The organism is Kluyvera genomosp. 2, assembly GCF_036759865.1.
In the GTDB taxonomy this organism is placed as follows: domain Bacteria; phylum Pseudomonadota; class Gammaproteobacteria; order Enterobacterales; family Enterobacteriaceae; genus Kluyvera; species Kluyvera ascorbata_B.
Genome location: NZ_JAPKIA010000002.1, coordinates 286,792 through 328,209 on the forward strand (window position 1 = coordinate 286,792; position 41,418 = coordinate 328,209).

Consider the following 41,418-nt stretch of genomic DNA (forward strand, 5'->3'; position numbering starts at 1 on the left):
AAAAATTTCGCGACGAACTTCGCCGCTCATCTCACCGTTGAAAAGGCGATGGCGAAAACGATACACATCAAGCGAAAAAAAACCGCGATATACCGTTTCTCGTGCAATAATTTCTACATCGTTTTTCGCAAGTGTGACCACTGGGTTATGTGATTGAGTCATGGACTGGCCTATGCAGTGATGGTGGTGAAATTGTCGATTTAAACTCTGTTTACCTTAGGATTCACTAACTCTATGGTAGATTGGTGCAAATTAACGCCGGATGGCACGTTACGCCAACTTTTTAACGTGGCGGACTCTGGTACAATCGGTGAATATTTTTTCTGTGAATGAGATCAGCGCTAAGCTTCACAACAAGGAATGCAAATGCAAATGAAGAAATTGCTCCCTATTCTTATTGGCCTGAGCCTTACCGGTTTCAGTACAATGAGCCAGGCAGAGAACCTGTTACAGGTTTATCAGCAGGCACGTACCAGTAACCCGGACCTCCGTAAATCGGCAGCAGACCGTGATGCGGCATTCGAGAAGATCAACGAAGCGCGTAGCCCACTGTTACCGCAGCTTGGTCTGGGGGCCGATTATACCTATACCAACGGCTTCCGCGACAGTAACGGCGTGAACTCCAACGTCACCAGCGGCTCTTTGCAATTAACGCAAACGCTGTTCGATATGTCCAAATGGCGTGCGCTGACTCTGCAAGAAAAAGCGGCAGGCATCCAGGATGTGACCTACCAGACCGACCAGCAAACGCTGATCCTCAACACCGCGACCGCTTACTTTAACGTGCTGAGCGCCATCGATTCGCTTTCCTACACCGAAGCGCAAAAACAGGCGATTTATCGTCAGTTAGACCAAACCACCCAGCGCTTTAACGTGGGCCTGGTTGCGATTACCGACGTGCAGAACGCCCGTTCTCAGTACGATACCGTGCTGGCAAACGAAGTCACCGCGCGTAACAATCTTGACAACGCCGTCGAAGCGCTGCGTCAGGTGACCGGTAACTACTACCCAGAGCTGGCGTCGCTGAACGTCGACAGCTTTAAAACCGACAAGCCGCTGGGCGTTAACGCGCTGCTGAAAGAAGCGGAAAACCGTAACCTCTCCCTGCTGCAGGCTCGCCTGAACCAGGACCTGGCGCGTGAACAAATTCGTCAGGCGCAGGACGGCCACCTGCCAACGCTGGATTTAACCGCGTCTACCGGGGTGTCTAATACGTCTTACAGCGGTTCTAAAACCAACGGTTCCCAGTACAACGACAACGACGCCGGCCAGAACAAAGTGGGCCTGAGCTTCTCCCTGCCGCTGTACCAGGGCGGGATGGTGAACTCGCAGGTGAAACAGGCGCAGTACAACTTCGTCGGCGCCAGCGAGCAGCTGGAAAGCGCGCACCGTTCCGTAGTGCAGACCGTGCGTTCCTCCTTCAACAACGTCAACGCGTCTATCAGCAGCATCAACGCCTACAAACAGGCCGTTGTCTCTGCGCAGAGTTCGTTAGACGCCATGGAAGCGGGCTACTCCGTCGGTACGCGTACGATCGTTGACGTACTGGACGCCACCACCACGCTGTACAACGCCAAACAGCAGCTCTCCAGCGCGCGTTACAACTACCTGATCAACCAGCTGAATATCAAAAATGCGCTGGGCACGCTGAACGAACAGGATCTGCTGGCGCTGAACAACACCCTGGGCAAGCCGGTTTCGACCGCCAATGCCACCATCGCGCCTGAAAATGCGCAGCAGGATGCCAGCGCCGACGGCTACACCTCTCCGGCCACCAGCAAAGCACGTCTCCGCTAAGGTTGACGTTTGCTGGCAGCAAGGTCCGCTTCGTGCGGACCTTTTTTTGCGCCAACGTAAGGCAACGTAAAGATCGCCCGCTTTATCCCCTTCTTCGCTTCATTTTCAACCACTCATCCACTATCCTGAGCGCTAATGCAATACCATTCCACTGGGTCCAGGAAGAATAAAATGAAACGGACAAACAACATTCAGCACGCCGCTTTTCGTAAAAGCTGGGGCGCGCGCCACTTAACGCCGGTTGCCCTGGCCGTGACGGCCGTCTTTATGCTCGCGGGCTGTGAGAAAACCGACGAAACCGTCACCCTGTACCAGAACGCGGACGACTGCTCTGCCGCTAACCCGGGCAAGAGCGCCGAGTGTACAACCACCTTTAATAACGCGCTCAAAGAAGCCGAGCGCACCGCGCCGAAATATGCCAGCCGTGAAGACTGCGTAGCCGAGTTTGGCGAAGGCCAGTGTCAGCAGGCACCGGCTCAGGCGGGCATGGCGCCAACTGGCGAAGGTCAGGCACAGGCACAAAATCAGAGCAGCGGCAGCTTCTGGATGCCGCTGATGGCAGGCTACATGATGGGCCGCATGATGAGCGGCGGCATGGGCGGCTATCAACAGCAGCCGGTCTTCACCTCGAAGAACCCGTCCAGCCCGGCCTATGGTCAATACACCGATGCCAGCGGCAAAAACTATGGCGCCGCGCAGCCGGGCCGCTCGATGAACGTACCCAAAACCGCGATGGCGCCGAAGCCGGCCACCACCAGCACCGTCACCCGCGGCGGCTTTGGTGAGTCGGTGGCGAAGCAGTCCACCATGCAGCGTAGCGCAACGGGGACCACCTCCCGTTCAATGGGCGGCTAACGATCATGGAAAGAGTCAGTATCGTTGAACGCCCGGACTGGCGTGAAAAGGCGACCGAGTACGGTTTTAACTTCCACACCATGTACGGCGAGCCGTACTGGAGCGAAGAGGCTTATTACAAGCTCTCGCTCGCGCAGGTGGAAAAACTGGAGGACGTCACCGCCGAGATTCACCAGATGTGCCTGAAGGTGGTCGAGCGCGTTATCGCCAGCGATGAGCTGATGACGAAATTCCGTATACCCAAGCATACCTGGGGCTTTGTGCGCCAGTCGTGGCAGACCCATCAACCCTCGCTGTACTCACGCCTCGATCTGGCCTGGGACGGTACCGGTGAGCCGAAGCTACTCGAAAATAACGCCGACACGCCGACCTCGCTGTATGAAGCAGCCTTCTTCCAGTGGATCTGGCTGGAAGATCAGCTCAACGCGGGCAATCTGCCTGCGGGTAGCGATCAGTTCAACAGCCTGCAGGAAAAGCTCATTGAGCGCTTTAACGAGCTGCGCGAGCAGCACGGCTTCCAGCTGCTGCACATGACCTGCTGTCGCGATACCGTTGAAGATCGCGGCACGGTGCAATATTTGCAGGACTGCGCCACAGAAGCTGGCGTCGCAACCGAATTCCTCTATATCGACGATATCGGGCTCGGTGAAAAAGGCCAGTTTACCGACCTTCAGGATCAGGTTATCGGCAACCTGTTTAAGCTTTATCCGTGGGAGTATATGCTGCGCGAGATGTTCTCTACCAAGCTTGAAGATGCCGGCGTACGCTGGCTGGAACCTGCCTGGAAGAGCATTATTTCGAACAAAGCGCTGCTGCCGCTGCTGTGGGAAATGTTCCCGGATCACCCTAACCTGCTGCCAGCCTACTTTGCCGAAGACGATCATCCGCAGATGGACAAGTTTGTGGTGAAACCGATCTTCTCCCGCGAAGGGGCAAATATCTCGATCGTAGAAAATGGCAAAACCATTGAGCAGGTAGAAGGGCCTTACGGCGAAGAGGGTATGATCGTCCAGCAGTTCCATCCGCTGCCGAAATTTGGCGATAGCTATATGCTGATTGGCAGCTGGCTGATTAACGATCAGCCAGCCGGAATCGGTATTCGTGAGGATAGAGCGCTGATCACTCAGGATCTGTCACGCTTCTATCCGCACATTTTCGTCGAGTAACCGTCAGCCTATCTGTACCGACAGCATGCTCAGGGAGCCCATTTCGATGCCATCAACCGGGATCGTGATGGGCTCTTCACCGTCCCACGCGCCCAGAACGTACAGCAGCGGCAGGTAGTGATCCGGCGTCGGGTTAGACAGCGAGCCGCCCTCATGCGCCAGATAGTTCACCAGCGGATGCTGCTCCGTTGGCCCTTTCCAGTCCAGGTTGGCTTTCACGTAGTCGTTAAACGACGTCGCCCACGGATAAGGCGCGGAATCGCCATGCCATTTCGCCGTACGCAGGTTGTGCACCACGTTACCGCTCGCCACCAGCATAATGCCTTCGTCGCGCAGGCTGGCCAGCTTTCGGCCCATCTCAAAATGCCAGGCCGCCGGTTTGGTGCTGTCAATGCTTAGCTGCACCATCGGAATATCGGCATTCGGGTACATTTTAATCAGCACGCCCCATGAACCGTGGTCAAAACCCCACGCTTCTTTATCCAGCGTAACCGGAACCGGGGCCAGCAGCTCAAGCAGCTGCTGCGCCAGCGCCGGAGAGCCCGGAGCCGGGTAGTGCGTATCATAAAGCGCCTGCGGGAAACCGCCGAAATCATGAATGGTTTTTGGCGCTTCCATTGCCGTCACGCCCGTACCGCGGGTGAACCAGTGTGCGGACACCACGACGATCGCTTTCGGGCGCGGCAGCGTTTCGCCAAGGTGCTGCCAGGCGCGCGTATAAAGGTTATCTTCGAGCACGTTCATGGGGCTACCGTGACCTAAAAACAGTGCTGGCATTCGGCTACGAGACATGGTGTTATCCTTCCAGAGGTGTTGATTTAATAACACCACATTAACCTGTTTTCAGTGAGGATAAACTCAGATAAGCGTGATGATGATCTTCAGAAAATTTGAATGTAAGGATGACGTAAAGAATGCGTTCAGCCCTCGCAAGGGAAAACGATTTTCAATATCATGAATGATAATCATTATCATAAGGAGTGAACGATGTCGGTACCCCTGATTCTGACATTATTGGCCGGCGCAGCGACGTTTATTGGCGCTTTTCTCGGGGTGATTGGTCAGAAACCGTCTAACCGCGTGCTGGCGTTTTCCCTCGGCTTTGCCGCCGGGATTATGCTGCTGATCTCCCTGATGGAGATGCTGCCCGCAGCGCTTGATGCGCCGGGCATGTCACCGGTGCTGGGCTACGGCATGTTTGTCTTCGGGCTGCTCGGCTACTTCGCGCTGGACCGCGTATTGCCGCACGCCCATCCGCAGGACCTGGTGCAAAAAAATACTCCACCGCTGCCGCGTAATATTCGCCGTACCGCCGTTTTGCTGACCCTGGGCATCAGCCTGCACAACTTCCCGGAAGGTATCGCCACCTTTGTGACTGCCAGCAATAATCTTGAACTCGGTTTTGGTATCGCGCTGGCCGTTGCGCTCCACAATATTCCTGAAGGGCTGGCGGTCGCCGGGCCGGTGTACGCCGCGACGGGATCGAAACGCAAGGCCGTATTCTGGGCCGGTATTTCCGGTATGGCTGAGATCCTGGGCGGCGTGCTGGCATGGGCAATTCTCGGCAGCATGGTATCGCCGGTGGTGATGGCATCAATCATGGCAGCGGTGGCCGGTATTATGGTCGCACTGTCCGTCGATGAGCTTATGCCGCTGGCAAAAGAGATCGACCCCAACAACAATCCAAGCTACGGCGTGCTGTGCGGAATGTCGGTAATGGGGTTAAGCCTGGTGATACTGCAATCCATGGGAATCGGCTAACCTGCTGATATCTCCCTTAAATAAGCCAAAATATTTAACAGGAGCGCACGCTGCGCTCCTATTCATTTATTGAATATATTTACATAAATAATTTATTATTCAAAAAGCGCGCACAATAATTATATAAATAAATTCCCATTTTCTCTGTTTACATTCCTTCATAGCGATAAAATCCTTTATTATCCGCAACAACGTTTATTTAATATGAAATTAGTTACTACCGTAACGCGTTCAATTAACGATAAAACACGCTTAAACAATAAACGGAAATTATCATTTTGATTTCGAATTTTATTTCCCAGAAATAAAATATGAGAAATAAATGAATTAACCTGGCAATACTACAAATGAAGGATCTTGATATGAATATGGGAAAAACAGCGCTGTTTGCACTGATTACAGCAGCCTTATCATCAACCGCAGCGCTGGCTGACGTGGACGGCGGCTCCGGCAAAATCACCTTTACCGGTGACGTTATCGCCGCACCTTGCGCCATCAAAGCGGAAGACGTCGACAAGCAGGTTGACCTCGGCGAAGTCCCGGCTAGCTATATCAACTCAAAGGGCCACTCTGACGCCGTGGATTCCAGCATTCATCTGGTCGATTGCGACCTGCCGAGCTCAGACAACGGCCAGGGCTCCCCGATCACGAAAGTGGATGTGACCTTCACCAGCACCGCGGTGACGACTGAAGGCGAAAGCCTGCTGTCCAACACCATGACCGGTGGCGCAACCGGCGTGGGCGTACGTCTGCTGGACGGCACCGGCCAGAATATCACCCTTGGCACCGCCAAAGAGATCACGCTGGTTCAGGCCTCTTCAGAACAAACGCTGCCGTTCCAGGCCTATATGGAGCTGGTTGACGGTACGAAAGCCACCCCTGCCACCCCTGGCGCGGTGAATGCGAACGCCACCTACGTCCTGTCTTACAAATAAGATACCGGGCGGCCGCCAGGCCGCCTTTTTCCAGATAATCAGGTAGGGACGCCGTGAATATCGACAAAATTACTGCATCAGGCTGCGGTTTATTATTCGCCTGCTCGGCTAGCGCGACGGAATTCAACCTTAACGTGCTGGATAAATCTATGCGTAATAGCGTTGATGTCTCCCTTTTAAGGGATAATCCCTCTGTGCTGCCCGGTGATTATTTCGTCTCCGTTGTCGTGAATAAAAATAAAATATCCTCTGGCCGGTTGCTCACCTGGCGACAAGAAGAACAAAACGTAGAACCCTGTATTCCGGTCGATTTGGCCGACAGTTTAGGGTTGAAAGACGAATTTCTCCGCACGCTGCCGGTCGATAACGGCTGCGTCAGTTTTCGCTCACATCCGGAAATGACGCTGAAGCTCGACTTAGCGCAACAGCAGCTCGATATTGCTATTCCACAGGCCTGGATGAACCGGAAGGTCAATGGCTGGATGCCGCCCGCAACGTGGAACGATGGCGTCGCCGGTTTTCTGCTCGACTATAATCTTTTCGCCAGCCGCTATCGTCCGCACGACGGCGGCCACAGCGAAAACCTTAATGCCTACGGCACCAGCGGCATAAACGCTGGCGCGTGGCGGCTGCGCAGCGACTATCAGCTTAGCCAGACCCGCAGCGACGATAGCAGCGAAAGCGCACACACCATTTCCAGAACCTACTTATTCCGCCCGCTCAGCGCATTAGGCGCGAAATTAACGCTTGGCGAAACGGACTTTAGCTCCGATATTTTCGACGGTTTCTCCTATACGGGCGCATCGCTGGTTAGCGACGATCGCATGCTCCCCTGGGAACTGCGCGGCTATGCGCCGCAAATCAGCGGGGTCGCGCAAACCAACGCCACCGTCGCGGTAAAACACGATGGCAGGATCATTTATCAAACCAAAGTCGCGCCGGGGCCGTTTATCATCAGCGACCTCAACCAGTCGGTACAAGGTACGCTGGACGTCGAAGTCACCGAAGAGGACGGCCGCGTCAATACCTTTCAGGTTTCTGCCGCTTCCACGCCATTCTTAACCCGTCAGGGCCAGATTCGTTATAAAGTCACCACCGGGCGTATGCGCCCCGACCTTTCACACAGCGTGGTAGACGACACCTTTATCAGCGGGGAGGCGTCCTGGGGGGCACTCTCAAATACGTCGCTGTATGGCGGCCTGCTGGCAGCTGGCAGCGACTATCGTTCCGCCGCGCTTGGCGTGGGGCAAAATATGCTCTGGCTGGGCGCGGTTTCCTTTGATGTCACGCACGCCGTCAGCCAGTTTGATAACGGCCAGCAAGATAAAGGCTCCAGCTACCGGCTGAACTACAGTAAACGCTTCGACGCCACCGACAGCCAGGTTTCGCTGGCCGCCTATCGGTTTTCCGAACGGACGTTTCACAGCTACGCCAATTTTGTCGACCACCAGATCGATAGCGACAATACGCAGGACGAAAAGCAAACCATCAGTATTTCCGCCAGCCAGCCTATTGATGCACTGAACATGAATCTCTACGTCACCGCGCTGCGCCAGCTGTGGTGGGACGGCGATGCCTCCACGTCAGCCAGCGTGACCGCCGGTTTTAATTTCGATGCCGGTAGCTGGAAGAATATCTCACTGACCACCACGTTCAGCACCACGCACTATGAAGAGAGTGACAACGATAATCAGATCTACGTCTCTGTTTCCGTGCCATTCGGTTTCGCCCAGCGCTTAAGCTACGATATGCGCAACGGCGACAATACCAGCCATACGGTCTCATGGAACGATTCGTCCGATGCGCACAATACCTGGGGCGTTTCCGCCGGCGCGGCAACCGATAGGCCGGATAATGGCGCCCAGTTCCGCGGTAATTATCAGCATCGCTCTACCGTCGGCGACCTACAGCTTTCCGGCAGCTATGCCGCCAGCGATTACACCTCCGCCAGCGCCAGCTGGAACGGCTCTTTCACCGCCACTCGCCACGGGGCGGCGTTCCACCGTCGCAGTATCAGTAATGAACCACGGCTGATGGTCAGCACCGACGGGGTTGCCGATATTCCGGTACAGGGCGATTTTAATGCCACCAACCTGTTCGGCTACGCCGTCGTTCCAATGATCGCCAGCTACCAACCGACCACCGTCGCCGTCAATATGGACGCCCTGCCGGACGGCGTGACGGTAAGTGAAAACGCGCTGAGAGAAACATGGACCGAAGGCGCGATTGGCTATAAAACGCTGGCTTCACGCGCGGGGATGGACGTTAACGCGCTCATTCGCGCCGTCGACGGTAGCTACCCGCCGCTGGGGGCCGTCGTTCACGGCGAGGAAGGGAAAAGCGATGTCGGCATGGTCAGCGAAGAAGGCCACGTCTGGCTAAGCGGCGTCAACGCTGGCCAGCAATTTACCGTTCAATGGGCCGAGACTCGCTGTCGTATTACGCTGCCTGACTCACTCACCGCTATTCCGCAGCCATTAATGCTGCCCTGTCATTGATTAAGGATGAAGAAATGACGCCCATCGTAAAAAATCTGTTTTGTCTGGCGCTTGTCGCGCCGCTCATCGCTCAGGCGGCGGTGTCTCCCGATCGCACCAGAGTGATTTTTAATGGTGCCAACAAAGCCGCCAGCCTGAAGTTGACCAACGCCAGCCAGGAGCTCCCCTATCTGGCGTACTCGTGGATTGAAGATGATAAGGGAAAGAAGAGCGACGCTTTTTTTGCCGCCCTGCCGCCGATGCAGCGGCTGGAACCCGGTGCGATTAGCCAGGTGCGCATCGTCAAGCAGGGTAGCGCCGCCACGCTGCCGACGGATCGTGAATCGTTGTTTTACTACAACATTCGCGAAATCCCACCCACCCCAGAGAATGCTGATAACCACGCCGTCGTTCAGGTGGCGATGCAGTCCAGAATCAAGCTGTTCTGGCGGCCCGCTTCGCTGAAGAAAAAACCGGGCGACGCCACAGAGCAGCGCATGACATATCGCCTGAATGGCAAAACGTTGCAGGTGAACAACCCCACGCCTTACTACATTACGCTGGCCTATTTTGGTAAAGATCTCAACGGCGTGTTCCCCAGTTTTAAAACCACCATGCTGGCGCCGTTCACCGCCGCCAGCCTGAACGCGGGAGCGAACAGCGGGTCAGGATTCTATCTTGGCTATATGGATGATTATGGCGCCTTACGTATGCTGCGCCTGAACTGCCAGGGTAGCTGCAGCGCCACCGTGCCAGAGGCCAAAAAATGATCCGCCGATTAGCTTCGCTGCTGTTCTTGATGCTACTGCTGGCTCCCTTCGAGAACGCATGGGCCGTTCACTGCTACCTTGGCGCCTCCGGCGGTCCCACCGACAAATATCAAACCCTGGAAGAATTCGCCGTGCCGAATAACGCCCAGGTGGGGGATAAAATCTGGGAAAGCGGTGATATCAAAGTGCCGGTCTACTGCGACAACGGCGACCGGGAGGAGAGCGGTAAGCGCGTCGGAGAAAACGTGTTTGCCTGGGTAAACCCCTATTCCAGCGTGGATGACCCCCATTATCAATTGGGTGTGACCTATGCGGGCGTCGATTATGACGCGACACAGGGCGCGGTCGGCATTGATACCAACACCTGCATCGATAACGCTTATTATCAAAAATTCACCGCCGATCAAATCAGAGCATCGGGATGGGAAGATCGTCTCTGCAGCAAAAACGCTGACGATCCGCACTACTCGCGCACCTTTATGGCCCGCATGCGGCTGTACGTGAAAATAAAAACCATGCCGCCACACGGCTATCAAAGTACGCTTGGCGACTTCACGCTGGTACAGTTTGACGGCGCCAACGGCTGGAACCAAAGCCCGGACGCCTATAACCTCAAATATCACGTTAACGGCCTGGAAAACATCCGCGTGCTCGACTGTAACGTCAACTTCAACATCGAGCCGGCCAACCAGGTGATTGATTTCGGTACGTTCAACCCCTACGACATCGACAGCGGCACGATGAACCGCACCTTTTCCATCACCACCACCAAAACCCAGGACGGCATGTGCAACGACGGGTTTAAGGTTTCGTCATCCTTCTATACCACCGAAACGCTCGTCGATGAGGATACCGCGCTGCTGATAGGCAACGGCCTGCGGCTGCAAATCCGCAACAGCGCGGATGATACGCTCAACACCTTTAACCAGTACGCGGAATATGCCGATTTCACCGGCTCGCTGCTGACGGTCACGCAGGACTATCAGGCTGAACTGTCAAAGGTCGCAGGGGAAGAGGTCAAGGTGGGCCACTTTGAATCCGTGGTGATCTTTAAGATTAACTACAATTAGAGACACAAAGGCCGGGATAACCCCGGCCTTCACGTTGACGGCACAAACCACGAAATTAGCTGGCTTTACGCTCGTGCTCGCGACGGTACGCCACCAGATCTTCAATGGTCACCAGCGCCATATTGTGTTCTTTCGCAAACTTGATGCACTCCGGCGCGCGCGCCATGGTGCCGTCGTCGTTGGTCAGTTCGCACAGTACGCCAGCCGGTTTAAAGCCCGCCAGGCTCACCAGATCGATGGTCGCTTCAGTGTGGCCGCCGCGGGTCAGAACGCCGCCCGGCTGCGCGCGCAGCGGGAAGACGTGGCCCGGACGGTTCAGGTCTGACGGCTTCGCGTTATCGACAATCGCCGCACGCACGGTAGTCAGACGGTCAGCGGCAGAAACGCCGGTGGTCACGCCGTGTGCCGCTTCGATGGTGACGGTAAAACCGGTACCGTAGGCGCTGGTATTATTTTCGACCATCATCGGCAGATCGAGCTGTTTACGACGTTCGTCGGTCAGGCACAGACAAACGATGCCGCTACCGTGACGGATAGTCAGCGCCATTTGTTCAACGGTCATGTTTTCGGCGGCAAAGATCATGTCGCCTTCGTTCTCACGATCTTCGTCGTCCAGCACCATCGCGCCACGGCCTTCGCGCAGAGCAATCAGTGCGTTTTCAACGCGTTCAAACGGAGTACCAAAAGAGGAAAGTAGCGTCTGATTCATGGTAAAAAAACCTCATTAAAATTATGGTTACCAGAATCAGGGCAGTCTTAGGAGTGCCGACCAGCGGCAAATGGATAACGCGAGCGGGGTTTAACCCGACTGAATCGTTACTCTCTCCCATCCGGACTTTAACCGTCGGCCCCGGAATTACACCGGATCTGCTGACCCTCCCATTGGACATGGGAAGCGCTCGCGGGCTTTCAGCCGTAGCTGATTTACCGCCGGTGGGGAATTTCGCCCCGCCCTGAGAATAAGCGTACTTACTATAACGCTATTGATTATCTTCGGCAATGCATAAGCTTCGCACAATTCTGGTTTATCGCATCGGGAGAAGACACTACAATAACCGCAATGCCGACAGAATCAGGGAAACAGAGATGATCGACCCGAAAAAAATTGAACAAATCGCCCGCCAGGTCCACGAGTCCATGCCGAAAGGCCTGCGTGAATTCGGGGATGACGTAGAAAAGAAAGTTCGCCAGGTGATCCAGTCACAGCTGACGCGCCTTGACGTGGTAAGCCGCGAAGAGTTTGACGTGCAAACGCAGGTTCTGCTGCGCACCCGCGAAAAGCTGGCGCTGCTGGAACAGCGGATTAGCGAGCTGGAAGCCCGCCAGACCCCGGCGACCAAAGACGAATCGGCCGCCGAACAGTAACAGCATCGGCTTCGCCTCTTCGCGCGAGCAGCACAGAAACACCACATCCCTGGCAGATAACGCCGGGGATTTTTTTAGCCAAAATTCGTCGGTCTGGAGCCACGCAAACCGTTTTTGCGTGCACGATTCCGCATTGAGAACGTAGAGAGAGAAAGGGCTTGTCGCTGGCAGGGCGTTCACCAACAATCGCGTTGTCAGCATGGGGCTGAAACGGGAAAGCCCCTACCGAAGAAGGGGCTTTGATAAGGAAAGGGTTATGATGAAGCAACTCATCATACTGGTTGTTCTGTTACTGATAAGTTTCGCCGCTTACTAACAGTCAATCAGAGGGGGGAGAAATCCCCTCTCACCCTTATTCCTTTAATCTAGGTCGAAAAGAGAACAGCGTCAACCGCAAGAGACGCAGCGCAGCAAAATGTTCGATGCGTCTCGCGCAATCACGACTTATCGCTGTCTTTTTGGATCTTCTTGATAATATTGGTGGTGGAACAGCCGTCTTCAAAGTTCAGCACCAGTACTTCACCGCCGTTGGCCCACACTTCTTCGCTGCCGGCAATCTGCTCTGGCTTATAGTCGCCGCCTTTAACCAGGCGATCCGGCAAGATCCCGGCAATCAGGCGCTGTGGCGTGTCTTCTTCAAAAGAGACCACCCAGTCGACGGATTCCAGCGCGCCCAGCACGATCATACGTTGATCCAGCGGGTTCACCGGGCGAGTCGGGCCTTTCAGACGTGCGGTCGACGCATCGCTATTAACTGCCACGATCAAACGATCGCCAAGCTTGCGGGCGTTCGCCAGGTAAGAAACGTGGCCCGCGTGCAGAATGTCGAAAACGCCGTTGGTCATCACCACTTTTTCACCACGACGGCGCGCGGCAGCGACGGCCAGCTTCAGCTCTTCTTCGCTCATCACGCCAAAACCGGTATCGGCGCGACCACGCACGGCGTTTTCCAGCTCAATAGGCGAAACGGTCGAGGTGCCCAGTTTACCGACCACCACGCCCGCCGCCGCGTTGGCGAAGAAGCAGGCTTCTTCCAGCGTTTTGCCCGACGCCAGCGTGGCCGCCAGTACGCCGATCACCGTATCACCGGCGCCGGTTACATCGTACACTTCCTGCGCCTGAGTCGGCTGATGCAGCGGCGCTTTGCCCGGCTGTAGCAGCGTCATCCCCTGCTCGGAGCGGGTCACCAGCAGCGCAGCCAAATCAAAATCGGCAATCAGCTTCATACCGCGCTCGACGATCTCTTCTTCAGTTTTGCACTTGCCAACCACCGCTTCGAACTCAGAGAGGTTCGGCGTCAGCAGCGTTGCGCCACGATAGCGTTCAAAATCGGTGCCTTTCGGGTCAATCAGTACCGGTACTTTCGCCTGACGCGCCAGCGAAATCATCTGCTGCACGCTTTCCAGCGCGCCCTTGGCATAGTCGGACAGCACCAGCGCACCGACGGTCGGCAGCGCGCTCTGAATGCGATCGTGCAGCGGCTGCGGATCGACGCCCGCGAAGCCCTCTTCAAAATCGAGACGAATCAGCTGCTGGTTACGCGACAGTACACGCAGCTTGGTGATCGTCGGGTGCGTCGGCACGGAGACGAAATCACATTTGACGTTCACGTCAGCCAGCGCCTTATTCAGCGCGCGTGCCGCATCGTCGATGCCGGTCAGGCCCACGAGGCGCGAATTCGCCCCCAGAGACGCAATGTTCATCGCCACGTTCGCCGCGCCGCCGGGACGTTCTTCGATCGTTTCAACTTTGACCACGGGCACCGGGGCTTCCGGGGAAATTCGGCTGGTTGGGCCATACCAGTAGCGATCCAGCATCACATCGCCAACCACCATCACTCCTGCACGTTCAAATTCCGGCAGCGTCACTTTCATTCGTGTCTCCTGAGAGAATCAAAATTTTCGCGCGATAATAGCATACTTCACGGTTGGACCAGCCACTTCTGCCAGCTGGCGCTAACCAGCTCGCGCTCATGAGCGAAGCTCGCCAGATCGACATTGCCCGGCAGCTCTTGCAGCGCCAGGTGATGCAGCGCATCACGCAGCGTGGTGTAAGCGCGGGTCAACGCCAGCGCTTCCTGCTCGTCCATAATGTCATTTTGCGCCAGCAGTTCGAGAATGCGCACGTTATCCGACCAGCGCGTCAGCTTCGGTTTCTCGTGCGCGTAGCGCAGCACCAGATACTGGGTAATAAATTCAATATCGGTGATCCCGCCCGCGTCAGTTTTGATGTCGAAACGGTTGCGCTGTTTGCCCCCGAGGTGGGCGCGCATTTTTTCCCGCATCTCGCGCACTTTGGTTTGCAGCGCCCCGCCGTCGCGCACGTTGGTCAGGATCTGGCGACGGATGGCATCAAACTGCTGCTGAAGCTGCGGATCGCCGTAGACCACGCGGGCGCGCACCAGCGCCTGATGCTCCCAGGTCCACGCTTCGTTTTGCTGATAGTCGGCAAATGCTTCGGCGGTGGTCACCAGCATTCCCGCCGCACCGGAAGGGCGCAAGCGCGCATCCACTTCATACAGAATACCGGACGACGTTCGGGTGCTGAACAGATGCATAATGCGCTGCGCCAGACGCAGATAGAACTGACGACCGTCGATTTCGCGCTCGCCGTCGGTCATCGCATCCATCGGGCAATCGTGCAGGAACACCAGATCCAGATCCGAGCTGTAGCCCAGTTCCCATCCCCCCAGCTTGCCGTAGCCGATGACCGCAAAACCGCGCCCGTGACGCTCGCGCAGATGCGTCGGCTGGCCGTAGCGAGCCACCATCTGCACCCACGCCTGCTGTACGACCGCATCGATCATCGCTTCCGCCAGCCAGGTTAAGTGGTCGCTCACCTTCATGACCGGCAGCGTACCGGCGATATCAGCCGCCGCAATGTGCAGCAGCTGTGCCTGTTTAAATTGCCGCAGCGCTTCCAGCTGCTGCTCTTCGTCCTCTTCCGGCACGCGCAGAAGATACTGGCGCAGCTCGTCACGGTAGGCATCGGTCGCCGTCGGCTGGTACAGCGTGTTCGGATCCAACAGCTCGTCCAGCAGCAGCGGGTAGCGCGCCAGCTGGCTGGCCACCATCGGTGACGCGGCGCATAGACGAATCAGGTGTTTTAGGGTTCCGGGGTATTCGCTTAACAGCTCAAGATAGGTGGTTCGGGTGACGATACCGCTCAGCAACGGCGTAATACGCGACAGCAGCACCAGCGCATCTTCACGGGCGCATACTTCGCTGAGCAGGTGCGGCATCAACGAGTCCAGCACCTGGCGCCCGCGCGGGCCAATGGTGCGCTTATCCAGCTCTTTACGGAAATCGGTAATTTGCGCCAGCACGCGTTGGCCATCATCATGACTGAGGTGCATCAATACCGCTGGCGAATCTTCTTCCTGTAGCGCATCTTGCCACAGCTCGCGCCAGGCTTCTGACAGCTGCTCTTCCTGCGAGTTTTCTTCGTCATCGCCGATAAGTTCATTAAACACACGGCGTACCTGCGCCATCAGCGCATCCAGCCGTTCGGTGAGCGTCTGCCACTCGGCAAAGCCCATCCCCCACGCCAGTCGGGCGCGATTGAGCTCATCGCCCGGCAGCGTTTGCGTCTGCTCGTCGTTGATGCTTTGCAGCAGGTTTTCCAGGCGGCGTAAAAACAGGTATGCCTCGCGCAGCGCGCGCGCATCATCTTCCGAGAGCAGGTGTAATGCCTCAATCGCCGTCAGGGTCGGCAGCAATGAGCGACTTTGCAGCGAAGGTTCGCGGCCACCGCGAATCAGCTGAAAGACCTGCACGATAAACTCAATTTCGCGGATCCCGCCTGCGCCGAGCTTGATGTTGTCTTTCAGGCCGCGGCGGCGGACTTCGCGGGTGATCATGCCTTTCATATTGCGTAAAGACTGGATCACGCTGAAATCAATATAGCGGCGGAAAACGAACGGGCGCAGCATCGCACGCAGCTCGCTGGTATACACGCCGTCATCATCGCCCATGATGCGGGCTTTGACCATCGCATAGCGCTCCCAGTCGCGCCCCTGCTCCTGGTAATAATCTTCCAGCGCCGCAAAGCTCAGCACCAGCGGACCGCTATCGCCGAACGGGCGCAGACGCATATCAACGCGGTAGACAAAACCGTCCTGCGTTGGTTGGTCGAGGACTTTAATCAGGCGCTGGCCCAGGCGGGTAAAGAACTGGGCGTTATCCAGCTCACGACGACCGCCCTGGGTGCTGCCGTGCTCCGGCCAGGCAAAAATCAGATCGATATCAGAAGAGAAATTCAGCTCGCCGCCGCCCAGCTTACCCATCCCGAGGATCAGCAGCGGCTGCGGAACACCGTCGGCGCTGCACGGCGTCCCCCAATCGCGGCAGCAGGCGTCATACAGCCAGTCGCGGGCGCTGACAATCAGCGTTTCCGCCAGATGGCTGAGCTGCTGAAGCGTCTCTTCTTCAGAAACCTGCGACAGCGCCTGCGCCCAGGCGATGCGTACCATCATCCGACGGCGGAACAGACGCAGCGCGCGCATCAGCGCCGCCTCGTCGTACACCTCTGCCAACTCGGCCTGCAGCCAGCCCGCGTATTGCCGCCATTCATCCGCCTGTGGCGGTTCGCTTTCCAGCGACGCCAGCCACGCCGGGTGCGCCGTTAAACTTTGCTGAACAAAATCACTGAAGGTGAAAACAGCCTGCGCCTCAGAACTCAACGACCGGATGGGAAAATCGTCCGGAGCGCGATCCACAAGCGTTTGCCAGTGCTGCTGTAACTGCGAAGAAAGCGGCGTCATACGCGGGTTCCCTGAAGTTAATTAACGTTTTCCGCTGTGTAGCCAGAACGGCTCAACCGACAGTGCCTCATTGCGGAAATGTTCAATTTCAATATGCTGGCGCGTTTCGATAGCGTGACGCAGGCCCTGCCAGTTCGCCAGCCAGTTAGCCGCCTGTTCGAGGGGATAATACCCAGCCAGCAGTTGAACGGTGTTGATGCCGCGCGTCAGACGCGGCAGCTGGTCGCCATAGGCATCACCCAGCGGGTAAGCGAAGGTGGTGCGCAACTCGGCGGCCTGACGTGAAAGGTGGATATCGGCAAAACGTTTAAAGGAGTCGGCCAGTTTGGCTTCGGCTTTTGCGTCGAGGAACGCCTGCCAGCCACGGGTCACCAACCACTCGGTGTAGGCCAGCTTGGTCAACGCAGTTTCACGGCTGAAAACGACATCCTGCGCGGAGGCATTGCTTGCCATCAGCGCATCAACCTGGGTCAACCCGTCGCGCAGGCTCGCGCTGGCTTTGCGCGGCACGATGCCGCCAAACAGCGTCAGAATATGACGCACCAGCCCCAAAGCGTTAACCACCTCGATCTTCGCTTTCTTATTGCCCCGCAGCCACAGCTCTTCGTGGTACTGCCAGTGGGCCAGCGCATTTTCCAGCGCGGCCTCCATCGCCTGCCCTACCGTCGATTTCGGCGGCAGGGTTAAAATCGCCAGCGGCTGAATCGGACGCTCCAGGTTGCCCTGCGCCAGGTGGTAGCCACGCGCGGCTTTGCTCAGGCTGCCCTGACGCAGCAGGCCGGTCTCAGCCAGCTGTTTCGCCAGCGCCAGCACGTCGGCAGTTTCACCGCTCAGCAGTTCCAGCTCCAGCTCGCAAATCGCTTCCTGGTGCTCGCCCGCTTTCACTTCCCCCTGATCCAGCGCGATCTCAATCCGGCTTCCGCCCTGCATAACCACCCACTTTTCACGATAAAAATCTGTGCTAAACAGCGGGTTAACCTGCGCGGCCAGCCCTTCAGGCATTTCACCGTTCGGCCAGACTTCCGCCGGCAGCTTATCAAGCGCCAGCTCAGGGGTGTCGATAGCGATATTGTATTCCGGACGCTGATGCAGCCCGCCGACGGTACGCCCGGCGATTTTCAGCGTCATTTCATAACGGCCGTTATCGCCGCGAATGCGCAGCCCCATATCATGGCGACGCAGCCAGTTATCCGCAGTTTCGTAATAAATATTCAGCAGTTGCCCCGGCGGGGTGTGCTCTGCGTTAAGGGTATGAAGGTGGTTGCGCAGCGTTTCAACGCCAGCGTCATCGACGATAAATTTGAGTTCGATTTCTTGAGCCATGACTGAATTCTTATGGTTTCGTTGCCGGAAAATACCTTTAGGGCGAACTTACAGGTATTCTTTTTGTCAGTAGATAGTATTTTGCGACAAATTGCCATGCAATGCGCAATTTGTCAGGCCAGCTGCTGATGACATTTTTTCCTCCTGGAGGATTCTGATTGCCGCAGAATGCTTTGCGTCGTCAGACTGTTGCCACTACTATCGTTCCACTTTTATGACAAAAACGATGATCTGATGCCAAAATTACGCTTAATTGCCATTACTTTACTTGCACTTACCGCTTCAACCGTCGCTCACGCCGATGAAAAGCGTTACGTTTCTGATGAACTGAACACCTGGGTTCGCAGCGGCCCGGGCGATAACTATCGCCTGGCGGGGACCGTCAACGCGGGTGAAGAAGTGACCCTGCTACAGACCAACGAAAACACCCAATATGGCCAGGTGCGCGACAGCAACGGCCGCACCGCATGGATTCCCCTCAAAGAGCTGACCGCGACGCCGAGCCTGCGCACCCGCGTGCCGGATCTGGAAAATCAGGTAAAAACCCTGACCGACAAGCTGAACAACATCGACACCACCTGGAACCAGCGTACGGCAGAAATGCAGAAAAAGGTCGCTGAGAGCGATGGTGTGATTAACGGCCTGAAAAACGAAAATCAGAAGCTGAAAAACGAGCTTATCGTGGCGCAGAAAAAAGTGAATGCCGCCAATCTGCAGCTTGACGATAAGCAGCGCACCATCATCATGCAGTGGTTTATGTATGGCGGCGGCGTGCTAGGTATCGGCCTGCTTCTTGGCCTGGTGCTGCCGCACATCATTCCAAGCCGCAAGCGTAAAGATCGCTGGATGAACTAAGCCAACTCGCCTTAAGTCGACTTCTTTCGTATTATCAGAAGGAAATTGACGAGGAGAAGCGTGGCGTGAAGAGTTATCTGGTCGGCGGAGCGGTTCGGGATGGGTTATTAGGCCTACCGATCAAAGATAAAGATTGGGTCGTGGTCGGTGCCACGCCGCAGCAAATGCTGGATGCAGGCTATCAACAGGTAGGCCGTGATTTCCCTGTTTTCTTGCATCCCGAAAGCCACGAAGAGTATGCGCTGGCGCGCACCGAGCGTAAATCCGGCTCCGGCTATACGGGTTTTACCTGCTACGCTGCACCGGACGTTACGCTTGAACAGGATCTGCTGCGCCGCGACCTCACCGTTAACGCGCTCGCTCAGGATGCCGACGGCACGATCATCGATCCGTACGGCGGCCAGCGCGATCTTCAGCAGCGCATTCTGCGCCACGTTTCACCCGCCTTCTCTGAAGACCCGCTGCGCGTCCTGCGCGTGGCGCGTTTTGCCGCACGCTATGCACATCTGAGCTTCCGTATTGCCGACGAAACCCTCGCGCTGATGCGTGCGATGGCCGACGCTGGCGAGCTGGCGCACCTGACGCCGGAGCGCGTCTGGAAAGAGACCGAGAGCGCACTCTCCACCCGCAACCCGCAGGTGTTCTTCCAGACGCTGCGCGACTGCGGCGCGTTAAAGGTGCTGTTCCCGGAAATTGACGCGCTGTTTGGCGTCCCGGCACCGGAGAAATGGCACCCGGAAATTGACACCGGCGTCCACACGCTGATGACCGTCTCTATGGCAGCCATGCTGAGCCCGGATATCGACGTCCGTTTCGCCACCCTGTGCCACGATTTAGGCAAAGGGCTGACGCCTAAAGAATTCTGGCCTCGCCATCACGGCCACGGCCCGGCGGGCGTCAAGCTGGTCGAACAGCTGTGCCAGCGTCTGAAAGTGCCGAATGACATGCGCGAGCTGGCGAAGCTGGTTGCCGAGTTCCACGATTTAATTCACACCCTACCCATCCTCCAACCGAAAACGCTGGTGAAACTGTTTGATGCCATCGACGCCTGGCGTAAACCGCAGCGCGTAGAGCAAATCGCGCTGACCAGCGAGGCGGACGTGCGCGGGCGCACCCGTTTTGAGGCCTGTGATTACCCGCAGGGGCGCCTGCTGCGCGAGGCCTGGGCCGTTGCCAAAAGCGTAGGGAACAAAGAGGTGATTGAGGCCGGATTTAAAGGCCCGGCAATCCGCGAGGAGCTGACGCGACGCCGCATTCAGGCGGTCGCAAACTGGAAGGAAAAGCGTTGCCCCCAGCCGAAAGACTGAGGGCGCGTCTTCAGAAGAAGACCACGTACACGGCGGCCGCCACAATAAAGCGGTAGATGGCGAACGGAATAAACGAAATACGTTTAATCAGCTGCAGGAAGGTCTTGATGGCCACCAGCGCCACCAGGAACGCCATCACAAAACCGACGGCGAACATCGGAATATCGCCTGCGGTCAGGAAGTGCCAGCTCTTGTAGAGATCCAGCACGGTGGCGCCCATCATCATGGGCACCGCCAGCAGGAACGAGAACTCGGACGCCGCGTAGCGGCTCACGCCGACCAGCATACCGCCGGAAATGGTCGCTCCGGAGCGAGAGAAGCCCGGCCACAGCGCCAGACACTGGAAGCAGCCAATCATAAACGCCTGGCGATAGGTCATGTCGTCAACGCCAACCGCGCGCGGATTTTTCGGCTTCAGGCATTCGGCAGCAATCAACAGCAGGCCGCCAACCACCAGCGCATACATCACGTTAATGGGGTTAAACAGCGATTTAATAGCGTCGTGGAACACCAGTCCCAGCACCACTGCCGGCACCATCCCCAGCAGAATATGAATGAGCGACAGGCGACCTGTACCATTACCCTCGTGCACCGGAGGGCGACCGAAGTGGATGCCAATCAGACCAAACAGGCGGCGCCAGAACATGACCACCACCGCGAGGATCGACCCCAACTGGATCACCACCTCAAACGTCTTTGCCGTATCCCCTTCAAAGCCCAGCAGGTGGCCAACGATAATCATATGGCCGGTGCTGGAAACGGGCAGAAATTCCGTCAATCCTTCGACCACACCCAGAATGGCCGCTACCAGCAGCGAGTGTATATCGCTCATTAAATAAACCCTTAAAAAGTAACCAATAAAATAAACCCGGCACTAAGACCGGTATAAATCACTTTGGTTTAAGTTATATGACGAATAATAAGATTAATTAGGATTATGGCCACGCTGGATGATAACGCCAACGTTAGCCGCTCGCGCCACCGCGCCCGGCTTGCTGACCTTAATACGCACCCACGGTGAGCGGAAACGCGCCATCAGCAGGTCGGCGACCTCCTCAGCCACGCGCTCCACCAGCGCAAAACGGCTGCCTTCCACGTGTTTCACTACCGCCTCGCTGATATCAGCATAGCTCAGGCAATCTTCCACGTTATCGCTGGCGGCGGCTTTACGGTTATCCCAGCCTAATTCGATATCGAACACCAGCTTCTGTTCAATGGTTTGTTCCCAGTCATAAACACCGATAGTGGTGATTACCGAAAGTTGCTCTATAAATACAATATCCATCACGACCTGCTTGGTTTTAGGCTAAACCGGATACCACTTCCGGCGAATTATGCGTATTATCCACAGATGCAGAGAATACTTCGACATTTTCACAATGGAACAGCGTTATGAGTGCAATCGAGCCTGGAATGATCCTCCTTGCCTACCTTTGCGGCTCAATTTCCAGCGCCATTTTGGTCTGCCGCATTGCGGGGTTACCTGACCCGCGCACCAGTGGTTCCGGCAATCCCGGAGCCACAAATGTGCTGCGCGTCGGCGGTAAAGGTGCTGCCGTAGCCGTCCTGGTTTTCGACATCCTGAAAGGGATGCTGCCCGTCTGGGGTGCCTATGCCCTGGGCTTATCCCCCTTCTGGCTTGGGCTGGTGGCGATTGCCGCCTGTCTGGGCCATATCTGGCCGGTATTCTTCCACTTTCAGGGTGGAAAAGGCGTCGCTACCGCGTTTGGTGCCATTGCGCCTATCGGCTGGGATCTCACCGGCGTGATGGCCGGCACCTGGTTACTGACGATTTTATTAAGCGGCTACTCATCGCTGGGCGCCATCGTCAGCGCGCTGGTTGCGCCGTTCTACGTCTGGTGGTTTAAGCCCCAGTACACTTTCCCTGTCTCTATGCTTTCCTGCCTGATCTTACTGCGTCACCATGACAACATTCAGCGTTTATGGCGACGCCAGGAAACCAAAGTCTGGGCGCGATTTAAAAAACGTAAGCCAAAAGACGCCGAATAGCCGACATAAAAAAGCCCTCCTGTTACAGAGGGCTTTTTTTCATCGTGATGACCATGACTCAGGCCGCAGGCAGCTCAGCCAGCGGCCAGCGCGGACGGACGGTCACGCCCAGCGACGCGTTCACGCCGGTTTTCAAGCGCACCATTCCGGCATAGGCAATCATCGCGCCGTTGTCGGTACAAAATTCAGGGCGCGCATAAAACACTTCGCCACCGCGTTTGTGCATCATTTCCGCCAGCTTCGCGCGCAGCGTGCGGTTGGCGCTCACGCCGCCAGCCATCACCAGGCGCTTGAAGCCGGTTTGATCCAGCGCACGTCGGCATTTGATCATCAGCGTATCCACCACCGCATCTTCAAATGCACGGGCAATATCGGCTCGCGTTTGATCGTCGTTACCGTTATTACGAATGGTATTGGCCGCAAAGGTTTTCAGACCAGAGAAGCTAAAATCCAGCCCCGGACGGTCGGTCATCGGGCGCGGGAAGACAAAGCGCCCTTCTGTTCCCTGTGAGGCCAGCTTCGACAGCATTGGGCCACCGGGATAATCCAGGCCGAGCAGCTTGGCGGTTTTGTCAAAGGCTTCCCCTGCCGCATCGTCAATCGACTCGCCCAGCAGCGCGTATTGACCGATGCCGGTCACGCTAATCAGCTGCGTGTGTCCGCCAGAGACCAGCAGCGCAACGAACGGGTATTCCGGCGGGTTGTCTTCCAGCATCGGCGCCAGCAGATGCCCTTCCATATGGTGTACCGGAATTGCCGGCACGTTCCAGGCGAACGCCAGCGAACGGCCAACCGTTGCGCCAACCAGCAGCGCGCCAACCAGACCCGGACCGGCGGTATAGGCCACCGCATCGATATCTTTGGCCGTCAGATTCGCTTCTTGTAATGCCGCCTGAATCAGGGGAACCGTTTTACGCACGTGGTCGCGCGAGGCCAGCTCAGGCACCACGCCACCGTAGTCAGCGTGCAATTTCACCTGACTATACAGCTGGTTGGCTAAGAGACCTTTTTCGTCGTCATAAATCGCGATGCCGGTTTCATCGCAGGATGTTTCAATACCCAGTACACGCATGGCTAAATTTACCTCGTTTCAATACCGCGCAGTGTAGGGCCAATGCCGGTTGATGTAAAACTTTGTTCGCCCCTGGAGTTCCGCTCGTGTATACTCCCTGTCCTTATAAAAGTCCCTCTCAAAATCGCGTCGGTGCTTTACAAAGCAGCAGCAATTGCAGTAAAATTCCGCACCATTTTGAAATAAGCTGGCGTTGATGCCAGCGGCAAACCGAATTTATTAAAGGTGAGAGTTACATGCCGGTAATTAAAGTACGTGAAAACGAGCCGTTCGACGTAGCACTGCGTCGCTTCAAGCGTTCCTGTGAAAAAGCGGGTGTTCTGGCGGAAGTTCGTCGTCGTGAGTTCTATGAAAAACCGACTACCGAACGTAAGCGCGCTAAAGCTTCTGCAGTGAAACGTCACGCGAAGAAACTGGCTCGCGAAAACGCACGCCGTACTCGTCTGTACTAATCTGTTGAGAGCATCGGCTCTCAGGTTGCAGACCGAGTTGTAGTTGCAAGGCCGTGCTTCCGAAAGGAATGCGCGGCTTGTTTTCGTTTATAAGTCTTCAAATAAACGGGGCCTATGGCTGGACGAATCCCACGCGTATTTATTAATGATCTGCTGGCTCGCACCGACATCATCGATCTGATCGATGCACGGGTGAAGCTAAAAAAGCAGGGCAAAAATTACCATGCGTGCTGTCCGTTCCATAACGAGAAAACCCCCTCTTTCACCGTCAACGGTGATAAGCAGTTTTACCACTGCTTTGGCTGCGGCGCGCACGGCAATGCCATCGACTTTTTAATGAACTACGACAAGCTCGAGTTCGTTGAAACCGTTGAAGAACTGGCGGCCATGCACAATCTTGAAGTGCCGTATGAAGCCGGAACAGGCCTTAGCCAGATAGAGCGTCATCAGCGCCAGAATCTCTATCAGCTAATGGAAGGGTTAAATGATTTTTATCAGCAATCCTTCGCCCAACCCATTGCCGAGCCAGCACGCCAGTATCTGGAGCAACGCGGCCTGAGTGCCGAGATTGTCCAGCAGTTTGCTATTGGTTTTGCACCGCCGGGCTGGGATAACGCCTTAAAACGTTTCGGGGGTAATGTCGACAACAGAAAGCTGTTGCTCGATGCCGGAATGCTGGTCAATAACGACCAGGGAAGAACCTACGACCGTTTCCGCAATCGCGTGATGTTCCCGATTCGCGACAAACGAGGCCGGGTAATAGGTTTTGGTGGCCGCGTACTCGGTAACGATACGCCGAAATACCTGAACTCCCCGGAAACCGATATTTTCCATAAGGGTCGCCAGCTGTATGGCCTTTATGAAGCCCAGCAGCATAACGCTGAACCACCGCGGCTGCTGGTTGTCGAAGGATATATGGATGTCGTCGCGCTGGCGCAATACGGTATTAACTACGCCGTGGCCTCGCTGGGTACGTCGACCACTGCTGACCACATCCATATGTTATTCCGTGCGACAAACAACGTGATTTGCTGCTACGACGGCGACCGTGCCGGCCGCGACGCCGCCTGGCGCGCGCTGGAAACCGCCATGCCGTACATGACCGACGGTCGTCAGCTACGCTTTATGTTTCTACCCGAAGGTGAAGACCCGGATACGCTGGTACGCAAAGAAGGTAAAGAGGCTTTTGAAGCACGGATGGAGCACGCACAGCCGCTCTCCGTCTTCTTATTTAACAACCTCTTACCACAGGTTGACCTGAGTACGCCGGACGGCAGTACCCAGCTCGCCGCGCTGGCGCTGCCGTTGATAAGCCAGGTCCCGGGCGACGCGCACCGTATTCAGCTGCGCCAGACGCTGGGCCTGAAGCTCGGCATCTTCGACGATGCGGCGCTTGATCGTTTAATGCCAAAACAGGCAGAAAGTGGCGTGGTACGCCCGCCTCAGCAGATAAAACAGACGCCTATGCGTATACTTATAGGGCTACTGGTGCAAAACCCGAATCTTGCACCGCTCGTCCCTCCTATGCATGGGCTCGCGCAGGCAAAGCTGCCGGGGCTCAACCTGTTCACCGAGCTGGTGAACCTGTGTGTTGCGCAACCGGGCCTGACGACCGGCCAGCTGTTGGAGAACTATCGCGGAGCAAGTGAATACGCAACACTTGAAAAACTCTCAACCTGGAACGATATAAAGGATGAGAACGTTGAAAAAATGTTCACCGACACGCTAAACCGAATTTTTGATTCAATGCTTGAACAGCGACAGGAAGAGTTGATAGCTCGCGATCGCACGCACGGTTTGAGCAGTGAAGAGCGCAGGGAATTCTGGGAAATCAGACAGGCCCTGGAAAAAAAATGAATTTAACGGCTTAACTGCCGAATACCTATCGGGAAGCCCCCGACAGCCGCCCGAGGCGCAGCGGCACGAATATAAGTACGCCCTCGCTTTAAATGTCGGCGGTTCGTTCGCCGACCGACACCAATCAAATGAATTAAGTGTGGATACCGTCTTATGGAGCAAAACCCGCAGTCACAGCTCAAGCTTCTTGTCCAACGTGGTAAGGAGCAAGGCTATCTGACCTATGCCGAGGTCAATGACCATCTGCCGGAAGATATCGTCGATTCAGATCAGATCGAAGACATCATCCAAATGATCAACGACATGGGTATTCAGGTGATGGAAGAAGCACCGGATGCCGATGATCTGTTGCTGGCTGAAACCTCCAACAACACTGATGAAGACGCTGAAGAAGCGGCTGCACAGGTTCTGTCCAGCGTGGAATCTGAAATCGGGCGTACGACCGACCCGGTGCGCATGTACATGCGCGAAATGGGTACCGTAGAGCTGCTGACCCGCGAAGGCGAAATCGACATCGCCAAACGTATTGAAGACGGGATCAACCAGGTACAGTGCTCCGTTGCCGAATACCCGGAAGCGATCACCTATCTGCTGGAACAGTACGATCGCGTTGAAGCGGAAGAAGCCCGTCTGTCCGACCTGATCACCGGTTTCGTCGATCCGAATGCCGAAGAAGATATGGCACCGACCGCTACGCACGTTGGCTCCGAGCTGTCTCAGGAAGAGATGGACGACGACGATGAAGACGAAGACGAAGACAGCGACGACAACAGCGACGACGACAACAGCATCGACCCCGAGCTGGCGCGTGAGAAATTCGCCGAGCTGCGTACTCAGTACGAAGTGACGCGCGACACGATCAAAGCCAAAGGCCGCAGCCACGCTGCCGCTCAGGAAGAGATCCTGAAGCTGTCCGAAGTGTTCAAGCAGTTCCGTCTGGTACCGAAACAGTTCGACTACCTGGTCAACAGCATGCGTACCATGATGGACCGCGTGCGTACCCAGGAACGTATCATCATGAAGATGTGCGTTGAACAGTGCAAAATGCCGAAGAAAAACTTCATCACGCTGTTCACCGGCAACGAAACCAGCGAAACCTGGTTCAACGCGGCTATCGCAATGAACAAACCGTGGTCTGAAAAGCTGCACGACGTAAAAGAAGACGTTATGCGCAGCCTGCAGAAACTGCAGCAGATTGAAGAAGAAACCGGCCTGACCATCGAGCAGGTTAAAGATATCAACCGTCGTATGTCCATCGGTGAAGCGAAAGCCCGCCGTGCGAAAAAAGAGATGGTTGAAGCGAACTTACGTCTGGTTATCTCTATCGCCAAAAAATACACCAACCGTGGCCTGCAGTTCCTGGATCTGATTCAGGAAGGTAACATCGGTCTGATGAAAGCGGTTGATAAGTTTGAATACCGTCGTGGTTACAAGTTCTCCACCTATGCAACCTGGTGGATCCGTCAGGCGATCACCCGTTCTATCGCGGATCAGGCGCGTACCATCCGTATCCCGGTACATATGATTGAGACCATCAACAAGCTCAACCGTATCTCCCGCCAGATGCTGCAAGAGATGGGCCGCGAGCCGACGCCGGAAGAGCTGGCTGAACGCATGCTGATGCCGGAAGATAAGATCCGTAAAGTGCTGAAGATCGCTAAAGAGCCTATCTCCATGGAAACGCCGATCGGCGACGATGAAGATTCGCATCTGGGTGATTTCATCGAGGATACCACCCTCGAGCTGCCGCTGGACTCTGCGACCACCGAGAGCCTGCGTGCCGCCACGCACGACGTTCTGGCCGGCCTGACCGCCCGTGAAGCGAAAGTCCTGCGTATGCGTTTCGGTATCGATATGAACACCGACCACACGCTGGAAGAAGTGGGTAAACAGTTCGACGTGACCCGCGAACGTATCCGTCAGATCGAAGCGAAAGCGCTGCGTAAGCTGCGCCACCCGAGCCGCTCTGAAGTGCTGCGTAGCTTCCTGGACGATTAATCGCCCGGGTAAAATGCAAAAAAGCTCCCTTTTGGGAGCTTTTTTTTGCCTGTTAAGCGCGGAACATTCCCCGGCGGCGCTGCGCCTGGCCGGGCGACTCTGGCCTGTACGCCGCCATCCGGCAATCTGCACAGGCTCTGCCGGATGGCGCTTCGCTTATCCAGCCTACAAGCCTCGCACCTTCAACGCCACGTCCAGTTCCTGATACGCCTCTACCAATTTATCCAGCGTAATCCGGCTCAATCCACTCGGATTTGGTAATACCCACACTTCGGTATCGCCAATCATGTACGTCTGCTTGCCCCACGTCGCCCCGCGCTGCCCTAAGCCGCGTTCAAAGGCCTGCTTACCCAGAACGGCTAATGCAGCAGGTTTGTAGTGCTCAACTTTCTCAATCAGCGCCAGCCCGCCGCTGCGTAACTCCTGCACGCTGACCTCACTCGCCTGCACCGTCGGGCGTTCAACCAGCTTGGTCACGCCACAGCGAAATTCCAGCATCTGCTCCGCCTCTTCCGGCTTTAGCTGGCGTTCGGTAAACCCCGCCAGATGTAGCACCTTCCAGAAACGGTTTGCCGGGTGCGCAAAGGGGTAGCCCAGTGAGGAAGACGACAGCCCCGGGTTAATACCGCAGAACAGCACCCGCAGCCCCGAATCAATAATGTCCTTAACCATAATATCCTCGACTAATACATCGTGAGACGAGTATAACGAATTGAAAATGCATTGTTTATAAAAACAGCATGTGCGCGCTTAACGCTGGATTGGTGGCCGCTGTTACATTATAATCGTCGGCTACCTGGCCCCTTAGCTCAGTGGTTAGAGCAGGCGACTCATAATCGCTTGGTCGTTGGTTCAAACCCAACAGGGGCCACCAGATAAAACAAGGACTTGCGAGAAATCACAAGTCCTTTTTGTTTTATTAAGGCTACTTATAGGCTACTTTTTTCGATTATCACTGATTATTTAAACAGCAAAAAACCTGCATGAATTCACTCTCATCTTTAAAAATGTAAAGATAATCTCTAAATAAAAAGTCACGAATTCTTTGATTAACATCTGTCGACTGAAAAATGATCAAAAAAGTTATCACACCCCACGCATTATACAATGCTGCTCGCAAACCAGCGTCAATCCTGACTTGAGGGGGTATAACCCTGAATGTATTTTAGGTATACCAAATGTGATAAAAACACGAACAAAGCCAGCGTTCATGCTGGCTTGCCCGTGTATACACGCATTCTGTTATAAATCGTATCCTCCCTGATCGCTGTAGTTGCTTCGGGCGCGGGATGCCAGTTGCCGCTGTTTCGCTTCAATGCGTTTCATCACTTCATCAGCAAGGTCTGCAGAGCTTTGGCCTGGTAATTGATGAATATGAATCTCGACTTTCCCTATAGAAGAACTCTGGACAGGTGCAACAACCGGAGGCGATGGCGGCTTTTTATACTCCGATTTTGGCAGACTGTACGGATGCATTGGCTTTGCTTCTGCAGGCACAGATGCGACACCCATAACGCCAGCGACGACTGTAGCCAGAAGCATATGACGCGCAGGCAACCCACTACCCGAAAAACCAGTATTATTTTTCAGGATATTAGCCGGATTTATCGACGCGGCGAGCTGTGCCAGCTCAGCAGTGCGTCTCCGGCTGGTTACTTTTGCCGGACCGTTCACAATCTCAGGTCCGTTCTCTCCCACAATGCCAAACTGACCGCGAGGAATAACGCCTCCATTGTCATACATCCCGGCGAACGGAACCGAAGCAGGCGCACTGCCAGACACCTGTAATTGCGCTTTACCCGTTATTTTATTGTTTCCCGTCATCCAGTCGGGCAGATAATCGGTGACGGAGGAAAGTTTGTTTTTGAGTGCCTCCCATCTGGCATTAATTCCATTGAGAATACTGTCAATAATGGCGCTGCCCATGTCCTGAAATTTCGCAGGAAGCGCGGCAACATCAGCCAGGATCGAATTCCATTTATCGCTGATTGATTGCCTGATACCGGCCCATGCCTCAGTAACGCCAGATTTTATTGCATCCCAATTTTTAGCGATTAATCCCGGCAGGGTATAATTAAAGAACAGCGATTTAATTCCTTCCCACGCAGTGCTGGCCTTTTCTTTGATCCAGTCCCATGCCGCACCTGTGGCATTACATACGGCATCCCACATGGCTTTAAACTTTGGTCCCAGCGTATCCCAGTTCCGCCAGATATAAACAGCACCAGCGGCGATCAGCCCAATGACCGCCAGTATAGGGTTTGCAAACATCAAACGGCCCAGCCATAACACGGAGCTGCCCACTGCTCTGACTGCATTACCAATAAGGCCAAATGCAGATGAAAATTTTAGCCCCAGCACGCCTGCACTCATTCGCACAACTGCCATCGGCCCCAGCACAGAAGCCAGCGCAAGCGAGACAACCCCTGCACCAGTGGCAACAACCGCAAATCCTGCCGCCAGTTTAAACAGCGCAGAAGTCAGTTGCGGGTGTCGCTTAACAAAACCATCCAGACGTGACGCCAGCGCCCCCAGCCAGTCAGCCAGTTTCTTTAATGCCGGGGCAACTGTTTCACCAATGCTTGCCATAGCATTGGTGAAGGAGCCGGTAGCGGCTTCCCATTTATTGCCCAGGGTATTCAGGGACGCATCGACGCGTTCCCGCAGTGAAGCCTGATTTTCAAGTTTGGCGGCAGTTTCACGATAGCCATTAATACCTTTTTCAATCATGGTGTTAAGGACTTTCATGACTTCCGCATCATTACCGAACAGCTCCTTAATCGTTGCCATCCGGGTTTCATCGTTGAGCTTACTAAGCTTTTCCAGCTGGGCGTACATATTTTCCAGCCCGCCGAATCCACCTTTCCCATTGGAAAAATTGAAGTTGATGCCGGTGCCTTTCAGATCGTCGTTTACTGACTGAATATTTTTTGAATCCAGCGCTGCCTGGAAAATTTTTCGGTAAGCATTACCTGCGGACTCACCAGCCATCCCGCTCTGATCAGCCATCACCAGCAACGGAGCAAAAGTTTTTGCTGCCTCAATACCCTTTTGATTAATAATGCTCATGGCGCTGCTGATATTAGAAAATCCCTGCAGCATATTCCCGGAGTCAACACCGGCATAAAAACCCTTCTGGATCAAATCCATCAGGCCCATCATGTCTTTTTCTGAGGTCTGTGTTGCATCCTGCAGTTTTGCGGCAAACTCAGCCGCAGCAGTGGGAGCCATCTGCAACTGCACCCCCAGATACGCCGCCGATTCCCCCAGCCCGCCAAGAATGACCTGTGCTGACATACCCTGACGACGCAGCATTGTCATCATGTTCTGGAAATCTGCAGTGGTTCCCGGCAGCCTGTCTCCAAGCGCTACCGCCAGCTGGTTAATTTTCTCAAATTCAGGTGCGACCTTTCCGCCCGGCCCCATCATTGAACCGGCGAGCTGATTAGCGGCATTTTCAGATTCAGAATAGGCTTTCACCGGCGCAAGCAACGTCATACCTGTCGCCATGCCCGCAGCCACAGCACCGGCTCCATTTCCGGCAAGTTTATTTCTCAGATCATAGGTTTTATCTGCTCTTGCCCGGATCGCATTCAGCTTTTGCTGGCGTTCTCCTGCTTCCCGCAGTCGGCGCTCCTGCTCTGCCAGTTGCCGGTTGTATCGCTCAGTTTCGCGGGTGATACGCGAGGTTTCCCGCGCTCCGCCGCCTGCAGACAGCCCCAGCCGGTAGAGTTCAGCTCTGGCTGCCGCCATCTGCCGGGTTTCCTGCTGCTGCTTTTGCTCCAGAGTCGATACAGCACGCCACTGCGCTTCAAGCGCCTGTGTTTGCTTTTTGGTTGGTGACTCCAGTGACGACATTTCGCGCGTTAACATCTGCGCCCGCAGCCTCGTCTGGTCCAGTTCTGCGCTGGTCCGGCTGAGACTTTGGGTGAGATTATCAAAGGACTGCAGACGGGCACCGGCGTCAGTCAGATTTTTAATCTGCTCACGGGTTTGTCGAATTGCAGATGCCAGCTCTTTAGAGCCAGCCTGGGCATTTTTGAAGGGGCGGGTCATTTTATCCACCGCCCCCAGCACGACCTGCAGACGCAGGTTATTATTACTCATCGCTGACTCCGCTTCTCACGATCGCTTTATGCCGCCATTCCAGAACCTCAGTCAGCGGCATGACGTCAGTGATGGACGGCGACCAGTGAAAGATGGTGGCAATATCTGCCACCAAATCATCAACCATCAGGCTGGCAGGGAACCCGACAACACCGATTTCGGCAGCAAAAAAGCCACAACCTCCAGCGCCAGCGCTGAAAGATCGGCAGGGTCCAGCTCCGCCATCTCCTGCTGGGTCAGCGCCGGAGTCGAGATACGCGGGATCACCGTCATCATTGCGGTAACGTCCATCTCCATAATCGCGTGCAGGCGGAGGCCTCTCAGCGCCCCGGACTGTGGTTTACGCAACACGATTTCAGTAATGGCTGTGTCACCACGTTTAACTGGCGTATCCAGAACAACAGTGGTTTCATTTTTAGCGGTAACAGTTTCGCTCATAATACGATCCTCAATGGCTGTCAATGTGCTGGCAGTGTATCGTGTTCAGCACAACCATTCGGGGTTGGGGTATTGTTCCGCTGACCATACAACTGCAGCGGCGGACAGCCAGCCGGAGAACGTACTTTCCCCCCTCAGCGCGCGCAGCCCCGCCCGCCTGCCCGCTTCGCTTAACAGACTGGTTTTCATGCACCCCGTAAATCGCCTCAGAAGCCGCCACACAAGGGCTTTTACGTCAAAAATGGTGCATGAGACTCATGCGTTTTCATGCGCCATAGACATGCACTCATGCGCCCTCAGGCCAGCCAGGGAAAAGGCGTAAAAAATCCCGGTACTGGACCGGGATTATGTGGGCGTTTTTTGTTAATCAGACCGGGATTTGCTGACGGCTTGACAGCTTTGACGCGGAGCCATAGCGATTGAGCGTTTGCTGTTGTTTTTCCGGCATTTGTGCCTTGTCTGATTCCTGTTCATTGCGCCGGGGCTTCATAATTATCGTATCCACACTCTCCAGTGCCGTAAACGTGCAGGAACATTCCAGATTCTGACACTGATACCATGAGCGTTTAACCGACGGCGCTTCATAGGCGGCGGTTCTGGCATGTGCCACCGTGCCGCATTCGGGACATTTAAGTGCCATTAATATCACTCCTGTATATCGTTAATGTCATTCAGGCGTTGCTGAAAGCGAAGATGTTGTGCCGGGGTATAAGAACGCTGACAATCACGGCTCATCAGGGGGTCTGGCATCACACCAGATTCATCCAGAATCTCACGATAATCCCCGGCAATTTCAGGCGGGGTGATTGCCAGCTGGTGAGCCAGGGCACTGCGTAACATACGGGACGCAACTTCCAGCCCTCCGCGCCCCTTAAGAAACGGAGCCAGCGCAGATGCAAGGGCCGCTCCGTTCGCCTGCATAAAATTGCTGAGAGCGTCTTCTGTGCAGGCTTCCATCAGTAAATGCTGCGAGTAAATACACTCACGCGCAGCACAGTTAATTTGCCATTTCAGCACATCCAGACGTTCCCGCTGTAATTGGAGCTGTCGGGCATAATCTGCTGGTTTTTCCGTGGCAGTGAGGAGAGATTCTATCTGTTGTTCAACGGCTTTTCGGCTCTCACTATGTCCGGCCCACAGAATACGGGCATTTCGAAAAATGGTAAGCGCCTGGGCGGGAGTGGCTCGGGTCGTCATACTGATTTCTCCTTCCCAGCCCGTTCCTGACGAACCTTCATTTTATGAATGGCTGCCGGAGAGAGTTGATTACTGAAATCCAGACGGGCCGCATAATCCGGCGCAACGCCCGCCAGTTTAAACACAGGGTCCTGTTCCGGCATCGCAGCGTTAGTAAGAGCCGGTTTGATAATATGTTTGTGAATAAAGTCTTTCAGCAGTGTGTCCGGATCATTAACTGAATGCACCACACCGACAACTGCGCTGGCTTCCCGGCCCATTGTGGATTTGAGCAGGCTCAGTGTCTGGATTAGCGCCTTACCATGCGCCTGCATAAAATCTTCCCAGATTTGTTTTGCGCGAATACTCACAAGGGTGTCGTGCGCGTGGATATACTTTCCGGCTAATTCCGCAGCCTCCTGCGGCAAAAGTGCATTTTCGCATTCCTGAGCCGCCAGCAGTTCGTCAAAATCCTCAAGCGTTTCGCGTCCCAGCGCAATTTCCGTGCGCAGCTTTTTCATTTCCTTTGAGACAACGCCCTGACTTTCACGAAACAGCGTGCGCCACTCCTCATTCAGTGCGTTCGTCGTGGCTTCCATTTCAGCCCGGCGCTGGCGGATAGTTGCAATATTATCCGCTGACGCTTTCTGCCGACGACGTGCTTCAAGCCATGCGCTTCTGGCTGTGTTCAGGGTTTCCAGCGCCCGCTGCGTGACAGCCGGAAAAGTGGAAAGGTTGTTATTCTCTGCAGTGTTGTTCATGACTTCTCCTGTCGGGTTGGTTCGTTACGTCAATTGTGTCGTGGCTGACACAAGCGCACTATCGGTGCTCAGTGTGTGGTAGCTGGCACAACGGGCGTTTGCGGTTATTCAGACGTGGCTATGAAAGCCAGCCAGATAAAAATGCCTCTGCTTCAGCCTGCTTTATGTCCCCGGTGCGGTGGAACAGGTGGAACAGGTGGAACAGCCTTGTTTTGTAAAGTATTTATAGGTACAGCACAGGTGGAACATCACGGGTAACAAGGTGGAACAGCGGATCGGGCTGGCGTTCCACCTGTTCCACCTCACTATTTCAGAAGGTGGAACAGTTTCAGCCCTTGTAAAACACGGTTGTTCCACCTGTTACACTTGTTACCCTTAATAAATAAAACTCACGCAAAGCCTTAACCCGGAACCTCGCTGTTGAAGACATAGAGCCTGCGGGGATTCATCTCTGGCGGGCGAATGTTTGTCTGCAGCTTGCCATCGGTGGAGGGCAGCAGATATCCACGATCCGCGCACAGACGTGCCACCTTGCGCGGGTCAAATCCCCGGCAGATTTCTTTCCAGCCGGATGGCATGACGTAGAACGTGGTGACGGCTTCCGTGCCCTGCGCGGTACTGCCTTTCTCCACCCTGCGCCAGCCCACCATATTGCCGGGGCGGTTACGCTCGTCGTGCCAGTCAGCAAAGCGGCTGTACTGATTCGCGGTAAAGAAACTGCGTACCTGCTCCAGTGCGGCAATATCTTCCTGATTGGCGGTGTGCCCGCGATCTTTCAGCCATGCGTTCAGGCAGACGCGGGTTGCCCGCAGCGCTTCACCCTCAGGCCAGCCGGTGATACCCAGCCGGGTTGCCAGTTCGCCCGCCATCGCCACCAGTGCAAAGCGGTTCACAGCCCGGCCCACCTGATTGCCCGCATCTTTCGGGGTCAGGGCGGCGGTATATTCCTTCATCAGTGACTTTGCCTGTGCCGTCAGTCCGTTAAGGTCAGCGGTCAGGGCTTTCAGCCACTCCCTGAACGGCGAACCGTAGTAGCTGGACGTGGCCCACTCCAGATGTTCCGCCAGAGCTTTGCCGCTGTCGAAGCCGTGCAGCTCCTCAAATACGCCAAACTTCCCGGAATCGCTGGGGATCTGGATCATCCTGACTTCCATCCCGGCAAAGGTACGCTCTCCGGCTTTTGCCGCATGTTCAGTCAGTGACAGCTCGCCGGTTGAAAAGAACAGCAGCCGCCACTGCTTACGGGTGCGCAGCTCACCGTCCGTACCGGCACGGCCCTTGCCCTGACCATTTGCCAGCATGTAGGCGATATTGCCTGCCTCGCGTCCGTCCACCTCCCGGATCTCATCGAGCATCATGGCGGCATCGTTGCGGCGGCTGGCGCATCCCTCCAACGCGTTGCCGGTTGCCCGCCACGTCTGCCAGTAGTCAGGCCCGCCGCAGACAGAGGTTGCCGCTTTCATGGTGGTGGTCTTACCGTCCGTCGATTCCCCCTTAAGGTGGTAGCCGCCGCCGTCCATACCAACCAGCCGTAACAGTGGTGCAGCAAAAGCCAGACTGACGGCAAACGCCACGCGGGAGTTGCCGGTGCAGTAGCGGGATACGTGCTCCCGCCATTCCTCTGTTGTGCCCGACACGCGGAAATCGCGCCCCTGCACGGAAGTGGTCTGGAGAATGACACTTTCCGCACCTTCACCGCTGACCTCATCCTGCAGGACGTAAACCTGACCATGCCAGCCGGTGCGGCTGACGCAGGTCACGCGGCGTTCCGGTTTACACAGCGAGATATATTCCATCAGGCGGGCGCGGGCCTCACCGGTGGTGCTGATATAGGACAGCCCGTTAACCAGCAGTACCCGGCGCAGCTCCTCACCGCTGCCGCTCAGCATTTCCATCGGCATCGCCCAGCGGCGGCGCTCACCCCACGTATCTTCCCACTCCAGCAGTCGTCCGAAGTTACCGCCATCGGCATCGCAGGTGATTGCCGTCACGCGCAGCGGGTTGCATATTTTGACGTTCTGGATCTCCGTCTCACCGTTGCGCTGTACCTGTTTTTCATACCAGAGATATTCCTGGGTAAGACGGAACCCGTGCGGCAGCTGCGTGCGGCCCTCCCCGCACAGCACCAGACCGTTACGAAAGGCTTCACGGGCACGGGTTATACCGTGCTCACGATGGAAGTCATTCCAGTCGGCCTTAATCTCTCCCGGTGGCAGCGTCATCCAGCCGCCAACGGCTTTTGCCGCACGTTCAGCAAAGGATCTGCCGGGATTCTCGCCCCCGTCCTGAAAATCGTTATCACCGGCGATGATAATTTTTACCTCAGGCCAGCGTGCCCGCAGCGCCTGTGCGACGTTGGGCAGGTTGCCCGCAGATATGGCAGCAACTACGTACCCGGCAGTGAGCTGACTTACCGTCAGCGCCGTGGCGTAACCTTCGGTAATCACCACCTGTACTGGCGGTTCAGACGGTAACGGGCTGAGCGCCACAAACGCGCCTTTCATCGTGCTGCCGGGCAGTATGCTTTTTTCACCCGTCGGGGCGATAAGCTGCGCACCGGTCACGGCTCCGGCGTTGGTGGTGAGCGGTAACAGCAGGGAACCGGCAGGAAAATCCTTACCGCTGATATGCTGCACGCTCCCGGTCAGGGAGGCCGGGTATCCGGCAAACCCTTTTCCGGTCAGATAGGGGCTTTCTCCCGTGTGGCTCTCTTTCATCAGCGCCGCCACGGTAAGGCTCATGTCACGTTTAGAGGCTTTTTGCCTGGCAGGCTTAACAGACAGTTCCTGCACATCCGGCACATTAAGCACCTGCGCCACCTCCTGCGCGGCCTTTCTGACGCCGTAACCGGTCATGAGCTTAACCAGATCCAGACCGTCACCATTGCCGCACTGGCTGCAAATCCACGTCCCGCGCCCGTCAAGGTCATCGAGGCGAAAACGATCCTTGCCCCCACATTTCGGGCAGGGACCGTGCCTGCCGTTTTCGGGAACATCAATACGCAGCATCTGCAGAATAACGGGCCATTTCCCCTGTGCAGCCTCTGCAACCTGTGAAACTTTCTGTGTTGTCATACTTCCCCCTGATACAGCGCCGCACCCGTGCTGCAGAAGTCATCAAAGGCAGCCGGAAGCGTGCGGTACAGCTCCGCCATCACTTCACAGCCGCGTACGGTCAGCACCGGCGGCGCGGTCAGCAGTGACGGCTCCAGCATGTCAGTCAGCAGTGCCAGCGCGGCTGCGGCTCCCTGTGCTTCGCCGTACTCGTTAATCAGTGCGCACTCGATATGCAGCGCAATGGCCATTTCAATACGCTCAACCGTCAGGCAGTGCGGACCATACTGATCGCTGCCGGTTTCGTTCAGCGTTTTCTGCCGCCATGCCGACGCAATAGCCCGCCGGTACAACGCGGTAGTCATTTCTGCCGGGAAAATGGAAACCTGCGGCTGGTTCATTTGGCACCTCCTTCAATCAGTGCGCAGCTGTGCGCAATATCCGTCAAATCTGCCCGCAGGTACTCCATCAGCGCGGCGACGCCCGGCGCACAGCCTGTATCGAGCGCTCCGACCTGAGACGGGTATTCAGAAAAGAGAAGCTGGAGCAGGTCGCAGGCATTTCTTGCGCGGGTCAGCTTTCCGAAACCGTCCTCTGACAATCCATAGGCAAAAGCACCGGTATTGTGTTTTTCAGGCAAAGTGTGGCCCTGAGCACCGTTGTGCCCGTTTGAAATATTCATCGTGGATTACTCCGTTTTCAGCGGTGTTTTGTCAGAGAAATTTTGAATAGTGACTGTCGTCAGGTTCAGCAGAACGCCGTATGCTGCGCTCCCGCCAGCGGGTAAATACCACAGACGGATGCAGTATCAGCGGGCCGGAGCCACTACCGCCTGCCGGAGCTGGTGAAGGTTTAAAGAGCGGCGCATCAAACAGGCGCGTATACCGCTGTTTAAACCATGCCAGAGGACAGGAAGAAAGCTGGTTGTCGCTGTCATGACGTATCAATACTTCGCAGCTGAATTCAGGATTAACCAGCGCCACGGAGGGAGACGCTTCAATTAATCGGATGATTGTGACGGTCCAGCCACGTTCATGCTGCCAGCGTTCGCCGGGTTGCGGATAATTACGCATGTTCACCTCCGCAGGGAATGCGACCGGCAAAGCTCAGCACATAGTCCGGGGCAAGTCTGCGCCGCGCTGACCGCTCGTTATCTGCGGTGATCCTTAACATCACAGGACGGGCATTGCGTTGACTGCGGTTGATCGCAGCAAATAACCAGGTACACTTCTGTTTAGCCATCTTCGTTACCTCTTATAACGGTTGGTTAAATGCCTCTAGGGTGATTCCACGCAACCTAGAGGCATTGCAACTAGGTGTCGGACACAATGTATTTCAAGGTGTCCGACACGTCAAGTGTTGCAACTGTTCTTTTTTTGGCTATCATTGTCCGACACCTACCTTAAAGGACAAATTAATGGCGACTAAATCTATCAATGCAAAATCAAAAAGATTCGATGTGCGTGTGCCTCATGAAATAGCTGATGCTGTAGAAAAACTTAAAAATAAGGATGAAAGCACAGGCCAATTTGTCGTTGCAGCCCTAGAGGCAGAAATAAAGAAACGCCAATCTGCCATTACCCAAAAAAAATAAAATCCGTGCATGGGCATTACAATGCCCATATTAAGCATGCATTCTTTTTGTTGAGCTTATAAATTCATCTAAATCTGTACGTAAATATATTACCTTTTTCAAACCCGCTTTATAGAATGGTATACAGACTTTACCTGTACTAGCCCAATTCGCCATGGTGGCTGGTGTAACACCAATATATTCAGCAGCTTCCTTTCTTGTGAGTCGTTCTTTCAAGTGCATCGTTATCACCTCTTGTCATGCTGGTTTTGATGATTAGAACGATAAATCGAAAGTTAGCTCAGTAAAAGAATCATTAGCCAAATAGTATGATCATTATAAGAAAATAGGTATACTCATTGGCTAATGATCATTTATAAATCAATACCTTAAGATGTTATTAACTTGAAGCGTCTTGTATATGGCTCTTGAGGAATCTGACATAACTCACTACGGATATTTTGCACCCATCTCATCAATGTTTGCTTGGAAGGTGAATGCTCATGATTTGCAAAATGTACAGCCAACTTATTACTTAGCGAGTAATGTGATACATCAGGGTATTCTCCAATCGTCAAGCAAACTATTCTGTACACATCTTTATAATTTTGGTTCCTTGGTCCTCTTTTTGTAGAAACTGATTTTTCTGTGCCTTGGAAAACGTCATTATTACTATTCAAATAAGAAGATACGACTCTTCTAAACTGTGACTTATAGTAATCAAGATAAACCTTTCTTAATATTCCATCTTTCAAAATAATTAGAATATCTTCCGCTTGCGAGGTATAACCCTGCTCCTTTGAAAAAACAAACATAGATAACGCGCTCAACTCATGCTCATTAAAAGATAATGAACAATCTTTAGCTGCGAATTTTATATTATTTAACACAAAATCAAAGCCTAAAATATTACCAGAGAAATCTCTTCCTTTTGTATTTTTCAAGACCCTGTCAAAATTGAACTTTATATCTCTTTTAGATGCACTTTCAATAATAGCAAGCAACGTTTCGAATACAAAATTTGTATCGTAATGGTTAATTAATGATTGATTTACTGCATTATTAAAGCATTGAACAGTTTGAGGTGATAATATTCCTGACTGTTCTGAACACCCCATCAAAGCCTTTATAGTTTCGTTTATAAATGGCTTAACATCCAAATCAGTGTTCATTTTCTCTCCCTTAGTAATTCTTCAAGAAGCTTAGATTTATCTTCATCAGATAATTTAGATAACAACTCCTTAGTATTGATAAATGGAATTTGAATGCCAGCCTCTTGCATAATTTTCAATTCTATCCTTGCAGCTGGCTCAACTAATTCTTCGACAGGAAGACTTATATAACCAGCTGTCACATCTGAAACCCTGCCTGATTTGTGATTCATAAGCCTTTTCAAAATATAAGTTCCTACACCACTCAACTCTGCTATTGTTGCAAATGTACGCCGAGCATCATGGCAAGTGAAATTAATAGGTGGCTCACCTTCAAATTCACCTGATGCTGTAGCCATAACAATTTTATCTATAACTTTACGGGGATCGGTGATCACTCCACCTCTCAATGCAGGGAAAACAAATTTTGAGTTTTTGTTTTTAAAAGCTAGACGTCTTTCAAAAATAGCCTGTAATGTTTTAGTAATGGGTAATTCTAACGGTTCCCCATTTTTAGTTTTATCAATCCAAAAATAACCACCTGCTAAATTAACTCTTTCCCATTCAAGTCCGAATACTTCACCTCTTCGTAAACCAGTAAATAGTGCCATATCGATAGCATCACAGATAGATAATGCGTGATCATCCCTTATGTTCATAGCATGCTTTCGAACAAATTCAACGGACTTCAACCAACGACCTAAATCTTTATTACGAATACGTGTATTCTTTCTGACCAAGCCATGCCATTGCCGCTTGCTACTTAAAACTACCGTTGGTGGCTCAGGGAGTAATTTGCTACCAAGTTGATCTCTATAGTTATCATTTGCAAAATTATAAACAGCTCTTAATGCACGGCCCCAAAGATCAGCTTGAGAGCGGCTACCCTTACCTACTCCTGTTCTGAGTTTAGATAAGCGTTCCCCAAACCAAACAGTACCATCTGTAATATTTTTATGACGGTTAAATACATCGTCACGTGAGATATTTGCCATAGGCCTATCTAACCAATCACCAGAAAAGTTCTGTAATAGTCCTCGATACTGATTCGCAGTTGCCGATTTGAGTCGATGCCCACGAGTCTTGATGTACAACTCAAGAGCGTCACGCAGAGTTACATTAGAAAGACTTTCCTCACGAGATACAACATTTGGGTTTCGCCCTGTCATACCAATGTCACCAAGCTTATCCAAAGCCTTAGCTCTAGCTTGCTCAATCGTGATTTCAGGAAATCTCCCTAAGCTCGCACGAATGAATGCGCCTTTGACTTTCCTAAGGAAGGTGCGAACAAGTTCCTGATATGAGATCATCATATTCATCCGGAGCG

General features: G+C 54.4%; 41 protein-coding genes, 1 tRNA gene and 1 riboswitch (1 of these 43 only partly in view). Of the genes, 18 read left to right on the plus strand and 24 right to left on the minus strand.

What is annotated here, in order from left to right; translation table 11 throughout:
- Positions 1–162: the 5' portion of an ADP-ribose diphosphatase gene (gene nudF, locus V6942_RS03185; protein WP_106929644.1), read on the minus strand. It extends 471 nt beyond the left edge of the window; only the first 162 of its 633 coding nucleotides appear in the window; the start codon lies at positions 160–162; the stop codon falls past the left edge of the window.
- Between the two features lie 210 nt (positions 163–372).
- On the opposite strand from nudF, the gene tolC reads away from it, so the two are divergent.
- The 3 genes from tolC to V6942_RS03200 all read left to right on the plus strand — a co-directional run bounded on the left by tolC (position 373) and on the right by V6942_RS03200 (position 3,818).
- On the plus strand, positions 373–1,797 hold the full coding sequence (gene tolC / locus V6942_RS03190) for an outer membrane channel protein TolC (protein ID WP_106929759.1): 1,425 nt from the start codon (positions 373–375) through the stop codon (positions 1,795–1,797).
- Positions 1,798–1,968: 171 nt separating this feature from the next.
- Entirely contained in the window at positions 1,969–2,652 is a 684-nt protein-coding gene (locus V6942_RS03195) for a DUF1190 family protein (RefSeq protein WP_182930004.1), read from the plus strand.
- Between the two features lie 5 nt (positions 2,653–2,657).
- Positions 2,658–3,818 (plus strand): glutathionylspermidine synthase family protein, encoded by a 1,161-nt coding sequence (locus tag V6942_RS03200; protein ID WP_106929641.1) that lies wholly within the window; start codon positions 2,658–2,660, stop codon positions 3,816–3,818.
- Between the two features lie 3 nt (positions 3,819–3,821).
- On the opposite strand, the gene ygiD is transcribed toward V6942_RS03200, so the two are convergent.
- Entirely contained in the window at positions 3,822–4,610 is a 789-nt protein-coding gene (gene ygiD, locus V6942_RS03205) for a 4,5-DOPA dioxygenase extradiol (RefSeq protein ID WP_333500803.1), read from the minus strand.
- Positions 4,611–4,805: 195 nt separating this feature from the next.
- Between ygiD and zupT the strand changes: the two genes are divergently transcribed.
- The 5 genes from zupT to V6942_RS03230 all read left to right on the plus strand — a co-directional run bounded on the left by zupT (position 4,806) and on the right by V6942_RS03230 (position 10,831).
- Positions 4,806–5,579, plus strand: a complete 774-nt coding sequence (gene zupT, locus V6942_RS03210) for a zinc transporter ZupT (protein WP_106929637.1) — start codon at positions 4,806–4,808, stop codon at positions 5,577–5,579.
- Positions 5,580–5,941: 362 nt separating this feature from the next.
- The gene (locus V6942_RS03215) at positions 5,942–6,514 is read left to right on the plus strand and encodes a fimbrial protein (RefSeq protein WP_182930001.1); all 573 of its coding nucleotides are present in this window, start codon (positions 5,942–5,944) and stop codon (positions 6,512–6,514) included.
- Positions 6,515–6,567: 53 nt separating this feature from the next.
- A complete protein-coding gene (locus tag V6942_RS03220) occupies positions 6,568–9,012 on the plus strand; it encodes a fimbria/pilus outer membrane usher protein (RefSeq protein ID WP_333500804.1) in 2,445 nt (814 codons plus the stop codon).
- A 14-nt stretch (positions 9,013–9,026) separates the two neighbouring features.
- Positions 9,027–9,761, plus strand: a complete 735-nt coding sequence (locus V6942_RS03225) for a molecular chaperone (protein ID WP_106929632.1) — start codon at positions 9,027–9,029, stop codon at positions 9,759–9,761.
- Positions 9,758–10,831, plus strand: coding sequence for a fimbrial protein (locus tag V6942_RS03230; RefSeq protein ID WP_182929999.1), 1,074 nt, complete (start codon positions 9,758–9,760; stop codon positions 10,829–10,831). The genes V6942_RS03225 and V6942_RS03230 overlap by 4 nt, the downstream gene beginning before the upstream one ends.
- 55 nt (positions 10,832–10,886) lie before the next feature.
- On the opposite strand, the gene ribB is transcribed toward V6942_RS03230, so the two are convergent.
- Positions 10,887–11,540, minus strand: coding sequence for a 3,4-dihydroxy-2-butanone-4-phosphate synthase (gene ribB, locus V6942_RS03235; RefSeq protein WP_333500805.1), 654 nt, complete (start codon positions 11,538–11,540; stop codon positions 10,887–10,889).
- 105 nt (positions 11,541–11,645) lie between these two features.
- Positions 11,646–11,796: riboswitch (FMN riboswitch) on the minus strand.
- 121 nt (positions 11,797–11,917) lie between these two features.
- Here ribB and ubiK point away from each other — a divergent pair.
- Both ubiK and V6942_RS23400 read left to right on the plus strand, forming a co-directional pair.
- Positions 11,918–12,196, plus strand: a complete 279-nt coding sequence (gene ubiK / locus V6942_RS03240; RefSeq protein ID WP_106929629.1) for a ubiquinone biosynthesis accessory factor UbiK — start codon at positions 11,918–11,920, stop codon at positions 12,194–12,196.
- Positions 12,197–12,452: 256 nt separating this feature from the next.
- On the plus strand, positions 12,453–12,512 hold the full coding sequence (locus V6942_RS23400; protein WP_223878962.1) for a type I toxin-antitoxin system Ibs family toxin: 60 nt from the start codon (positions 12,453–12,455) through the stop codon (positions 12,510–12,512).
- 121 nt (positions 12,513–12,633) lie between these two features.
- On the opposite strand, the gene hldE is transcribed toward V6942_RS23400, so the two are convergent.
- Genes hldE through V6942_RS03255 form a run of 3 tightly spaced genes read right to left on the minus strand, consistent with a single transcriptional unit; the run spans position 12,634 to position 18,281 of the window.
- Entirely contained in the window at positions 12,634–14,070 is a 1,437-nt protein-coding gene (hldE, locus tag V6942_RS03245; protein ID WP_106929625.1) for a bifunctional D-glycero-beta-D-manno-heptose-7-phosphate kinase/D-glycero-beta-D-manno-heptose 1-phosphate adenylyltransferase HldE, read from the minus strand.
- 47 nt (positions 14,071–14,117) lie between these two features.
- On the minus strand, positions 14,118–16,958 hold the full coding sequence (gene glnE, locus V6942_RS03250; RefSeq protein ID WP_333500806.1) for a bifunctional [glutamate--ammonia ligase]-adenylyl-L-tyrosine phosphorylase/[glutamate--ammonia-ligase] adenylyltransferase: 2,841 nt from the start codon (positions 16,956–16,958) through the stop codon (positions 14,118–14,120).
- A 21-nt stretch (positions 16,959–16,979) separates the two neighbouring features.
- A complete protein-coding gene (locus V6942_RS03255) occupies positions 16,980–18,281 on the minus strand; it encodes an inorganic triphosphatase (RefSeq protein ID WP_333500807.1) in 1,302 nt (433 codons plus the stop codon).
- Between the two features lie 234 nt (positions 18,282–18,515).
- Between V6942_RS03255 and V6942_RS03260 the strand changes: the two genes are divergently transcribed.
- Both V6942_RS03260 and V6942_RS03265 read left to right on the plus strand, forming a co-directional pair.
- Positions 18,516–19,136: a TIGR04211 family SH3 domain-containing protein gene (locus tag V6942_RS03260; protein ID WP_182929997.1), complete on the plus strand. Its 621-nt coding sequence runs from the start codon at positions 18,516–18,518 to the stop codon at positions 19,134–19,136.
- A 65-nt stretch (positions 19,137–19,201) separates the two neighbouring features.
- Positions 19,202–20,443, plus strand: a complete 1,242-nt coding sequence (locus V6942_RS03265) for a multifunctional CCA addition/repair protein (protein ID WP_106929619.1) — start codon at positions 19,202–19,204, stop codon at positions 20,441–20,443.
- Between the two features lie 10 nt (positions 20,444–20,453).
- On the opposite strand, the gene bacA is transcribed toward V6942_RS03265, so the two are convergent.
- Together bacA and folB are read right to left on the minus strand one after the other, a co-directional pair.
- Positions 20,454–21,275: an undecaprenyl-diphosphate phosphatase gene (bacA, locus tag V6942_RS03270; RefSeq protein ID WP_106929617.1), complete on the minus strand. Its 822-nt coding sequence runs from the start codon at positions 21,273–21,275 to the stop codon at positions 20,454–20,456.
- 93 nt (positions 21,276–21,368) lie between these two features.
- Positions 21,369–21,728: a bifunctional dihydroneopterin aldolase/7,8-dihydroneopterin epimerase gene (gene folB, locus V6942_RS03275; protein ID WP_106929616.1), complete on the minus strand. Its 360-nt coding sequence runs from the start codon at positions 21,726–21,728 to the stop codon at positions 21,369–21,371.
- Positions 21,729–21,835: 107 nt separating this feature from the next.
- On the opposite strand from folB, the gene plsY reads away from it, so the two are divergent.
- Positions 21,836–22,453: a glycerol-3-phosphate 1-O-acyltransferase PlsY gene (gene plsY / locus V6942_RS03280; protein ID WP_333500808.1), complete on the plus strand. Its 618-nt coding sequence runs from the start codon at positions 21,836–21,838 to the stop codon at positions 22,451–22,453.
- A 58-nt stretch (positions 22,454–22,511) separates the two neighbouring features.
- On the opposite strand, the gene tsaD is transcribed toward plsY, so the two are convergent.
- A complete protein-coding gene (tsaD, locus tag V6942_RS03285) occupies positions 22,512–23,525 on the minus strand; it encodes a tRNA (adenosine(37)-N6)-threonylcarbamoyltransferase complex transferase subunit TsaD (RefSeq protein ID WP_106929612.1) in 1,014 nt (337 codons plus the stop codon).
- A gap of 236 nt (positions 23,526–23,761) precedes the next feature.
- Between tsaD and rpsU the strand changes: the two genes are divergently transcribed.
- The 3 genes from rpsU to rpoD all read left to right on the plus strand — a co-directional run bounded on the left by rpsU (position 23,762) and on the right by rpoD (position 27,832).
- The gene (gene rpsU / locus V6942_RS03290) at positions 23,762–23,977 is read left to right on the plus strand and encodes a 30S ribosomal protein S21 (RefSeq protein ID WP_001144069.1); all 216 of its coding nucleotides are present in this window, start codon (positions 23,762–23,764) and stop codon (positions 23,975–23,977) included.
- A gap of 114 nt (positions 23,978–24,091) precedes the next feature.
- The gene (gene dnaG, locus V6942_RS03295; RefSeq protein WP_106929610.1) at positions 24,092–25,834 is read left to right on the plus strand and encodes a DNA primase; all 1,743 of its coding nucleotides are present in this window, start codon (positions 24,092–24,094) and stop codon (positions 25,832–25,834) included.
- A gap of 153 nt (positions 25,835–25,987) precedes the next feature.
- On the plus strand, positions 25,988–27,832 hold the full coding sequence (gene rpoD / locus V6942_RS03300; RefSeq protein WP_106929608.1) for an RNA polymerase sigma factor RpoD: 1,845 nt from the start codon (positions 25,988–25,990) through the stop codon (positions 27,830–27,832).
- Between the two features lie 165 nt (positions 27,833–27,997).
- Here the strand turns inward: rpoD and mug are convergent, their stop codons facing one another.
- Positions 27,998–28,504: a G/U mismatch-specific DNA glycosylase gene (gene mug / locus V6942_RS03305; RefSeq protein WP_182966987.1), complete on the minus strand. Its 507-nt coding sequence runs from the start codon at positions 28,502–28,504 to the stop codon at positions 27,998–28,000.
- Positions 28,505–28,630: 126 nt separating this feature from the next.
- Here mug and V6942_RS03310 point away from each other — a divergent pair.
- Positions 28,631–28,706: transfer RNA gene (locus tag V6942_RS03310), tRNA-Ile, on the plus strand.
- Positions 28,707–29,074: 368 nt separating this feature from the next.
- On the opposite strand, the gene V6942_RS03315 is transcribed toward V6942_RS03310, so the two are convergent.
- From V6942_RS03315 to V6942_RS03365, 11 genes are all read right to left on the minus strand, one after another.
- Positions 29,075–31,939, minus strand: a complete 2,865-nt coding sequence (locus tag V6942_RS03315) for a phage tail tape measure protein (RefSeq protein ID WP_205735824.1) — start codon at positions 31,937–31,939, stop codon at positions 29,075–29,077.
- Entirely contained in the window at positions 31,932–32,051 is a 120-nt protein-coding gene (locus V6942_RS03320; RefSeq protein WP_048994105.1) for a GpE family phage tail protein, read from the minus strand. Before V6942_RS03320 ends, V6942_RS03315 begins: the two co-directional genes overlap by 8 nt.
- A 14-nt stretch (positions 32,052–32,065) precedes the next feature.
- Positions 32,066–32,377, minus strand: coding sequence for a phage tail assembly protein (locus V6942_RS03325; protein ID WP_045330926.1), 312 nt, complete (start codon positions 32,375–32,377; stop codon positions 32,066–32,068).
- A gap of 367 nt (positions 32,378–32,744) precedes the next feature.
- Positions 32,745–33,017: an ogr/Delta-like zinc finger family protein gene (locus V6942_RS03330; protein ID WP_118929376.1), complete on the minus strand. Its 273-nt coding sequence runs from the start codon at positions 33,015–33,017 to the stop codon at positions 32,745–32,747.
- 5 nt (positions 33,018–33,022) lie between these two features.
- Positions 33,023–33,574 carry a phage polarity suppression protein gene (locus tag V6942_RS03335; RefSeq protein WP_165473087.1) on the minus strand — a complete coding sequence of 184 codons (552 nt, stop codon included), beginning with the start codon at positions 33,572–33,574 and terminating at the stop codon, positions 33,023–33,025.
- Positions 33,571–34,314 (minus strand): septation initiation protein, encoded by a 744-nt coding sequence (locus tag V6942_RS03340; protein WP_165473088.1) that lies wholly within the window; start codon positions 34,312–34,314, stop codon positions 33,571–33,573. The genes V6942_RS03335 and V6942_RS03340 overlap by 4 nt, the downstream gene beginning before the upstream one ends.
- A 401-nt stretch (positions 34,315–34,715) precedes the next feature.
- Entirely contained in the window at positions 34,716–37,388 is a 2,673-nt protein-coding gene (locus V6942_RS03345; RefSeq protein WP_165473089.1) for a TOPRIM and DUF927 domain-containing protein, read from the minus strand.
- On the minus strand, positions 37,385–37,768 hold the full coding sequence (locus V6942_RS03350; RefSeq protein ID WP_045330937.1) for a DUF5375 family protein: 384 nt from the start codon (positions 37,766–37,768) through the stop codon (positions 37,385–37,387). The genes V6942_RS03345 and V6942_RS03350 overlap by 4 nt, the downstream gene beginning before the upstream one ends.
- Positions 37,765–38,049, minus strand: coding sequence for a hypothetical protein (locus tag V6942_RS03355; protein WP_045330990.1), 285 nt, complete (start codon positions 38,047–38,049; stop codon positions 37,765–37,767). Before V6942_RS03355 ends, V6942_RS03350 begins: the two co-directional genes overlap by 4 nt.
- A 31-nt stretch (positions 38,050–38,080) precedes the next feature.
- Positions 38,081–38,440, minus strand: coding sequence for a hypothetical protein (locus V6942_RS03360; protein ID WP_165473090.1), 360 nt, complete (start codon positions 38,438–38,440; stop codon positions 38,081–38,083).
- The gene (locus V6942_RS03365; protein WP_001118612.1) at positions 38,433–38,609 is read right to left on the minus strand and encodes a host cell division inhibitor Icd-like protein; all 177 of its coding nucleotides are present in this window, start codon (positions 38,607–38,609) and stop codon (positions 38,433–38,435) included. Before V6942_RS03365 ends, V6942_RS03360 begins: the two co-directional genes overlap by 8 nt.
- 175 nt (positions 38,610–38,784) lie before the next feature.
- Between V6942_RS03365 and V6942_RS03370 the strand changes: the two genes are divergently transcribed.
- On the plus strand, positions 38,785–38,961 hold the full coding sequence (locus V6942_RS03370; RefSeq protein ID WP_165473091.1) for a YlcI/YnfO family protein: 177 nt from the start codon (positions 38,785–38,787) through the stop codon (positions 38,959–38,961).
- Between the two features lie 30 nt (positions 38,962–38,991).
- Here the strand turns inward: V6942_RS03370 and V6942_RS03375 are convergent, their stop codons facing one another.
- The 3 genes from V6942_RS03375 to V6942_RS03385 all read right to left on the minus strand — a co-directional run.
- Complete coding sequence (locus V6942_RS03375; RefSeq protein ID WP_077064514.1) at positions 38,992–39,183, minus strand: helix-turn-helix domain-containing protein; 192 nt, start codon at positions 39,181–39,183, stop codon at positions 38,992–38,994.
- A gap of 146 nt (positions 39,184–39,329) precedes the next feature.
- Entirely contained in the window at positions 39,330–40,112 is a 783-nt protein-coding gene (locus tag V6942_RS03380; RefSeq protein ID WP_165473092.1) for a hypothetical protein, read from the minus strand.
- On the minus strand, positions 40,109–41,418 hold a 1,310-nt coding region (locus V6942_RS03385; RefSeq protein ID WP_333500809.1), incomplete at its 5' end, for a tyrosine-type recombinase/integrase. The genes V6942_RS03380 and V6942_RS03385, both read right to left, overlap by 4 nt.

Bases quoted from the DNA above. Each gene is read 5' to 3' on its own strand.
- V6942_RS03355 (WP_045330990.1), bottom strand. From the start codon at position 38,049: ATGAATATTTCAAACGGGCACAACGGTGCTCAGGGCCACACTTTGCCT.
- V6942_RS03340 (WP_165473088.1), bottom strand. From the start codon at position 34,314: ATGAACAACACTGCAGAGAATAACAACCTTTCCACTTTTCCGGCTGTC.
- V6942_RS03350 (WP_045330937.1), bottom strand. From the start codon at position 37,768: ATGAACCAGCCGCAGGTTTCCATTTTCCCGGCAGAAATGACTACCGCG.
- ribB (WP_333500805.1), bottom strand. From the start codon at position 11,540: ATGAATCAGACGCTACTTTCCTCTTTTGGTACTCCGTTTGAACGCGTT.
- folB (WP_106929616.1), bottom strand. From the start codon at position 21,728: ATGGATATTGTATTTATAGAGCAACTTTCGGTAATCACCACTATCGGT.
- hldE (WP_106929625.1), bottom strand. From the start codon at position 14,070: ATGAAAGTGACGCTGCCGGAATTTGAACGTGCAGGAGTGATGGTGGTT.
- V6942_RS03330 (WP_118929376.1), bottom strand. From the start codon at position 33,017: ATGGCACTTAAATGTCCCGAATGCGGCACGGTGGCACATGCCAGAACC.
- V6942_RS03360 (WP_165473090.1), bottom strand. From the start codon at position 38,440: ATGCGTAATTATCCGCAACCCGGCGAACGCTGGCAGCATGAACGTGGC.
- mug (WP_182966987.1), bottom strand. From the start codon at position 28,504: ATGGTTAAGGACATTATTGATTCGGGGCTGCGGGTGCTGTTCTGCGGT.
- plsY (WP_333500808.1), top strand. From the start codon at position 21,836: ATGAGTGCAATCGAGCCTGGAATGATCCTCCTTGCCTACCTTTGCGGC.
- rpsU (WP_001144069.1), top strand. From the start codon at position 23,762: ATGCCGGTAATTAAAGTACGTGAAAACGAGCCGTTCGACGTAGCACTG.
- V6942_RS03230 (WP_182929999.1), top strand. From the start codon at position 9,758: ATGATCCGCCGATTAGCTTCGCTGCTGTTCTTGATGCTACTGCTGGCT.
- V6942_RS03200 (WP_106929641.1), top strand. From the start codon at position 2,658: ATGGAAAGAGTCAGTATCGTTGAACGCCCGGACTGGCGTGAAAAGGCG.
- V6942_RS03195 (WP_182930004.1), top strand. From the start codon at position 1,969: ATGAAACGGACAAACAACATTCAGCACGCCGCTTTTCGTAAAAGCTGG.
- tsaD (WP_106929612.1), bottom strand. From the start codon at position 23,525: ATGCGTGTACTGGGTATTGAAACATCCTGCGATGAAACCGGCATCGCG.
- zupT (WP_106929637.1), top strand. From the start codon at position 4,806: ATGTCGGTACCCCTGATTCTGACATTATTGGCCGGCGCAGCGACGTTT.
- bacA (WP_106929617.1), bottom strand. From the start codon at position 21,275: ATGAGCGATATACACTCGCTGCTGGTAGCGGCCATTCTGGGTGTGGTC.
- V6942_RS03215 (WP_182930001.1), top strand. From the start codon at position 5,942: ATGAATATGGGAAAAACAGCGCTGTTTGCACTGATTACAGCAGCCTTA.
- V6942_RS03345 (WP_165473089.1), bottom strand. From the start codon at position 37,388: ATGACAACACAGAAAGTTTCACAGGTTGCAGAGGCTGCACAGGGGAAA.
- ubiK (WP_106929629.1), top strand. From the start codon at position 11,918: ATGATCGACCCGAAAAAAATTGAACAAATCGCCCGCCAGGTCCACGAG.
- V6942_RS03325 (WP_045330926.1), bottom strand. From the start codon at position 32,377: ATGAGCGAAACTGTTACCGCTAAAAATGAAACCACTGTTGTTCTGGAT.
- rpoD (WP_106929608.1), top strand. From the start codon at position 25,988: ATGGAGCAAAACCCGCAGTCACAGCTCAAGCTTCTTGTCCAACGTGGT.
- V6942_RS03335 (WP_165473087.1), bottom strand. From the start codon at position 33,574: ATGACGACCCGAGCCACTCCCGCCCAGGCGCTTACCATTTTTCGAAAT.
- V6942_RS03365 (WP_001118612.1), bottom strand. From the start codon at position 38,609: ATGGCTAAACAGAAGTGTACCTGGTTATTTGCTGCGATCAACCGCAGT.
- V6942_RS03375 (WP_077064514.1), bottom strand. From the start codon at position 39,183: ATGCACTTGAAAGAACGACTCACAAGAAAGGAAGCTGCTGAATATATT.
- V6942_RS03255 (WP_333500807.1), bottom strand. From the start codon at position 18,281: ATGGCTCAAGAAATCGAACTCAAATTTATCGTCGATGACGCTGGCGTT.
- V6942_RS03315 (WP_205735824.1), bottom strand. From the start codon at position 31,939: ATGAGTAATAATAACCTGCGTCTGCAGGTCGTGCTGGGGGCGGTGGAT.
- dnaG (WP_106929610.1), top strand. From the start codon at position 24,092: ATGGCTGGACGAATCCCACGCGTATTTATTAATGATCTGCTGGCTCGC.
- V6942_RS03260 (WP_182929997.1), top strand. From the start codon at position 18,516: ATGCCAAAATTACGCTTAATTGCCATTACTTTACTTGCACTTACCGCT.
- ygiD (WP_333500803.1), bottom strand. From the start codon at position 4,610: ATGTCTCGTAGCCGAATGCCAGCACTGTTTTTAGGTCACGGTAGCCCC.
- V6942_RS03225 (WP_106929632.1), top strand. From the start codon at position 9,027: ATGACGCCCATCGTAAAAAATCTGTTTTGTCTGGCGCTTGTCGCGCCG.
- V6942_RS03370 (WP_165473091.1), top strand. From the start codon at position 38,785: ATGGCGACTAAATCTATCAATGCAAAATCAAAAAGATTCGATGTGCGT.
- tolC (WP_106929759.1), top strand. From the start codon at position 373: ATGAAGAAATTGCTCCCTATTCTTATTGGCCTGAGCCTTACCGGTTTC.
- V6942_RS03380 (WP_165473092.1), bottom strand. From the start codon at position 40,112: ATGAACACTGATTTGGATGTTAAGCCATTTATAAACGAAACTATAAAG.
- glnE (WP_333500806.1), bottom strand. From the start codon at position 16,958: ATGACGCCGCTTTCTTCGCAGTTACAGCAGCACTGGCAAACGCTTGTG.